This window comes from Paraburkholderia sp. XV, assembly GCF_020177535.1.
In the GTDB taxonomy this organism is placed as follows: Bacteria; Pseudomonadota; Gammaproteobacteria; order Burkholderiales; family Burkholderiaceae; genus Paraburkholderia; species Paraburkholderia caribensis.
Genome location: NZ_JAGUUD010000002.1, coordinates 57,672 through 115,342, shown reverse-complemented (window position 1 = coordinate 115,342; position 57,671 = coordinate 57,672). Strand labels below are relative to the sequence as shown.

The 57,671-nt window shown below is 61.7% G+C and carries 49 protein-coding genes (2 of these 49 cut by a window edge); 38 read left to right on the top strand and 11 right to left on the bottom strand.

The genetic code is table 11. From position 1 onward, the window contains the following. The 3 genes from KFO72_RS01740 to KFO72_RS01730 all read left to right on the top strand — a co-directional run. Positions 1–390, top strand: partial view of an MOSC domain-containing protein gene (locus tag KFO72_RS01740; RefSeq protein ID WP_225031251.1) — the 3' portion only. The gene continues 342 nt to the left of window position 1, outside the view; only the last 390 of its 732 coding nucleotides appear in the window; its start codon lies off the left edge, out of view; its stop codon occupies positions 388–390. 95 nt (positions 391–485) lie between these two features. Beyond that, a complete protein-coding gene (locus KFO72_RS01735; protein ID WP_054929334.1) occupies positions 486–1,598 on the top strand; it encodes an NADH:flavin oxidoreductase/NADH oxidase in 1,113 nt (370 codons plus the stop codon). A 265-nt stretch (positions 1,599–1,863) separates the two neighbouring features. Further along, positions 1,864–2,346, top strand: coding sequence for an SET domain-containing protein (locus KFO72_RS01730; RefSeq protein ID WP_035987710.1), 483 nt, complete (start codon positions 1,864–1,866; stop codon positions 2,344–2,346). 52 nt (positions 2,347–2,398) lie between these two features. Here KFO72_RS01730 and KFO72_RS01725 read toward each other — a convergent pair whose 3' ends face one another. Beyond that, on the bottom strand, positions 2,399–3,901 hold the full coding sequence (locus KFO72_RS01725) for a sensor histidine kinase (RefSeq protein WP_054929333.1): 1,503 nt from the start codon (positions 3,899–3,901) through the stop codon (positions 2,399–2,401). Positions 3,902–4,110: 209 nt separating this feature from the next. Next, the gene (locus tag KFO72_RS01720) at positions 4,111–4,797 is read right to left on the bottom strand and encodes a response regulator transcription factor (RefSeq protein WP_007581727.1); all 687 of its coding nucleotides are present in this window, start codon (positions 4,795–4,797) and stop codon (positions 4,111–4,113) included. A 115-nt stretch (positions 4,798–4,912) separates the two neighbouring features. On the opposite strand from KFO72_RS01720, the gene KFO72_RS01715 reads away from it, so the two are divergent. Continuing rightward, positions 4,913–5,143 (top strand): DUF3717 domain-containing protein, encoded by a 231-nt coding sequence (locus KFO72_RS01715; RefSeq protein WP_035987359.1) that lies wholly within the window; start codon positions 4,913–4,915, stop codon positions 5,141–5,143. A 108-nt stretch (positions 5,144–5,251) separates the two neighbouring features. Here the strand turns inward: KFO72_RS01715 and KFO72_RS01710 are convergent, their stop codons facing one another. Both KFO72_RS01710 and phhA read right to left on the bottom strand, forming a co-directional pair. Beyond that, positions 5,252–5,596 carry a 4a-hydroxytetrahydrobiopterin dehydratase gene (locus KFO72_RS01710; protein WP_107201256.1) on the bottom strand — a complete coding sequence of 115 codons (345 nt, stop codon included), beginning with the start codon at positions 5,594–5,596 and terminating at the stop codon, positions 5,252–5,254. A 59-nt stretch (positions 5,597–5,655) separates the two neighbouring features. Next, positions 5,656–6,546 carry a phenylalanine 4-monooxygenase gene (gene phhA, locus KFO72_RS01705; RefSeq protein ID WP_225031250.1) on the bottom strand — a complete coding sequence of 297 codons (891 nt, stop codon included), beginning with the start codon at positions 6,544–6,546 and terminating at the stop codon, positions 5,656–5,658. Positions 6,547–6,697: 151 nt separating this feature from the next. Here phhA and KFO72_RS01700 point away from each other — a divergent pair, with 151 nt between their 5' ends. Further along, positions 6,698–7,189 carry an Lrp/AsnC family transcriptional regulator gene (locus KFO72_RS01700; protein ID WP_035987364.1) on the top strand — a complete coding sequence of 164 codons (492 nt, stop codon included), beginning with the start codon at positions 6,698–6,700 and terminating at the stop codon, positions 7,187–7,189. A 19-nt stretch (positions 7,190–7,208) separates the two neighbouring features. On the opposite strand, the gene KFO72_RS01695 is transcribed toward KFO72_RS01700, so the two are convergent. Both KFO72_RS01695 and KFO72_RS01690 read right to left on the bottom strand, forming a co-directional pair. Beyond that, complete coding sequence (locus KFO72_RS01695; RefSeq protein WP_007581718.1) at positions 7,209–7,739, bottom strand: class IV adenylate cyclase; 531 nt, start codon at positions 7,737–7,739, stop codon at positions 7,209–7,211. Positions 7,740–8,011: 272 nt separating this feature from the next. Then, positions 8,012–8,911 carry a LysR family transcriptional regulator gene (locus KFO72_RS01690; RefSeq protein WP_054929331.1) on the bottom strand — a complete coding sequence of 300 codons (900 nt, stop codon included), beginning with the start codon at positions 8,909–8,911 and terminating at the stop codon, positions 8,012–8,014. A gap of 149 nt (positions 8,912–9,060) precedes the next feature. On the opposite strand from KFO72_RS01690, the gene KFO72_RS01685 reads away from it, so the two are divergent. The 27 genes from KFO72_RS01685 (at position 9,061) to KFO72_RS01555 (ending at position 39,941) form a co-directional block, all read left to right on the top strand. Beyond that, positions 9,061–10,578 (top strand): CoA-acylating methylmalonate-semialdehyde dehydrogenase, encoded by a 1,518-nt coding sequence (locus tag KFO72_RS01685; protein WP_054929330.1) that lies wholly within the window; start codon positions 9,061–9,063, stop codon positions 10,576–10,578. A gap of 129 nt (positions 10,579–10,707) precedes the next feature. Beyond that, a complete protein-coding gene (locus KFO72_RS01680; protein ID WP_263626934.1) occupies positions 10,708–12,432 on the top strand; it encodes a GMC family oxidoreductase N-terminal domain-containing protein in 1,725 nt (574 codons plus the stop codon). Between the two features lie 244 nt (positions 12,433–12,676). Then, on the top strand, positions 12,677–13,456 hold the full coding sequence (locus KFO72_RS01675; protein WP_035987717.1) for an ABC transporter ATP-binding protein: 780 nt from the start codon (positions 12,677–12,679) through the stop codon (positions 13,454–13,456). Further along, on the top strand, positions 13,453–14,208 hold the full coding sequence (locus tag KFO72_RS01670) for an ABC transporter ATP-binding protein (RefSeq protein WP_035987372.1): 756 nt from the start codon (positions 13,453–13,455) through the stop codon (positions 14,206–14,208). Before KFO72_RS01675 ends, KFO72_RS01670 begins: the two co-directional genes overlap by 4 nt. Before the next feature lie 107 nt (positions 14,209–14,315). After that, entirely contained in the window at positions 14,316–15,533 is a 1,218-nt protein-coding gene (locus KFO72_RS01665; RefSeq protein ID WP_035987374.1) for an ABC transporter substrate-binding protein, read from the top strand. A 93-nt stretch (positions 15,534–15,626) separates the two neighbouring features. Continuing rightward, positions 15,627–16,511 carry a branched-chain amino acid ABC transporter permease gene (locus KFO72_RS01660; RefSeq protein WP_060599489.1) on the top strand — a complete coding sequence of 295 codons (885 nt, stop codon included), beginning with the start codon at positions 15,627–15,629 and terminating at the stop codon, positions 16,509–16,511. Next, positions 16,511–17,482: a branched-chain amino acid ABC transporter permease gene (locus tag KFO72_RS01655; RefSeq protein ID WP_060602417.1), complete on the top strand. Its 972-nt coding sequence runs from the start codon at positions 16,511–16,513 to the stop codon at positions 17,480–17,482. Before KFO72_RS01660 ends, KFO72_RS01655 begins: the two co-directional genes overlap by 1 nt. 493 nt (positions 17,483–17,975) lie before the next feature. Beyond that, positions 17,976–19,142: an ABC transporter substrate-binding protein gene (locus KFO72_RS01650; protein WP_035987378.1), complete on the top strand. Its 1,167-nt coding sequence runs from the start codon at positions 17,976–17,978 to the stop codon at positions 19,140–19,142. 264 nt (positions 19,143–19,406) lie between these two features. Next, positions 19,407–20,567, top strand: a complete 1,161-nt coding sequence (locus KFO72_RS01645) for an ABC transporter substrate-binding protein (RefSeq protein WP_060599490.1) — start codon at positions 19,407–19,409, stop codon at positions 20,565–20,567. A 221-nt stretch (positions 20,568–20,788) separates the two neighbouring features. After that, positions 20,789–21,844: a branched-chain amino acid ABC transporter permease gene (locus KFO72_RS01640; protein ID WP_054929326.1), complete on the top strand. Its 1,056-nt coding sequence runs from the start codon at positions 20,789–20,791 to the stop codon at positions 21,842–21,844. A gap of 4 nt (positions 21,845–21,848) precedes the next feature. After that, entirely contained in the window at positions 21,849–23,633 is a 1,785-nt protein-coding gene (locus KFO72_RS01635) for an ATP-binding cassette domain-containing protein (protein ID WP_225031248.1), read from the top strand. Beyond that, positions 23,633–24,394, top strand: coding sequence for an ABC transporter ATP-binding protein (locus KFO72_RS01630; RefSeq protein WP_225031284.1), 762 nt, complete (start codon positions 23,633–23,635; stop codon positions 24,392–24,394). Before KFO72_RS01635 ends, KFO72_RS01630 begins: the two co-directional genes overlap by 1 nt. A 170-nt stretch (positions 24,395–24,564) precedes the next feature. Further along, positions 24,565–26,523: a tRNA uridine-5-carboxymethylaminomethyl(34) synthesis enzyme MnmG gene (mnmG, locus tag KFO72_RS01625; protein ID WP_054929323.1), complete on the top strand. Its 1,959-nt coding sequence runs from the start codon at positions 24,565–24,567 to the stop codon at positions 26,521–26,523. Beyond that, complete coding sequence (gene rsmG, locus KFO72_RS01620) at positions 26,520–27,197, top strand: 16S rRNA (guanine(527)-N(7))-methyltransferase RsmG (protein WP_225031247.1); 678 nt, start codon at positions 26,520–26,522, stop codon at positions 27,195–27,197. The genes mnmG and rsmG overlap by 4 nt, the downstream gene beginning before the upstream one ends. A 49-nt stretch (positions 27,198–27,246) precedes the next feature. Continuing rightward, the gene (locus KFO72_RS01615; protein WP_035987394.1) at positions 27,247–28,017 is read left to right on the top strand and encodes a ParA family protein; all 771 of its coding nucleotides are present in this window, start codon (positions 27,247–27,249) and stop codon (positions 28,015–28,017) included. Positions 28,018–28,055: 38 nt separating this feature from the next. Then, a complete protein-coding gene (locus KFO72_RS01610) occupies positions 28,056–28,946 on the top strand; it encodes a ParB/RepB/Spo0J family partition protein (RefSeq protein ID WP_054929321.1) in 891 nt (296 codons plus the stop codon). A 12-nt stretch (positions 28,947–28,958) separates the two neighbouring features. Continuing rightward, positions 28,959–30,107 (top strand): sodium:proton antiporter, encoded by a 1,149-nt coding sequence (locus KFO72_RS01605; protein WP_054929320.1) that lies wholly within the window; start codon positions 28,959–28,961, stop codon positions 30,105–30,107. A 281-nt stretch (positions 30,108–30,388) separates the two neighbouring features. After that, positions 30,389–30,934, top strand: coding sequence for an ATP synthase subunit I (locus KFO72_RS01600; RefSeq protein WP_054929319.1), 546 nt, complete (start codon positions 30,389–30,391; stop codon positions 30,932–30,934). A 160-nt stretch (positions 30,935–31,094) separates the two neighbouring features. Beyond that, the gene (atpB, locus tag KFO72_RS01595; RefSeq protein ID WP_054929318.1) at positions 31,095–31,946 is read left to right on the top strand and encodes a F0F1 ATP synthase subunit A; all 852 of its coding nucleotides are present in this window, start codon (positions 31,095–31,097) and stop codon (positions 31,944–31,946) included. A 73-nt stretch (positions 31,947–32,019) separates the two neighbouring features. Beyond that, positions 32,020–32,289: a F0F1 ATP synthase subunit C gene (gene atpE / locus KFO72_RS01590; protein WP_007180033.1), complete on the top strand. Its 270-nt coding sequence runs from the start codon at positions 32,020–32,022 to the stop codon at positions 32,287–32,289. Between the two features lie 137 nt (positions 32,290–32,426). Continuing rightward, positions 32,427–32,897, top strand: coding sequence for a F0F1 ATP synthase subunit B (locus tag KFO72_RS01585; RefSeq protein ID WP_054929317.1), 471 nt, complete (start codon positions 32,427–32,429; stop codon positions 32,895–32,897). A gap of 2 nt (positions 32,898–32,899) precedes the next feature. Further along, positions 32,900–33,439, top strand: a complete 540-nt coding sequence (locus tag KFO72_RS01580) for a F0F1 ATP synthase subunit delta (RefSeq protein ID WP_054929316.1) — start codon at positions 32,900–32,902, stop codon at positions 33,437–33,439. A 58-nt stretch (positions 33,440–33,497) separates the two neighbouring features. Further along, a complete protein-coding gene (atpA, locus tag KFO72_RS01575; RefSeq protein WP_054929315.1) occupies positions 33,498–35,039 on the top strand; it encodes a F0F1 ATP synthase subunit alpha in 1,542 nt (513 codons plus the stop codon). 90 nt (positions 35,040–35,129) lie between these two features. Beyond that, positions 35,130–36,017 carry a F0F1 ATP synthase subunit gamma gene (gene atpG, locus KFO72_RS01570; RefSeq protein ID WP_054929314.1) on the top strand — a complete coding sequence of 296 codons (888 nt, stop codon included), beginning with the start codon at positions 35,130–35,132 and terminating at the stop codon, positions 36,015–36,017. A gap of 92 nt (positions 36,018–36,109) precedes the next feature. Further along, a complete protein-coding gene (gene atpD / locus KFO72_RS01565) occupies positions 36,110–37,504 on the top strand; it encodes a F0F1 ATP synthase subunit beta (protein WP_035987422.1) in 1,395 nt (464 codons plus the stop codon). Positions 37,505–37,582: 78 nt separating this feature from the next. Then, positions 37,583–38,008, top strand: a complete 426-nt coding sequence (locus KFO72_RS01560; protein ID WP_028364002.1) for a F0F1 ATP synthase subunit epsilon — start codon at positions 37,583–37,585, stop codon at positions 38,006–38,008. A gap of 202 nt (positions 38,009–38,210) precedes the next feature. Continuing rightward, positions 38,211–39,941, top strand: coding sequence for an AMP-binding protein (locus KFO72_RS01555; RefSeq protein ID WP_225031246.1), 1,731 nt, complete (start codon positions 38,211–38,213; stop codon positions 39,939–39,941). Positions 39,942–40,731: 790 nt separating this feature from the next. On the opposite strand, the gene KFO72_RS01550 is transcribed toward KFO72_RS01555, so the two are convergent. Next, complete coding sequence (locus KFO72_RS01550; protein ID WP_060599496.1) at positions 40,732–41,514, bottom strand: transporter substrate-binding domain-containing protein; 783 nt, start codon at positions 41,512–41,514, stop codon at positions 40,732–40,734. Positions 41,515–41,686: 172 nt separating this feature from the next. Between KFO72_RS01550 and hemE the strand changes: the two genes are divergently transcribed. The 4 genes from hemE (at position 41,687) to KFO72_RS01530 (ending at position 47,342) form a co-directional block, all read left to right on the top strand. Next, positions 41,687–42,790 carry a uroporphyrinogen decarboxylase gene (gene hemE / locus KFO72_RS01545; RefSeq protein WP_054929311.1) on the top strand — a complete coding sequence of 368 codons (1,104 nt, stop codon included), beginning with the start codon at positions 41,687–41,689 and terminating at the stop codon, positions 42,788–42,790. Positions 42,791–43,236: 446 nt separating this feature from the next. Next, entirely contained in the window at positions 43,237–45,495 is a 2,259-nt protein-coding gene (locus tag KFO72_RS01540; RefSeq protein ID WP_225031245.1) for a primosomal protein N', read from the top strand. 186 nt (positions 45,496–45,681) lie between these two features. Further along, on the top strand, positions 45,682–47,106 hold the full coding sequence (locus KFO72_RS01535) for a YeiH family protein (RefSeq protein ID WP_225031244.1): 1,425 nt from the start codon (positions 45,682–45,684) through the stop codon (positions 47,104–47,106). Continuing rightward, positions 47,103–47,342: a hypothetical protein gene (locus KFO72_RS01530; protein ID WP_054929308.1), complete on the top strand. Its 240-nt coding sequence runs from the start codon at positions 47,103–47,105 to the stop codon at positions 47,340–47,342. Before KFO72_RS01535 ends, KFO72_RS01530 begins: the two co-directional genes overlap by 4 nt. Before the next feature lie 54 nt (positions 47,343–47,396). Here the strand turns inward: KFO72_RS01530 and KFO72_RS01525 are convergent, their stop codons facing one another. Then, positions 47,397–47,603 (bottom strand): hypothetical protein, encoded by a 207-nt coding sequence (locus KFO72_RS01525; protein ID WP_054929355.1) that lies wholly within the window; start codon positions 47,601–47,603, stop codon positions 47,397–47,399. Between the two features lie 260 nt (positions 47,604–47,863). Between KFO72_RS01525 and putA the strand changes: the two genes are divergently transcribed. Both putA and KFO72_RS01515 read left to right on the top strand, forming a co-directional pair. Further along, entirely contained in the window at positions 47,864–51,826 is a 3,963-nt protein-coding gene (gene putA, locus KFO72_RS01520) for a trifunctional transcriptional regulator/proline dehydrogenase/L-glutamate gamma-semialdehyde dehydrogenase (protein WP_225031243.1), read from the top strand. 87 nt (positions 51,827–51,913) lie between these two features. Next, on the top strand, positions 51,914–53,062 hold the full coding sequence (locus KFO72_RS01515; protein WP_054929306.1) for a branched-chain amino acid ABC transporter substrate-binding protein: 1,149 nt from the start codon (positions 51,914–51,916) through the stop codon (positions 53,060–53,062). A gap of 297 nt (positions 53,063–53,359) precedes the next feature. On the opposite strand, the gene KFO72_RS01510 is transcribed toward KFO72_RS01515, so the two are convergent. The 3 genes from KFO72_RS01510 to KFO72_RS01500 all read right to left on the bottom strand — a co-directional run. Beyond that, positions 53,360–55,060 (bottom strand): thiamine pyrophosphate-binding protein, encoded by a 1,701-nt coding sequence (locus KFO72_RS01510; RefSeq protein WP_225031242.1) that lies wholly within the window; start codon positions 55,058–55,060, stop codon positions 53,360–53,362. A gap of 77 nt (positions 55,061–55,137) precedes the next feature. Next, positions 55,138–56,526: an L-serine ammonia-lyase gene (locus tag KFO72_RS01505; protein WP_176052123.1), complete on the bottom strand. Its 1,389-nt coding sequence runs from the start codon at positions 56,524–56,526 to the stop codon at positions 55,138–55,140. A gap of 76 nt (positions 56,527–56,602) precedes the next feature. Then, positions 56,603–57,671, bottom strand: partial view of an alginate lyase family protein gene (locus tag KFO72_RS01500; RefSeq protein WP_060599503.1) — the 3' portion only. It continues 68 nt past the right edge of the window; 1,069 of the gene's 1,137 nt are visible here — the last part of the coding sequence; its start codon lies off the right edge, out of view; its stop codon occupies positions 56,603–56,605.

Sequence of the window (57,671 nt, the reverse complement as noted above, 5' to 3'; positions counted from 1 at the left end):
GGCGATGTGTACCGGATCGGCGGGGCGATCGTCCAGGTATCGCAGCCTCGCCAGCCGTGCTGGAAACTGAACCTGAGGTTCGCGCGCGCCGACATGTCGCGCGCCGTGCAGAACACGCGCCGCACGGGCTGGTACTACCGAGTGCTCGAAGCTGGCGAGATCGGTGCAGGCGACGCAATCGAGCGGCTCGCCCGTCCCCATGCACAGTGGAGCGTCGAGCGCCTGTTGCGCGTGTTCTACGTTGATCGCGACGACCGGCAGGCCCTCGAAGCGATGGCGCAACTGGACACGCTATCGTCGTCATGGCGCAAGACCGCGACGAAGCGTCTTGAGAGCGGCGAAGTCGAATCGTGGTCGAATCGTCTCGATGTACCGCCCAGCCAAAGCTGATTCGTCCCGCTGAAAGCGACACGCCTGGCCGTCTGCAGCAAATCGGACCCGGTGCTATCCTCGATCGCTCTTGAGTTTCGATGGGTAACCCCACCATGAGCGCACTTTTCACTCCGCTCACGCTGCGTAGCGTGACGCTGCCGAATCGCATCGTCGTGTCACCGATGTGTCAATACTCCGCCGAACGCGGCGAAGCGACGGCGTGGCACATGATTCATCTCGGGCATCTCGCGCTGTCGGGCGCGGGCATGTTGTGCATCGAGGCGACGGCTGTCGAACCCGACGGCCGCATCACGCCCGCCGACCTCGGCTTGTGGGACGACGTGACGGAAGAAGCACTGAAGCCTGTGCTGGCCGCGATCCGCAAGCACTCGAAAGTGCACGTCGCAATGCAGCTATCGCATGCTGGGCGCAAGGCATCGAGCAACGTGCCGTGGGAAGGCGGGCAACTGATTCCCGTTGCCGACGGCGGTTGGCTCCCGCACGCGCCGTCTGCGCTGCCGCACAAAGCCGGTGAAGAGCCACCGCTCGCACTGGACAACGCGGGCCTCAACCGCATCCGCGAAGCGTTCGCGGCGTCGGCGCGCCGTGCCGCGCGTCTGGGCATCGACGCACTCGAAGTGCACGCCGCGCACGGTTATCTGCTGCATCAGTTCCTGTCGCCGCTCGCGAATCAGCGTAGCGACGAATACGGCGGCTCGCGCGAGAATCGCATGCGTTTCCCGCTCGAAATATTCGATATCGTGCGCGCTGCATTCCCCGCTGACAAACCCGTGGGTGTGCGTGTCTCGGCAATCGACTGGGTGGACGGCGGCATCACGATCGAAGACACGATCGCGTTCGCGCAAGAGTTGAAGAAGCGCGGCTGCGACTGGGTCGATGTGTCGTCGGGTGGCGTGTCGCCGTTGCAGAAGATCCCGCTCGAACCCGGCTATCAGGTGCCGTTCGCGAAGGCGGTGAAGGAGGCGACGGGCATGACGACGATGGCGGTCGGCTTGATCACGGACCCGGAGCACGCGAACCGGCTGATCGAAGAGGGCGACGCGGATCTCATCGCGATGGCCCGCGCGATGCTCTACGATCCGCGCTGGCCGTGGCACGCGGCCGCGCAACTCGGCGCGACGGTCGACGCTCCGCCGCAATACTGGCGCTCGCAACCGCGCGAGCAGAAGGCGCTGTTCGGCGATATTTCGTTCGGTCAGCGCTGAGCGTTGCGTTCGACCGTCTCCCCGGAATACGCATCGCGCGCACATGCGATGTGGATCTGTACCTAAGACGGTTGAACGAAGTCACATCATCCGTGTACGATTTCGGTTGTGGCGCTGTATGCGTCGCATGTCGACGCGGCGCCAGCAAGGCGCCGCGTTTGCTATCCGCGTCAGAAAAGCCGCGCATCTGCAAAGGCGCGTTGAACGCGGAGGCATCGGCGAACAGGCGAGTTTGTTCATCCACCGTTCTACAAGGATTGATTCAATGAGTTCACGCAGGATCGCTGTGCGTCAATCGGGCGTGCACGGCAAAGGCGTGTTTGCACTCGAACCGATCGCAGCCGGCGAGCGGTTGATCGAATACAAGGGCCAACGGATTTCCTGGAAGGAAGCGCTGCGGCGGCATCCTCACAATCCGGACGAACCGAATCACACGTTCTACTTTGCGCTCGATAGCGGCGATGTCATCGACGGCAAGGTGAAGGGCAACAGCGCGCGCTGGATCAATCACTCGTGTGCGCCGAATTGCGAAGCGGAAGAGATCGACGGGCACGTGTTTATCGACGCGCTGCGCGATATCGACGCGGGCGAAGAGTTGTTCTACGACTACGGGCTCGTGATCGACGCGCGTCAGACGAAGAAGCTGAAGAAGGAATACGAGTGCCGTTGCGGCGCGCGCAAGTGCCGCGGCACGATGCTTGCGGCGCCGGACAAGAAGGAAGAGAAGAAAGCGAAGAAGAAAAAGTGACCAGTGTGCGCTGCCGTTCGTACCGAACGGAGCGCACGCTTTGGGACACGCTTCAGGGATCGACCGGCGCATGATGCGCCGGTTTTTTTGTTTCGCGCGGCGGTTCCGGTGCGCGAAGCACGGCGCCCGTCGCGACGGGAAGCCGCACGATAAAACGCGCGCCACCATCGGCGGCATCTTCGTAATGCACGCTGCCGCGATGCAGCGCCATGATGTCGTGCACGATCGCCAGGCCGAGACCTGCGCCGCCGTCGACCGTGCCGTCGCTCAAGCCCTGGCCGTCGCCGCGGAAGAAGCGCTTGAACAGATCGGGCTGCTGCTTTTGGGGCACGCCAGGTCCGTTGTCCTCCACCGTGACTTCCGCGGTCGGGACGCCATCCACCACGGTTTGCGCGACTGTCATCGTGATCCGCGCCCCGTTCATGCGCGACGGCGGCACGTATTTCAGCGCGTTGTCGAGCAGATTCGCAATCACCTCACGCAGCAGTACTGGATTGCCGCGCGCGATCAGAGGGTGATCGTTCGACGGATCGTCGAGCCGTTGAAAACCGAGGTCCACGTGCACGGCAAGCGCGCGCGGCACCCATTCGGCGCCCGTATCGAAAGCGAGCGACGCGACGTCGAGATTCACGAAACGCGCGGCCTGTTCGCCCGGTTCGGCGCGCGCCAGCGACAGCAACTGGTTCGACAGACGCACGGCACGATCGGCGGCGGCACGCAGCTCCTTGACGGCGGCGAGCGTCTGCTGCGGGTCGCGCCCAATGGCCGCCTGTTCCGCATGCAGCTTGATCGCGGTGAGCGGCGTGCGCAACTGATGCGCTGCGTCGGCGATGAATTTGCGTTGGGCGTCGAGCGCGGATTTCAGACGGTCTAGCAGGCCGTTCAGCGCGCCCGTCAGCGGACGGATTTCGACAGGGACGAAGGTTTCGTCGACGGGTTCCAGCGACGTGTGGGTCTGGCGGTTCAGCGAATCGGCGAGATCTGTCAGCGGATTCAGCTGCTGATTCACGACGCGCCACACGATCACCCAGCCCGCCAGCAGCAACAGCAGCAGCGGCATCATGATCGCGACCAGAAATTCTGCGGCAATGCGAAAGCGGTGATGCACAGGCTGGCCGACTTCGATGACGACGGGATTGCCCGTCGGCTGGTCGACGCGTACCTGTGCGACGCGCACGGCCGTCCCTTCATGCTGCGTCTCGAACACATACGCGTAGTGCATGCGCCGCACGTTGGTGCCTTGCAGCGGCAGTTTCGGGTCGCCGGCGATTTCGGTTTCGCCATTGCTGATCCGGTACACGAGTTGTTCGACTGGGTCGGAGAACATCGCCTGCGCGAGCGGCGGTACGGTGATCGGCGCATCGGGGCCGGCAATCTGGATCTGCTTCGAAATGGCCGTGGCGAGATCGGCGAGTGAACGGTCGACTACATGCTGCGTGTATTGCCACGCGAGCCAGTACGCGATGAGGCCGCTCATCAGCGCGAGCAGGGAAAGGGGAGCGGCGAGCCGGCGCAGCAACTGGCGGCGCAGGCTATTCGCGGCGGGATAGGGCATGGTCGAACCCGCGATAAAAGACCGACGCCGAGGGATGGTCGACTGCGTCAGTCATGCGTTCCAAAAAATGCAGTTGAAACGGCAGTTCAAACGGCGATTCACATCCGGGCTGAATGACACAGGCGGCCGCCGCGCAACCGTGAAGATGCGCTTGCGGCCGCCCGTCGGACAACCCGGACGCCGTCAGACCACAACGGTCTTGACGACCATTATGACGCCTGGCGGATTTCCTGGAGCAGATAGCCGAAACCGCGCACCGTGACGATTTCGACGCGGCAGTTTTCGAGCTTTTTGCGCACGCGGTGCACATAGACTTCGATCGCAGTGTCGCCGAGATCGCCGCCGAAGTGAGTCAGGTGATCCTGCAGTTGCGCCTTGCTGACCACGCGGCCGTGGCGCAGCAACAGCATTTCGAGCACGGCGAATTCGCGCGGCGACAGTTCGAGCGGCTTGTCGTCGTTGAAGATGCGGCGATCCACACCCGACAGACGCACGCCACCGAGCGACACTTCCGGACGCGGCATGTCGCCGTGCGGTCCGCTGCGGCGCATCACGGCGCGAATGCGCGCTTCCAGTTCGGCGGGCTCGAACGGCTTCAGCATGTAGTCGTCGGCGCCGGAATTGAGGCCTTGCACGCGATCATTCAGTTCGTCGCGCGCGGTCAGGACGATCACGGGCGTATGACGGTTGCTTTGACGGAAACGCGACAGCAGCGTCATGCCGTCGATGCCGGGCAATCCCAGATCGAGGATCACGAGTTCGTGGCGGTTTTGGGTGAGGGCCTGTTCGGCGAAGATGCCGTCGTGGACCATGTCGACCGTGAAGCCGGCTTGTTCGAGACTGCTTTGGATGCCGCGCGCGATAGGGCGGTCGTCTTCGATCAGAAGGAGTCGCATGGGTTTCGCTCAAGTACAATGGGTTGGGCAAGGGGCACGCGGTTCGCCGGGGCGCCTGCTGCACAGAATGCCGTGCGGCGTGCCGTCGATGCGGCCTTCAACAGATCTGCCAGCCATGTCCGATATTACGATCCACGAACTGGAAGCCGCGATCAATTTCTGGCGTTCCCGCTCGCCTTCGAGCGGTGACGAACTCGTTCTGTGCAAGGAGGCAAGCGCGCTCTCCAAGCCGTATGCGCTGATGATTGTACAGCGACAGACCGTGCTGCCGCAGGAAGGAATGGACGAGATTGCCCGCGCCGCGTGGGATTCTTACGTGTCCCTTAAGAATGGCCTAAAGAAGTGAAGGTTTGGTGGCCTGATTACCTGCAAAACGCTTTCATTGCGGGCTTTCTTCAGGGTTTTGGAGCGTGGCCGGCTTTCGTCCGATCAACTGCATGGGTCGCCGCTTGCGTCACTTTCCCGCCGCAATTTCATCGATAAAACGCGCAAGGCGTATGTCGCGCTCGGTGATTCCGTTTGCTTCGTGCGTCGATAGCGTGATCTCGACGTTGCTGTAGACGTTGAACCATTCCGGATGATGGTCCATCTCCTGGGCCTTGATCGCGACGCGTGTCATGAAGCCAAACGCTTCATTGAAGTCGGCGAACCTGAGCTGCCGTTTGATCGCATCGCGGCCTTCGACGCTTTGCCAGCCATCGAGTTGAGCGATCTGCGCTGCGCGTTGTTCGGAAGAGAGTTTCTGGATCATCGTGTCACCTTTTGAAGCTGTGCGTGGCTGTGCCGATGCCGTGTGCATGGACGCATACGCACTCGTCCTATTTTTTCACGGTTGAAGGGTTGCTGCAGAGCGCTGCGTCAGATGTCGCCGTCCGTTGCCCAGCCTTCGCCCGTGCCGCGTGTGATGACGGCGTCGGCGGCACGCACTTCGCCTGCGGGGAACGGGGCGGCATGGGCGAGCTTTGCCAGCAGCGGCGCGAAGTCGGTACGCGCGACGTCGAACAGTTGCGAGAAATCGTCGATCACGAAGTAGGTCTTTTGAAACGTGTCGATCCGGTACTGCGTCTGCATTACGCGTTCGAGATCGAATGCGATGCGATTGGGTGCGTCGCTTTGCTGGCTGTAGAGCGTCTCGCCTTCGCTCGACACGATTCCTGCACCGTAGATTTTTACACCGTTTGGACTCGCGTCGTCGCGGATCAGGCCGAACTCGACTGTGTACCAATAGAGGCGCGCGAGCAGCGGCAGCGCGTTCGCGTCGTTCGCGGCAAGGGCCGCGCGGCCGTACGCGTGCATGTAGTCGGCGAACACCGGGTTGATCAGCAGCGGCACATGCCCGTACAGATCGTGGAAGCAGTCGGGCTCCTGCAGGTAGTCGAGCTGATCCGGACGGCGCATCCACCATGTCACGGGAAAGCGGCGGTTCGCCAGATGCTCGAAAAATACGTGATCCGGCACGAGACCCGGCACGGCGACGATCCGCCAGCCCGTCGCAGGGATCAGTTGTTCGTTGATCGCGTCAAACGAAGGCACGCTTTCCGGCGACAGATTCAGCCGCTCGACGCCTTCCAGAAACTCGTCGCACACGCGCCCCTTGAGCAGCGCCGTCTGCCGCGTATAGAGCTGTTTCCACACCGCGTGATCGACCGCGCCGTAGCGATGCATCGGCTGGTCGATGGTGAAGTCTGCGCGGGTTTCGAGGCCGGCGTCGAATTGCTCCTTGAGCTTCGCGGTGTTCGGGACGGACATGACGGATGACTGGCTGGGCGCGCTCGCCCGTTAAGTGGACACCGTGCAAGTCTAGAGCGGGCAACGCGCGGAAAGGGCGCATGTTTGCCGAATTGCACTAGTGAAATGCGATAATCGTGCGTTGGATCGCCAATTGATGCGGAGGATTTACATGCTAGAACTCGATCACTTCGATCTGGCGCTGCTCGACGTCCTGCAGCGCTTCGGGCGCGCGACGCACCAGCAACTGGGCGAGCAGGTGCCGCTGTCGCCGTCGCAGATCGGGCGGCGCCTGCAGCGGCTGGAGTCGATTGGTGTGGTCGACGGCTATCGCGTCGTGCTGCGGCCCGAAAAGCTCGGGCTCGGCGTGACGGCCTTCACGAGCCTGAAACTGAAGCACCACGGCGATTCGATCATCGAGCAGTTCCAGCAGCAGATCGACGTGCTGCCCGAAGTGCTGGAGTGCCACGCGGTGGTCGGCGACGCGGATTACCTGCTGCGTATCGTGGCGCCGGATCTGAACGCGCTGTCGTCGTTCGTGATGAAGAAGCTGATGCGGGTGCCGGGCGTCGACAGCGTGCGCTCGTACATCGTGCTGACGACGTTCAAGCGCAACGGCCCATTGCCGCTCGGTCATCTGACGCCGGGCGCAGCCGCCGTCTGACCGCGCGGCACATCTGAAATCAGGCGGCTTTCAACGGCTCCTGATTCAGCATGTCCACATAGGCGACGGCAACCAGGTCCGATTCCGGCACGCCCAGCTTCGAGAACACGGCGTGCGCTTCTTTTTCGCCGCCTTCTTCGTCGTCATCCTGCGCGAGCACGACTTCGAGCTCGACGAAATCGCCCAGACCGTCGACGCGGTCCAGGTGAATCCGCGTGCGCCCGACGATATACACATGGCGCTCCTTCGTGACGATGCCGCGCGTGGTGAGCGCGGTGGCGAGCAGGGAGTGCATCGCTTCCGGGTTCGTCACCGGGCTGCGCGTGTAGTACGACGCCTTCGGGCCGTCGCGGTCGTCGCGCTGATAGAAGATCAGTTCGGCGGGTGTGCCGTCGTCGAACTGGCGCAACTTCAGACGGCCACGTGGCACGTCGTAGAAAAAGTCCTGCTGGCGAAAAATCAACGGAGCGTCAGGCGAAAGCGCAGCGGCGCGCTCGCGAAGCTGCTCGAAGTGCTGCGCGCGGGCTTTGATTTCGATGTTGCGGGCCATGTGAAGCTCCTGTCGAAAGATGAACGTGGACGGCTTCTGACGACGACGGGTTCGCCCCGATTGCCTGAGTGCGCAAACCGGCCGGCAGAGACCAAAGCGATACGGAAAACAGCGGGGAGAAGCGGGCAAAGCGTCAATCTAGCAAAAAGCCCATGACGATGTGGTTAAAGGCCACGGCGCGGGAAGGTGCAAAGCCTCCGGTGTGTCATGAGGTCGGCTCATATCGCGCAACGCATCTTCTCGCGTTATGGCGCGCGCTCCGCGTGCGTCGCTTACGCCGACCACTGCTGTTCGATCAGCTTCAGCGCCACAGCGATCGCCGGCTCGTCCTTGTGCGCGGCGAGCGTGATGAATGTCAGCTCGGTCGGCACCGTGATGCCTTCGACGATCGTCAGCGCGTGCGCGTGCGCTTCTGCGAGTGCGGTCGAATCTCGCGCGAGCGTGAGGCCGACGCCCGATTTGACGAGATCGAGCATCGACGGTTCCTGATCCACTTCTGCGACCTTGACGGGCTTGACCCCGGCATCGGCGAAGCGGCGCGTCAGCAGCCGGTTGTGCGCGGACGCGGGCGGCGTCCAGATCCACGGAAACGAAGCGAGCGCGCGCCAGTCGCGTGCGCCTTTCATGCGGTCTTTCCAGCCGGGCGGCGCCAGCACGCGGTATTGAAAGTGCGTCAGGGTGACAGCGTGAAAGATCGCGCTGTCGCGCGGTTCGTCGTCGTCCGGCTGGCCGATGTAGTAACCGACGTCGAGTTCGCCCGCACGCACCTGGTCGCGCACCCAGCCGGACATGCCGTGCCGCAATTGCGTTTCGATGTGCGGCCACGTCTCGACGAGCTGCTTCAGAAACCCGCCAAGCCGCAGAAACGCCGGATCGAGAATCGTGCCGATGCGCAGACGCCCGCGCACTTCCTGGCGCAGCGTGGCGGCCGCCCGTTCGACATCGCTGGCGGCCGCGAGGGCGCGCTCGGCGTGCGGCAACAGCGCCTGGCCGTCGCGCGTGAGCGCGAGGCCGTGCGACGTGCGGGTGAACAGCGTCACGCCGAGCGCGGTTTGCAGGTTCTTGATCTGCAGACTGACTGCGGGCTGGGTCAGATGCAATTGCGCGGCAGCGCGCGTCAGATTGCCTTCGCGCGCGACCGTCGCGAAGGCGCGGAGCAGGGTGAGGTCCATCTGCTGATATTAACGCGCCTTATATCGCATTTGAGCATTACTCATTGGATTTGCCGCGCGTTTGCCGATTACGCTTCAAATCATCATGCAAAGGCGTGCCGCATTGCGCTGCAGCATCGACCGTCAAAAAGCCCTACACAGGAGACACCATGAGCGAGACAGATCAAGGCAAGGTGCGCGCGCTGACGCACGTGATCAACGGCCGTCCTATCGATGGCACGAGCCAGCGCTTCGGCGACGTGTTCAATCCGGCAACAGGCGAGGTGTCGTCGCGCGTGCCGCTCGCGAGCGTGACCGAAGTCGACGCAGCCGTCGCTGCCGCAAAGGCCGCCTTTCCCGCGTGGAGCGAAACGGCGCCGATCAAGCGCGCACGCGTGCTGTTCAAGTTCAAGGAACTGCTCGACCGTCACCACGACGAACTCGCCGAACTGATCACGCGCGAGCATGGCAAGGTGTTTTCGGATGCGAAGGGCGAAGTGATGCGCGGCATCGAGATCGTCGAATTCGCGTGCGGCATTCCGAATCTGTTGAAGACCGACTTCACCGATCAGATTGGCGGTGGCATCGATAACTGGAACCTGCGTCAGTCGTTGGGTGTGGTCGCGGGTATCACGCCGTTCAACTTCCCGATGATGGTCCCGTGCTGGATGTTCCCCGTTGCGATCGCATGCGGCAATACGTTCGTGTTGAAGCCGTCGGAACGCGATCCGTCGGCGTCGATCCGGCTTGCCGAATTGCTGAAGGAAGCGGGCTTGCCGGATGGTGTGTTCAATGTCGTGCACGGCGACAAGGTGGCTGTCGATGCATTGCTCGCGCATCCCGATGTCAGCGCGCTGTCGTTCGTCGGCTCGACGCCCATCGCCGAATACATCTACACGGAGGGCACGAAGCACGGCAAGCGGGTGCAGGCGCTGGGCGGCGCAAAGAATCACCTCGTCGTGATGCCGGATGCGGACCTCGATCAGGCCGTCGATGCCTTGATCGGCGCGGCGTATGGATCGGCGGGCGAGCGTTGCATGGCGATTTCCGTTGCGGTCGCAGTCGGTCATATCGCCGACGAATTGATCGACAGGCTCACGCCGCGCGTGAAGACCCTGAAGATCATGAACGGCATGGAAGGCGAAGCGGAAATGGGTCCGCTCGTGACGGCGGCGCATCGCGAGAAAGTGTCGGGGTATATCGACGCAGGTGTCGAGGCGGGTGCGAAGCTCGTGGTCGATGGACGCGGGCATAAGGTGCCGGGTCACGAGAAAGGTTTCTTCCTCGGCGGCACATTGTTCGACGATGTGAAGACCGACATGAAGATCTATCGCGAAGAGATCTTCGGCCCCGTGTTGTGCGTGGTGCGCGTACCCGATTTTGCTTCGGCTGTCGAACTCATCAACAAGAACGAGTTTGCCAACGGCGTGTCGCTATTCACGTCGGATGGCGGTGTTGCGCGCGCGTTCTCGCGTCAGATTCAGATTGGCATGGTCGGCATCAATGTGCCGATTCCCGTACCGATGGCATGGCACTCGTTCGGCGGCTGGAAGCGGTCGCTGTTTGGCGATCACCACGCGTATGGGGAAGAAGGCGTGCGTTTCTATACGCGCTACAAGAGCATCATGCAGCGCTGGCCGGACAGCATTGCGAAGGGCGCCGAGTTCACGATGCCCGTTGCGAAGTAACACGAATCAGCAGGTTGGAATGGCCGCGGCATTGTGCATTCAATAGCACAGTGCCGTGCGCATCGCGCGTGTGGTGTTGATAAACAAAAAACAGTAGCGGCACGAACGCTCAAAGCGCAAACAGACGCCATGCAAGGTGGCCATGCGAAGGAGACAAGGGTGAGCACGACAGCAAGAAAACTCGAAGGCGAATTCGACTACATCGTGGTCGGTGCGGGCACGGCGGGCTGTGTGCTTGCGAATCGCCTGACCGAAGATCCCGACGTCACCGTGTTGCTGCTCGAAGCAGGCGGCAAGGATGATTACCACTGGATTCACGTGCCCGTCGGCTACCTCTATTGCATCGGCAATCCGCGCACCGATTGGCTTTATAAAACGCAGGCGGAACCCGGCCTCAACGGACGTGCGTTGTCGTATCCGCGAGGCCGCGTATTGGGCGGCTGCTCGTCGATCAACGGCATGATCTATATGCGCGGGCAGCGCGAAGACTACGACGAATGGGCGCGTGTGACGGGCGATTCGTCGTGGTCGTGGGATGCCGTGCTGCCTGTCTTCAAACGCAGCGAAGATCATCATGGCGGCGCAAATGAATTCCACGGCGCGGGCGGTCAATGGCGTGTGGAAAAGCAGCGCCTCAAATGGAAGATTCTTGAGAAGTTCTCCGAAGCCGCGCAAGAAACCGGTATTCCCGCCACAGACGATTTCAATCGCGGCGACAACACGGGCGTCGGCTATTTCGACGTGAACCAGAAGCGCGGCATTCGCTGGAATGCATCAAAGGCTTTTTTGCGGCCAGCGATGCAGCGGCCGAATCTCACCGTCATCACGGGCGCGCACACACAGCGCATCGTATTCGAAGGCAAGCGCTGCGCCGGTGTCGAATATCGTGGCGGCGATGTCGAGTACATCGCGAAGGCGCGCATCGAAGTCATCATGAGTTCAGGCGCAGTGAACTCGCCGCAACTGCTCGAACTGTCGGGTATCGGCAATGGCGCGCGTCTGCAGAATCTCGGCATCGAGGTCGTGAACGATCTGCGTGGCGTAGGCGAAAATCTTCAGGACCATTTGCAATTGCGCATGGCGTATAAGGTGCATGGCGTGCGCACATTGAATACGGCCTCCGCGCACTGGTGGGGCAAGATGATGATCGGGCTGCAGTATTTGCTGATGCAAAGCGGGCCGATGTCGATGTCGCCGTCGCAACTCGGCGCATTTGCGAAGTCCGATGTGAACGACACATCTTTGACGCGTTCCGATCTCGAGTATCACGTGCAGCCGCTTTCACTCGACAAGTTCGGTGATCCCTTGCATCGCTTCAACGCGTTCACGGCGTCGGTGTGTCATTTGCGTCCGACTTCGCGTGGCAGCGTGCACATCGAATCGCGCGACCCGCACGTGGCGCCCCTGATTGCGCCGAACTATCTGTCCACCGATTACGACCGTCACGTCGCTGCGAATGCGCTGCGTCTCACGCGCCGCATTGCAGCCGCGCCTGCCTTGAAACCCTATCGGCCCGAAGAGATCTTGCCCGGCATCCAGTTTCAGACCGAGGAAGAATTGCAGATCGCGGCGGGGCAAGTCGGTACAACCATCTTTCATCCCGTCGGCACATGCCGGATGGGCACATCGAATGATCCCGGCGCTGTCGCCGATAGCCGCTTGCGCGTGATCGGTGTCGAAGGGTTGCGAGTGGTCGACGCGTCCGTGATGCCCACCATCACATCAGGCAACACGAACTCGCCCACACTGATGATCGCGGAACGTGCGAGCGACATGATTCGCGCCGACCGCCGTGCGCGAAGAGACAGTCAAACCATCGAAACCCACACCGCGTCGCCGATGTCCGTTGCATGACACGCAACGTTTAACGTTTTGCGTGGTGAAGGTCGCATTAAACACTAAGTGCAAATCCCAATGATTGCGCTGCATCATTGGCGCGACAATGGCATCCATGCTGCGTGGTGCGGCATGGATTACCGTCCGCATTGGTGCACCACGCCACGATTGGCACGGGGGTGTCATCGCCAATAACAGTCGCGCCGTTTCAGCGCGGAATAAAACGCGGTAATGCTTCGCCTTACTTCGCATGGAAGGGAACATGATTCTCGGCGATACGATACTCGAAACGCGCGGGCTCACTCGTGAGTTCAAGGGTTTTACCGCAGTCAACGGTGTGAACCTGCGCGTGAAGCGCGGTTCGATCCATGCGCTCATCGGCCCGAACGGCGCAGGCAAGACCACCTGCTTCAATCTGCTCACCAAGTTTCTCGTGCCCACTGCGGGTCAGATCGTCTTTGACGGCATCGACATCACGGGCGAACGTCCTGCGCAGGTCGCGCGTCGCGGCATCATCCGCTCGTTCCAGATTTCCGCTGTATTTCCGCATCTGACGGCATTGCAGAACGTTCGCGTGGGTCTTCAACGTCAGCTCGGCTCGGCGTTTCATTTCTGGAGAAGCGAGCGCACGTTGCGTCAACTCGACGACCGCGCGATCGATCTGCTCACGCAAGTAGGCTTGACCGATTTCGCCGACGTACCCGCCGTTGAACTGTCATATGGCCGCAAGCGCGCGCTCGAAATCGCCACGACGCTCGGCATGGAACCCGAACTGATGCTGCTCGACGAACCGACGCAAGGCATGGGACATGAAGACGTTGACCGCGTGACGGCGCTGATCAAAAAAGTATCGGCGGGTCGCACGATCCTGATGGTCGAACACAACATGAATGTGATAGCCGGCATCTCCGACACGATTACCGTCCTGCAACGCGGCGAGGTGCTCGCCGAAGGCACGTACGCGGAAGTCTCGAAGAACCCGCTCGTCATGCAGGCCTATATGGGCAGTGCGGACGCGGCGCTTGCCGGAGCGCATGCATGAGCACAGTGAGCGAACAGGAAGACGCATCGGTCAGTGTGGTGAGCGGCGAGCCCGCGCTGGAAATAGCGGGGCTGCAGGCATGGTACGGCGAATCGCACATCCTGCATGGCGTCGATCTGACCGTCAGCCGCGGTGAGGTCGTCACGCTGCTCGGCCGCAATGGCGCGGGCCGCACCACGACGCTGCGCGCGATCATGGGCCTGACGGGACGACGCACGGGTTCGATCCGCGTCGGTGGACGCGAGACGATTTCGATGGCGACGCATCGGATCGCGCATTGCGGCGTCGGTTATTGCCCCGAAGAGCGCGGCATCTTTTCGAGCCTGTCGTGCGAAGAAAATCTGATGCTGCCGCCGCCCGTCGGCGACAAGTCGTTGATGATGTCCATCGACGAGATCTACCAGATGTTTCCCAATCTCCAGGAACGGCGCATGAGCCAGGGGACGCGTCTATCGGGCGGCGAGCAACAGATGCTGGCCGTCGCGCGCATCCTGCGCACGGGCGCGAACCTCTTGCTGCTCGATGAAATTTCCGAAGGCCTTGCCCCCGTGATCGTGCAGGCGCTCGCGCGCATGATCGTGACGCTGAAGGCGCGCGGCTACACCATCGTGATGGTCGAACAGAACTTCCGCTTCGCCGCGCCGCTCGCCGATCGTTTCTATGTGATGGAGCATGGACGCATCGTCGAGCATTTCGGTGCAAAGGAACTCGAAAGCAAAATGCCGGTGCTGCACGATTTGCTCGGCGTCTAAGTGGGGTGGACGCATCCCGACCAGAAATCGGGGTCGTCATGGGAACTGCGACGCACGACACACCCAGATGCCTCTGATAACCACAAGCATGGAAACAGGAGACACGCATGAAACTGAAGAACTTCGCCAGATTGTCAGCAGTCTGCTTTGCGGCCGCTGCGGGCACGATGTTCGCTGCCGGCAGCGCACAGGCTGCCGATGGCGCGACCGTCAAGATTGGCTACATCACTGATCTGTCCGGTCTGTATGCGGATATCGATGGCCAGGGTGGCCTCGAAGCGATCCGCATGGCGATTGCCGATTTCGGCGGCAAGGTCAATGGCAAGCCGGTCGAACTGGTCTACGCCGATCACCAGAACAAGGCGGACATTGCTGCTTCGCGGGCGCGTGAATGGATCGACCGCGACGGCGTCAACGTGATCATCGGCGGCACGAACTCGGCCACTGCGTTGTCGACCAATCAGGTTGCGGGCGAAAAGAAGGTGCCGTACATCAACATCGGCGCGGGCGCGGACAACCTCACCAACGAGCAATGCACGCCGTACACGGTGCACTACGCGTACGACACGATGGCGCTCGCAAAAGGCACGGGCTCGGCCGTCACGAAGCAGGGCGGCAAGACCTGGTACTTTCTGACGGCGGATTACGCGTTCGGCAAGGCGCTCGAAAAGAACACGTCGGACGTGGTCAAGGCGAATGGCGGACAGGTGCTCGGCACGGTGCGTCATCCGTTGTCGGCATCGGACTTCTCGTCGTTCCTGTTGCAGGCTCAAGGATCGAAGGCGCAGGTGCTGGGTCTCGCGAATGCGGGCGGCGACACCATCAACGCGATCAAGGCCGCCAAGGAATTCGGCGTGACGAAGTCGATGAAGATCGCCGCGCTGCTGATCTTCCTGACCGATATCCACAGCCTCGGACTTGAAACGACGCAGGGCCTCGTCGCCACCGATAGCTGGTATTGGAACAAGGACGCCAATACCCGCAAGTGGGCGCAGCGCTACTTCGACAAGATGAAGAAGATGCCGACCAGTTTGCAGGCAGCGGACTATTCGGCCGTCACCACGTATCTGAAGGCCGTGCAGGCAGCTGGCACGACCGACAGTGACAAGGTGATGGATCAGCTGCACAAGGCGAAGATCGACGATTTCTACGCGAAGGGCTACATCCGTCAGGACGGCAGCATGATCCACGACATGTACCTGATGGAAGTGAAGAAGCCGTCGGAATCGAAAGAGCCGTGGGATTACTACAAGATCACCGCGACGATTCCTGGCGACCAGGCATTCGGAACGAAAGCGGAGACGCGCTGCGCGCTCTGGAAGTAAGCGGTTCGCAGCGGGGGATGTAACGGGCGGCGCAGCGCCGCCCGTTGTGTCTCGTGAGTGAACTGCGTCGATATTATTCTGACGGCGGATTCAATGGATATCTTTGGCATTCCGCTACCGGCGATGCTCAGCCAGTTGCTGCTCGGTCTCGTGAACGGTTCGTTCTACGCGATCCTGAGTCTGGGGCTGGCGGTGATCTTCGGTCTGCTCAACGTGATCAACTTCGCGCACGGCGCGTTGTTCATGCTGGGCGCGATGCTCACATGGATGGGCCTGTCGTATTTCAGTCTGCCGTACTGGGTGATGCTGGTGCTCGCGCCCGTGCTCGTCGGGCTGTTCGGCATCGTGATCGAACGCTCGATGCTGCGCTGGCTGTACAAGCTCGATCACCTCTATGGCCTGTTGCTCACGTTCGGGCTCACGCTCGTCGTCGAAGGCGTGTTCCATTCGATCTACGGTTCGTCAGGGCAGCCGTACGACGTGCCGTCGGCGCTTGCAGGCGCAACCAATCTTGGTTTCATGTTCCTGCCGAACTATCGCGCGTGGGTGGTCGTCGCGTCGCTGATGGTGTGCTTCGCGACGTGGTTCGTGATCGAGAAGACGCGTCTTGGCGCGTATCTGCGCGCGGGCACGGAGAACCCGAAGCTCGTCGAGGCTTTTGGCGTGAACGTACCGATGATGGTCACGCTCACGTACGGCTTCGGCGTCGCGCTGGCCGCGTTTGCCGGCGTGCTCGCGGCACCCGTGATCCAGGTCTCGCCGCTGATGGGCCAGCCGATGATCATCACGGTGTTCGCGGTCGTGGTGATCGGCGGCATGGGCTCGATCATGGGTTCGATCCTCACGGGCCTTTTGCTGGGCGTGATCGAAGGGTTCACACGTGTGTTCTATCCGGAAGCGTCGGCGACCGTGGTCTTCGTGATCATGGCGCTCGTATTGCTGGTGCGTCCGGCAGGTCTCTTCGGCAAGGAAAAATGATGCAGAGAAAAGCGCTCTACGTTCTGCTGCTGATCGGGCTCATCGTTGCACCGTTTGTCGGCGCGTATCCCGTGTTCGTGATGAAGGTGTTGTGCTTTGCGCTGTTCGCGGCCGCATTCAATCTGCTGATTGGCTATACGGGCCTGCTGTCGTTCGGACACGCGATGTTTCTCGCATCGGCGGGCTACGTCACCGGTTACGCGATCCAGACGCTCGGCATGTCGCCTGAACTCGGCGTCATAGCGGGCGTGGCGGCGGCGACGCTGCTGGGCTTTGTCGTCGGTCTGTTCGCCATCCGCCGGCAGGGCATCTACTTCGCCATGGTGACGCTCGCGCTCGCGCAGATGGTCTACTTCGTGTTCCTGCAGGCGCCGTTCACGCACGGCGAAGATGGCCTGCAAGGCGTGCCGCGCGGCAAACTGTTCGGCGCGTTGAGCCTGTCTTCCGATCTGACGCTGTACTTCGTCGTGCTGGCCGTGATGGTGCTCGCGTTCCTGCTGATTGTGCGGATCGTCCATTCGCCGTTCGGGCAGGTGCTGATCGCGATCAAGGAGAACGAGCCCCGCGCGATCTCGCTCGGCTATGATACGAACCGCTTCAAGCTGCTGGCGTTCATTCTGTCGGCGGGGCTGGCGGGTCTTGCCGGCTCGCTCAAGGTGCTGGTGCTGGGCTTTGAAACGCTCGGCGACGCCTACTGGACGATGTCGGGCCTCGTCGTGCTGATGACGCTGGTGGGCGGCATGGGCACGCTGTTCGGGCCGTTGCTCGGCGCCGCGTTGATCGTCGCGCTCGAGGACCGGCTTGGCGATATCGGCAGTGGGCTGGCGTCGGTGACGGGTGTTGAGTGGTTCCGATCACTCGGCGAGTCGGCGACAATCGTCACAGGCCTTATTTTCATCGCGTGCGTGCTGGCGTTCCGGCGCGGCATCGTCGGCGAGATCGTGCAACGGGTCAAACCGTTGCGTGCCTGAACCGGGTAGAAATCAGTTTGCGATCCGAAATAACCGGTAGCCGCCGCGAAATGACGCGAACATGGAGCGAAACTACAAGAATGCGCCCCATTTCTGTGCGGCGCTGCACCACTAGGGTAAATGCTAGTTGCTCGTGAAGCGTCCCCCGTTTAATCTTCACACAGTTCTGATGCACCGAATTTTGCAGGTGGAGAACGAGGAGACATGAGGCGCATAAGTGCCCATACAAAAGCGCTGTTGGACGAAATCCAACAGCGCTTTTTACTTTTTCCGTTCAAAACCTATCTTCTCCAGCGCGCCTTCCTGGACCGCACGGCATTGTAAATCTGGCGTTTTCTCTCACACTACGCCCGCCGCTTTTCCCCAAAGATTCAAAGCCTTCAAAGCGCTTGCCGCCTGCGGTATGGGTCCGCTACACTCGCCATTCGCCGACCATCGGGTCGGCCTTTGGGACATTCGAATCCATTCGAACATCGGGGCGTAGAGGAGCGGAATGAAGTCGGCATTGCGGTGGATCAGCGCGGCACTCGTCGCGGCAGGCGTGTGCGCAACCTATAGCGGCGCGGCATTCGCGGACGTGAAAATCGGTATGACAGTGTCGGCGACGGGGCCCGCAGCCTCGCTTGGCATTCCGGAGAAGAACACCAGCGCGCTTCTGCCGAAGGAAATCGCGGGCCAGAAGATCGACTACATCGTTCTCGACGATGCGACCGATTCGACGCAAGCCGTCAAGAACGCACGCAAGCTCACCAGTGAAGATCACGTCGACGCGCTGATCGGCTCGACCGTCGTGCCGAACTCGCTGGCCATGATCGACATCGCCAACGAAACGCAAACGCCGATGATCTCGATGGCCGCGGCGGCATCGATCGTCGAGCCGATGGACCCGAAGCGCTCGTGGGTCTTCAAGACGCCGCAGAACGACATCCTGATGGCGACAGCCATCGCGCAGCACATGTCGAACCACGGCGTGAAGTCGGTGGCATTCATCGGCTTCTCGGACGCCTACGGCGAGAGCTGGTTCAAGGAGTTCAGCAAGGCTGCCGATCTCAAGAAAATCAAGGTCGTCGCGAATGAACGTTTCGCGCGCAACGATGCGTCCGTGACGGGCCAGGTGCTCAAGATGATGTCGCAGAACCCGGATGCCGTGCTGATCGCCGGCGCGGGCACGCCTGCCGCATTGCCCGAAAAGACGCTGCGCGAACGCGGCTTCAAGGGCAAGTACTATCAGACGCACGGCGTCGCGAATAACGACTTCCTGCGCGTGTGCGGCAAGGATTGCGAAGGCACGTATCTGCCCGCTGGTCCGCTGCTCGTCGCCGATCAGCTGCCCGATTCGAATCCTGTGAAGAAGGCTTCGCTCGCGTACAAGCGCGCGTATGAAGGCGCCAACGGCGCGGGCTCGATCTCGACGTTCGGCGGTCACGCGTGGGACGCGGGCCTGCTTCTGCAGCACGCCATTCCCATCGCGTTGAAGAAGGGCCAGCCCGGTACGCCGCAATTCCGCGAAGCACTGCGCGCCGCGCTCGAAGACACGAAAGATCTGCCTGGCTCGCACGGCATCTTCAACATGAGCGCGAACGATCACGCGGGTCTCGATCAGCGTGCACGTGTGATGGTGCAAATCGTCGACGGCAAATGGAAGCTTGCTTCCGATTAAGCGAGGCGAATTAACGAATTCCAATTCACAAAAAAGACGCGAGCAGTTGACGCGTCTTTTTTATTGCACGCGAGATGTCTGAATAAAAAGCCGTGCAATGTGCAGGGGAGACGACTAAAGCGGTAGAGCCTGTGTTTGAGGTTTGACGCAATTGCAACGAGCAGGGAAAACCATGCTTGGCAGGCTTATACCCGATAACTAGATTCAGTTACCCGGTTCTCGAACCGGATTACGACACGCATTTAAAGCGTTTGGAGACAAGCAATGAAAACGACAAAACAATGGGTCCGTACCGCAATCGCGATGGCGATGGTGTGCGGCGCAAGTGCGGCGATGGCGCAGGTGAAGATTGGGGTCACGTTGTCTACGACGGGACCGGCGGCCTCGCTCGGCATTCCTGAGAAGAACACGATTGCGCTGCTGCCTAAGGAAATCGCCGGCAAGAGCGTGCAGTACATCGTGCTCGACGATGCGTCGGATACGAGTCGCGCCGTGCAGAACACGCGCAAGCTGATCGACGAGGATCACGTCGATGCGATCATTGGTTCGACGGTCACGCCGAATTCGCTGGCGATGCTCGATCCCGTTTCGGAAGGGAAGACGCCGGTGATCTCACTCGCGGCATCAGCGGCCATCATTTCGCCGATGGACGCGAAGCGCGCGTGGGCATTCAAGACGCCGCAGAACGACGGTCTGATGGCCGATGCGATCGCCGAGTACATGGAGAAGCACGGCGTGAAGACGGTTGCGTTCATCGGCTTCGCGGACGCCTATGGCGAGAACTGGTACAACGTGTTCAGCAAGGCGGCGGAAGCGCATCATCTGAAGCTCGTCGCGAACGAGCGCTATAACCGCACCGATGCATCGGTGACGGGTCAGGTGCTGAAGCTCGCTGCATCGAATGCGGATGCGGTGCTGATCGCCGGCGCGGGCACGCCGTCCGCGCTACCGGCGAAGGCGCTCAAGGAGCGCGGCTACAAAGGCAAGATCTATCAGACGCACGGCGTTGCGAACAACGACTTCCTGCGGGTGTGCGGCAAGGACTGCGACGGCGAATTGCTGCCCGCAGGCCCGATTCTCGTCGCCGATCAGTTGCCCGATACGAACCCGGTGAAGAAGTCGTCGCTCGCGTACAAGAACGCGTACGAGAAGGCCTATGGCGTGGGCACGGTGGCGACCTTCGGCGGTCACGCGTGGGATGCAGGCCAGATGCTCCAGCGCGCGATTCCCGAGGCGCTGAAGAAAGGCCAGCCGGGCACGGAAGCTTTCCGCGTCGCGTTGCGTGAAGCGCTCGAGAACGTCAAGGACTTGCCACTCTCGCACGGCATCATGAACACGACGCCCACTGACCATAACGGTCTCGACAAGCGCGCACGCGTGATCGTCGAAATCTCAGACGGCAAGTGGAAACTCCAAAACGACTAAGACGGTACGCGCCTCTCGCGCAAGGGCGTGGTGGCGAGCACATGCGAATGTCCTTAAGCCACGCAGCACTTTCTGATCGATAACAATGGCAAGCTCTGCCGCGCCGTATCTCAGGCGCGGCAGTTGTTTTATGTGTTTAGGCTTCGCTTCGCGGCGGGTGGTCGTTGAGCCTGCTCTCATTGTTTCTTAGTTTCGATATCGACGTTCCAAGACGAGGAAGTATGGATCTATCAATTGCGGCGATCCTCGCGCAGGACGGCATCACGACCGGCGCGATCTACGCATTGCTCGCGCTCGCGTTGGTGCTGGTGTTCTCCGTGACGCGCGCCATTTTCATCCCGCAAGGGGAGTTCGTGTCGTACGGCGCGCTGACGCTCGCCGCACTGCAGACGCAGAAGTTTCCGGCGACGTGCTGGCTGCTGATGGCCATGGGGCTCGCGTGCTTCGTTGTCGAGGTAACCGGCATGGCGCGGCATGCGGAGCGGCGGCGTCATGCGGCGCGCACGCTGGTGATGCTGGTCGGCAAGTATCTGCTGTTTCCCGTTGCCGTCTACGCTGTCACGCGTGGCGTATTCATGCAGCCGCTGCCGATGCTCGCGCAGATCGCGCTGACGCTGCTGATCGTGGTGCCGATGGGGCCGTTCGTTTATCGCCTCGCCTATGAGCCGGTTGCCGAAGGGACGACGTTGTTGCTGCTGATCGTATCCGTCGCCGTGCACTTCGCGATGGTCGGCCTCGGGCTCGTGATGTTCGGCGCCGAAGGCTCGCGGACCAACGCCTTTACCGATTCGGCCTTCAACGTCGGCAGCCTGTCGATCTCGGGGCAGAGCGTGTGGGTGATCGGCGTGGCCGTGGTGCTGATCGGCGTGTTGTACGTGTATTTCGATCGCTCGATTTCCGGCAAGGCATTGCGCGCGACGTCGGTGAACCGGCTCGGCGCGCAGCTCGTCGGCATCGGCACGACGCAGGCGGGACGGCTCGCGTTCACGCTCGCGGCCGGTCTCGGCGTGCTGTGCGGGATTCTCGTCGCGCCGCTCACGACCATCTACTACGACTCGGGCTTTCTGATCGGTCTGAAGGGCTTTGTCGGTGCGATTATCGGCGGGCTGGTCAGTTATCCGCTGGCTTTCGCGGGTTCGATACTCGTCGGCTTGCTGGAGTCGTATTCGTCGTTCTGGGCCAGCTCCTATAAGGAAGTGATCGTGTTCACGCTGATCATTCCCGTGCTGCTCTGGCGGAGTCTCGCCAGCCCGCATGCGGAAGAAGAGGAGGAGTGACGCGATGAAACGCATCATGAAAAACAGGTTCTTCTGGTTGTTCCTCGTCGTGATGTTCGCGCTGCCCGTGCTGCCGCAGCCGATCCGCGTACCCGAGTACTGGGTGACGCTGCTCAACTACATCGGGCTGTATTCGATCGTGGCGATCGGGCTGGTGCTGCTGACGGGTATCGGCGGCATGACGAGCTTTGGGCAGGCGGCGTTCGTCGGCGTGGGCGCCTATGCGACGGCCTATCTGACGACGCACTTCGGCGTCTCACCCTGGCTCGCGCTGATCGTCGGCGTCGTGCTGACGGCGCTTATCGCGCTGCTGCTGGGCGCCGTCACGATGCGGCTGTCGGGCCACTTCCTGCCGCTCGGAACGATCGCATGGGGTCTCGCGTTGTTCTTCCTGTTCGGCAATATGGAGATGCTCGGCAAGTACGACGGGATCAACGGAATTCCGGTGCTGAACGTGCTCGGCATCAACCTGGAATCGGGCCGCCACATCTACTACCTGATCTGGATCGTCGTGCTCGGCGCCGTGGTTTCTGTTCAGAATCTGCTTAATAGCCGGCCTGGGCGTGCGATTCGCGCGCTGCGCGGCGGTGGTCTGATGGCGGAAGCAATGGGCGTGAATACGGCGTGGATGCGCGTAGTCATTTTCGTCTACGCGGCGGTGCTGGCGGCAATTTCGGGCTTTCTGTACGCGCATTTGCAGCGCGCGGTGAATCCGACGCCTTTCGGCCTGAATCACGGGATCGAGTTTCTGTTCATGGCCGTGGTCGGCGGCGTCGCGCATGTGTGGGGCGCGGTGCTGGGCGCGGCAATCCTGACGATTCTCCAGGACTATCTGCAGACGCTGCTGCCGAAACTCCTCGGTGAAAACGGCAACTTCGAGATCATCGTTTTTGGCGTCCTGATGGTGCTGCTTTTGCAGTATGCACGCCAAGGTGTGTGGCCGTTCGTCGCGCGGATGTTCCCGCGCGGTCCGCGCGCGCACGTGCCGGATCATGCGGATGCTTTGCCGCAGCGCAGCAAGCCGGCTGCGGGAGAATCCCTGCTGGTGGTGGACAAGGCGCGTAAGCAGTTCGGCGGTCTGGTGGCCGTCAACGATGTCAGCTTCGAAGTAAAGGCGGGGCAGATCATTGGGTTGATCGGGCCTAACGGCGCCGGCAAATCGACGACCTTCAATCTGGTCACGGGCGTCCTGCAGCCGACGAGCGGTGCGATTTCGTTCCAGGGCGAACGTATCGATGCGCTCAATTCACGTGAAATCGTCAGACGCGGCATCGGGCGCACGTTCCAGCACGTCAAGCTGCTGCCGGGTATGACCGTGCTGGAGAATGTCGCCATCGGCGCGCATCTGCGCGGGCATGCGGGCGTGTGGCGCAGCGTGGCACGCCTGAATGTCGCCGAGGAGGCGCGTCTGATGGCGGAAGCGGCTCGCCAGATCCGGCGCGTGGGTCTCGAAGAGCATATGTACGACGAAGCGGGCAGCCTCGCGCTGGGCAAGCAGCGGATTCTGGAGATTGCACGTGCGCTGTGCTGCGATCCGACGCTTCTGCTGCTCGATGAGCCGGCGGCCGGCCTGCGCTATCAGGAAAAGCAGCAACTGGCGACGCTTCTGCGCAAGCTTCGAGAAGAAGGGATGAGCGTGCTATTGGTCGAACACGACATGGATTTCGTGATGAACCTGACGGACCGACTGGTGGTCATGGAATTTGGGACGCGTATCGCGGAAGGCTTGCCGCAAGACGTGCAGAACGATCCGGCCGTGCTGGAAGCTTATCTGGGCGGGGTGGAGTGATGGTGAATCAGACAACGGCTGCGCCGATTCTTGAAGTCAGTAGTCTTTCCGTGCGCTACGGAAAGGTCGAAGCGCTGCATGGCGCGAAAATCGCCGTCGGCCCCGGGCAGATCGTCTCGGTGATCGGGCCGAATGGCGCGGGTAAGTCTACGCTGCTGAATGCGGTCATGGGCGCGTTACCCGTAACGGGGCATGCAAAGGGCGCGATCATGTACCGGGACGAGGACGTGAGCCACGTTCCCGTCGAGAAGCGGGTCGCGCGCGGTATGTGTCTTGTGCCGGAAAAGCGCGAGTTGTTTGCTGCGATGACGGTCGAGGACAATCTGATTCTGGGTGCGTATCGCCGCAAGCGTGCTGGCGAACGGAATTATCTCGACCAGCTTGAGCCGGTGTTCCAGCTTTTTCCGCGATTAAAAGAGCGTCGCAAACAGGCGGCCGGAACGCTGTCGGGCGGCGAGCGGCAAATGTTGGCAGTTGGACGCGCGTTGATGGGCAAGCCGGACCTGCTGATGCTCGATGAACCGAGCTTGGGCTTGGCGCCGTTGATCGTGAAGGAGATTTTTCACATCATCAGCGGGCTGCGTCAGACGGGTGTTGCCACGCTGCTGATTGAACAGAATGCACGCGCTGCGCTGCAGATCTCCGACTATGGCTACGTTCTCGAAACAGGAGAACTCGCCCTGGAAGGAGCGGCGAACGAATTGGCGCAAAACCCGCGTGTTATCGAAACCTATTTGGGTCTGACGAAGAAAGTCGCCTAGCAACGGGATTTTTTGGCGGATTGGCTGTCAAATGAGCGGCGTGTTTCACGTGAAACACGCCGTTTTTTCGTCCTATACCGTCTGGATGGAATTCGGGCCAAAAGCGAACCCGCTATAATTTCGCCCATACTTTCTTTTAGGCTCACGCTGGATCCCGCGTGAGATCCGCGATGCTTTATCCCACAGAGTTTGACGTAATCGTCGTTGGCGGCGGTCATGCCGGCACGGAAGCCGCTTTGGCGTCCGCGCGCATGGGCAACAAGACGCTTTTGCTGACGCACAACATCGAAACCCTCGGTCAGATGAGCTGCAATCCGTCGATCGGCGGCATCGGCAAAGGCCATCTGGTCAAGGAAGTCGACGCGCTCGGCGGCGCAATGGCGGCTGCTACTGACGAAGGCGGGATTCAATTCCGCATTCTCAACTCGTCGAAGGGGCCCGCCGTTCGGGCCACGCGCGCGCAGGCTGACCGCATTCTGTACAAGGCGGCGATCCGCCATCGTCTCGAAAATCAGCCTAATCTTTGGCTTTTTCAGCAGTCCGTCGACGATTTGATGGTCGAAGGTGACCGCGTTGTCGGCGCCGTGACGCAGGTCGGGGTTCGTTTTCGCTCACGTGCGGTGGTGTTGACGGCGGGCACCTTCCTCGATGGGAAGATCCACGTCGGCCTCAATAACTACACGGGCGGGCGGGCAGGGGACCCAGCTGCGGTGTCGCTGTCGGCGCGCCTCAAGGAGTTGAAGCTGCCGCAAGGCCGGCTGAAGACGGGCACACCGCCGCGTATCGACGGCCGTACGATCGATTTCTCGAAGCTGGAAGAGCAGCCGGGCGACCTCGATCCGATCCCCGTGTTCTCGTTCCTCGGACGCGTCGAGCAGCATCCGCGTCAGGTGCCTTGCTGGGTGACGCATACCAATTCCCAAACTCACGACATCATCCGCAGCGGTCTTGACCGTTCGCCGATGTACACGGGCGTAATCGAAGGGGTTGGACCGCGTTATTGCCCGTCGATTGAGGACAAGATTCACCGTTTCGCTTCGAAAGAGTCGCATCAGATCTTTCTGGAGCCGGAAGGCTTGACCACGAACGAGTTTTATCCGAACGGAATCTCCACCAGTCTGCCGTTTGACGTTCAGCTCGAGCTGGTCCGCTCGATGGTCGGTCTGGAGCACGCGCATATCCTACGACCCGGCTATGCGATCGAGTATGACTACTTCGATCCGCGTGGACTGAAGGCATCCCTGGAAACGAAGGTGATCAGCGGCCTGTTCTTTGCCGGTCAGATCAACGGCACTACCGGCTACGAAGAGGCGGCGGCCCAAGGCCTGCTGGCCGGGATCAATGCCGGTTTATACGTCCAGGATAAGGAAGCGTGGTGTCCGCGCCGGGATCAGGCTTATCTGGGCGTGCTGGTGGACGATCTGGTCACGCGTGGCGTCTCTGAGCCTTACCGGATGTTCACCAGCCGCGCGGAATATCGCTTGAGCCTGCGCGAAGACAACGCTGACATGCGTCTGACCGAGATCGGCCGCGAACTCGGCGTAGTTGACGACGAGCGTTGGGATGCTTTCAGCCGAAAGCGCGACGCTGTTTCACGTGAAACAGAGCGGCTGCGCACCACGTGGGTCAATCCGAAGACGCTTTCGTCTGAGGAAGCGACGGCATTGCTCGGCAAGCCTATTGACCATGAGTACAGTCTGGCCGATCTGTTGCGGCGCCCCGGAGTTTCGTACGACGGCGTCTGCGCTCTGCGCGAAGGCGCCTGCGGTCCGGCTGAAGCGTTGGCCCATGACGAAGTGCTGCTCGCGCAGATCAAGGAGCAAATCGAGATCGGCGTCAAATATCAGGGCTATATCGAGCGGCAAGCAGGTGAGATCGAACGAAACGAGGCGCACGAGAACACGAGGTTGCCAGAAAATCTCGATTATTCGGAGGTCCGTGGGTTGTCGTTCGAGGCACGTCAGAAGCTGACGCAGTTCCGCCCGGAAACGATCGGCCAGGCGTCGCGCATCTCGGGCATCACCCCGGCTGCAATCTCACTGCTGATGGTTCACCTGAAGCGCGGCCTTGGTCGGCGTGCGCAGAAACCGGCCAGCGCAGGCACCGACAACTCGCCGGTGGCTCAATGACGGCGCGTATCGATACGACAGCGGGGCGCGAGACGCTCGCCGCTCTGCTTGAAGAAGGTCTGCGCGAACTCGACATCGACCTGACAGCGGAACAAAAGGGCAAACTCCTCGACTACGTTGCGTTGCTGGCCAAATGGAACGCCGTCTACAACCTGACGGCGATCCGCGATCCGAGGCAAATGCTGATACAGCACATCCTGGATTCTCTTTCGATCGTTCCGCACCTGGCCACCCTCGGTCCTGCAACGCTGTTGGACGTCGGCTCGGGCGGCGGGCTGCCAGGTATCGTCCTGGCAATCGTGTTTCCCGAGTGGTCCATCACCGTCAACGACATCGTTCAGAAAAAGTCCGCGTTCCAGTCGCAAGCTAAGGCGGAACTGGGCTTGGGAAATCTGTCGGTTGTGACGGGGCGCGTCGAAAATCTGCGGCCAGGAATCGAGGTTCCAGGAAAGTTTGATGCGATCGTCTCGCGTGCATTCGCAGAGCTTGCGGATTTCGTTACACTGGCCCGTCACCTCGTCGCGGACGATGGCGCAATCTGGGCAATGAAGGGCGTTCGACCGGATGGGGAAATCGAGCGGCTGCCTGAAGGCGCCCACGTGAAGCAAGTGATTCGTCTCAGAGTGCCTGCGTTGGATGCCGAGCGGCATCTGATCGAGGTCACGGTAGGCTGAATTTCAAATCGAAATTTCGTTAAACAGGCTGCAAAGGGACACCTAACAGATGGCAAAAATCTTCTGCGTTGCGAACCAGAAGGGTGGAGTCGGCAAAACGACGACCGCGGTCAATCTCGCCGCGAGCCTCGCATCGCAGGGACAACGCGTCCTGCTCATCGATCTCGATCCGCAAGGCAACGCCACCATGGGCAGCGGCGTCGACAAAGCCGCGTGCGAAAACACGGTTTATGAAGTGCTGGTCGACGGCGTCTCGGTAGCCGATGCGCGAGTGAAGTCGGAAGCCGTTTCGTATGATGTATTGCCGGCGAATCGCGAACTGGCCGGGGCGGAAGTCGAACTCGTGGGCATGGAGAATCGCGAGCGCCAGCTCAAGGAGGCGATTGCGCAGGTCGTGCCGGACTACGACTTCGTGCTGATCGACTGTCCTCCCGCGCTGTCGCTGTTGACGCTGAACGGACTCTGCGCCGCGCATGGCGTCGTTATTCCGATGCAGTGCGAATACTTCGCGCTCGAGGGCCTGTCGGACCTCATCAATACCATCAAGCAGGTGCATGCGAACCTGAATCGAGATCTGAAAGTGATCGGCTTGTTGCGCGTCATGTTCGACCCACGCATCACGCTGCAACAGCAGGTGTCTGAGCAATTGAAAGAGCACTTTGGAGACAAGGTGTTCGACGTCGTCATTCCGCGGAACGTGCGACTCGCCGAGGCGCCGAGTTACGGTCTGCCGGGTGTCGTGTTCGACCGCGCATCGCGCGGCGCGCAGGCGTATGTGCAGTTCGGCGCGGAAATGATCGAGCGGGTGCGCATGCTATGACGCAGCGTCAATCATCCAAAGCGGATCGAGGAACCACGATGAACGCAGTAGCACGGAAGAAGGGGCTGGGCAGGGGGCTGGAGGCACTGCTCGGCGGAAGCGCGGATATCACGGAAGCGGTGAAGATCAACGGCGCACCTCACACGTTGCCGCTCGACAAGATGCAGGCGGGCAAGTATCAACCGCGCACGCGGATGGACGAGGGTGCGCTGCAGGAACTGGCGGCCAGCATTCGCGCTCAGGGTCTGATGCAGCCGATTCTGGTGCGGCCCGTTTCTCCCGAGAAGTTTGAAATCATCGCCGGCGAGCGGCGTTTTCGCGCTGCGCGGCTCGCTGGTCTCGATGAAGTACCTGTCCTCGTGCGCGACGTGCCCGATCAGGCCGCCGCCGCGATGGCGCTTATCGAGAATATCCAGCGGGAAGATCTGAATCCTCTTGAAGAAGCGCAGGGTATCCAGAGGCTACTCGATGAGTTCAGCTTCACGCATGAACAGGCGGCCGAGTCGGTGGGGCGCTCGCGCAGCGCGGTGTCAAATCTGCTGCGTCTGCTGAATCTCGCGTCTCCTGTGCAAACGATGCTGCTCGCCGGCGACCTCGACATGGGCCACGCGCGCGCACTGCTGGCCGTGGACGGAGCCACGCAGATTACGCTCGCGAACCAGGTCGTCAACAAGCGCATGTCGGTGCGCGAAACCGAAAAGCTGGTCACGGCGACGACCAAAGCTGTACCCGCTGTGAAGGCGAAAGCGAACAACGACGGCGGCCGCGATACGCGACGGCTCGAAGAGGAGCTGTCGGATCTGCTTGCCGCCACGGTGAAGATCAAGCTCGGACGCCGTGGGCGAGGGCAGGTGCTGGTCGATTTCGGCGACCTCGACGCGCTGGAAGGCATTCTCGCCCGCTTGCGCGGCAACGCAGCTGCTGCATAAGAACCGTCTCCGATGCCCGTTGCCGAACAAGCGTTAAGATCGCATCGCAACCTGCTGCGTACGATCATCCACTATGCAACGAAGGAGCCGGTCCTCACCGTGCTCGTCGTTGCGTTGATCGCATTGCAGGTTTTTCATCCGCATCCGTGGGGATCGTTGCCCGCGCTGGTCGACTGGCAGACGGTGATGACGCTTGCCGGCCTGCTGATCTTGACGAAAGCCGTCGAATATTCAGGATTCCTGATATGGCTCGCGCATCGCGTCGTCCATCACATCCGGTCGCAGCGAGCGTTGGCGTATCTGTTGATCACGCTCGCGGCTGCCCTGTCGACGTTGCTCACCAACGATGTCGCGTTATTCGTCGTTGTGCCGCTGGCACTGTCGCTGAACGAGTTGACGCCGCTGCCGCTCAAGCGGCTGGTCATTTTCATCGCGATAGCGGTCAACGCTGGCTCGATCCTCACGCCCTTGGGCAATCCGCAAAACCTGTTTCTCTGGCAAACGAGCGGCGTCTCATTCGGCGGATTCGTGCTGGCGCTCGCGCCTTTGTGCTTCGCGCTGATGGCGATGCTGTACGCGTTGGCCGCGGTATCGTTCAAGCGGACCGCGCTGGATCTGTCGAACGACACAGAACCGCATCCCGTCGATCGTCCGTTGCTTGGCATTGCCGTCATCTTGTTTGCAGCATTCGTGCTTCTCGCCGATTCTCATCGGGCGGGCATCGGACTGATTGGCGTCGGCGCCGGATTTATCTTCTGGCGGCCGCGAATCGTTCTGAAGATCGACTGGCTCTTGCTGCTGATCTTCGTATTCATGTTCATCGTATTGAGAAGCGTTGCAGCGCTGCCGTGGGTACACAACGCTGTCGGGCAGTTGCATCTCGCAACGCCACTGCGCGCCTACGCGGCGGGCGCCGTGCTCTCCCAGTTCATCAGCAATGTGCCCGCAGCGATCATGCTGGCCGAGTTTTCCAGGGATTGGCGAGCGCTTGCGTTCGGCGTCAGCGTCGGCGGCTTCGGATTCGCGATCGGTTCGCTGGCGAATCTGATTGCAGTGAGGCTTTCAGGACAGCGTGGAATGTGGGCGCAATTTCACCTCTTTTCGATCCCGTTCTGGGTCGTGAGCGGTGCAATCGGCGGCTGGCTTCTGTTGCGTTTTTGACACTCGTGCGTGTGGCAAAAACACGCGTTCAAACGTGCCGCTCTAGCATAGTCCGGCCCGCATTTCCCGGTTTCCCGCGACGTCCTTACATTTGCAGTCCGACAGCATGAAAATCGGAGCTTTCCCGTATCGTGAAGCACCGTTTCATGCGGGTTATTGGTCGGGCTAAAGTCTTGAATTGCCTGCAACTATCGCTTACAATCGCCCGGATTTATTTGCTAGGCAATCCCGTAAGCGGTGCGAAAGCTCGCGGACTGAACAGGACTCTGCGGAACACTGCGATGGCGGTCAAAGCGTCGAACCAAACGCCGCAACAACGGCACGACGAAAACCGTCACGAGCGCAGCGGCCCGCAAGCGACTGACGGTCAGCGCGCCGTGCATGACGAGGCGTGGGATGCCGAGCAGCAAGATAACAATATCGTTCCGCTCACGCGGGCCGAGGCCGAAAAACTGTTCGGCCCGAACGTGAGTCGTCCATCGCGCGTTACACCGTTCAAGGTCGTGATTGCGCAAATGGTTTTGTCCCTGGGTGCGACGCTGTTGTGGTGGCTGTTCTACGAGCCGCCGGGCGCTGCTGCGCTGTCCGCCTTCCTGGGAGGAGCGATTTGCTGGGTGCCGAGCGCATTGTTCGCGGCACGTCTTAAGAAGTTGAGCGGCGCCCAGACAGCCATGAGCTGGATGATCGGTGAAGCGCTCAAGATGGGGACAACGATCGCGATGTTTATTGCCATCGCCTTCTGGTATCACGACGTACGGTGGATTCCGCTGCTCGTGACCTATCTCATCGCTCTCAAGACGTACTGGATTGCGCTCGCCTGGCGATGAAGCAAACGAGACATTAGGCTGGTGCGAGGCGTGAACAACGCTGCGTCAGCAACGAGGCGCGCGGGTTCGACAAAGACCCGCGCTGGCGTGTTCCCGCAATAAAGCATTGCGGCGGGAGCGGCCCGGAAAGATTTTCGACAATTTGGGTGGCATTAACGATATGGCAGCTAGCGAAGGAACGCGCGCTCTGGATCCGTCCGAGTACATTGCGCACCACTTGCAGAATTTTTCCACCGCTCATCAGACGTCGATTTTCGACATCCACGTCTGGAATCTCGATACGCTTTTCTGGTCGATCGTGTGCGGTCTCGTCACCATTTTCATCTTGCGTCTCGCTGCGCGTAAGGCGACCTCCGGCGTGCCGGGCCGCTTCCAGTGCGCAGTCGAAATGCTGGTCGAGATGGTCGAAGACCAATCGAAGTCGATGATCCACGGCAATCGCACGTTCATCGCACCGCTCGCGCTGACCGTGTTCGTCTGGGTCGCGCTGATGAACTCGCTCGACTTTCTTCCCGTCGACCTGCCGGGCCGCGTGATCGGCGCGCTGGGTCTGTCGGAAGTCATCCCGCACCACCGCATCGTTCCGACTGCCGACCTGAACGGCACGCTCGGCATCGCGCTCGGCGTGTTCGTGCTGATGATTTACTACAACTTCAAGATCAAGGGCGCCGGCGGCTTCGTGCACGAGTTGCTGTCCGCTCCGTTCGGCGCGCATCCGCTGCTGTGGATCCCGAACCTTGCACTGAACATCATCGAGTTCGTCGCGAAGACGGTTTCCCTCGGCATGCGGCTGTTCGGCAACATGTACGCGGGCGAGCTGTTGTTCCTGCTGATTGCCCTGCTCGGCAGCATCTGGAGCTTCGGCGCGGACACGACGGTGCTTGGCTTCATCGGCCACGTGATCGCGGGCAGCGTGTGGGCGATCTTCCACATCCTGATCGTTCTGCTGCAGGCGTTCATTTTCATGATGCTGACGCTGGTGTACATCGGCCAGGCACACGACTCCCACTAACGTGGCGTCGTAAAGAAAGAATCGTAGTTTTTTAAATCCCAGTTCCAAAAAGACTTTTCACAAAGGAGTGATCATGCAAGCTTTCATCGCCAACATCCAGGGTCTGACCGCCATCGGTATCGGCATCATCATCGGCCTGGGTGCTATCGGCGCCTGTATCGGTATCGGTCTGATGGGCGGCAAGTACATCGAAGCATGCGCTCGCCAGCCGGAACTGATGAACCCGCTGCAAACCAAGATGTTCCTGCTGGCTGGTCTGATCGATGCGGCGTTCCTGATTGGCGTTGGTGTGGCAATGCTGTTTGCGTTCGCGAACCCGCTGCTGTCGAAGCTGGCAGGCTGAGGTTCCTCGGAAGTGTGCGCCTGATCTATAACTGATAAGGCGCGAAGCGGAACGGGCACTAAGGCGCTGATCGAGCAATGAATCGATGAGCGCCTTGCCGTTTCCTCCTCCGACCAAGCAACGTTTAAGGAAACACCGTGAATCTCAACGCAACCCTGTTTGCGCAAATGGTCGTGTTCCTGATCCTCGCGTGGTTCACGATGAAGTTCGTGTGGCCGCCGCTGATCAACGCCCTCGACGAGCGCTCGAAAAAGATCGCCGACGGTCTCTCGGCCGCTGAAAAGGGCAAGTTGGAACTCGAAGCCGCGCACAAGCGCGTCGACCAGGAACTCGCTCAGGCACGCAACGACGGCCAGCAACGTATTGCTGACGCCGAAAAGCGTGCAGTCGCGGTCGCTGACGAAATCAAGGCACAGGCGCAAGCCGAAGCGGCGCGCATCATCGCTCAGGCGAAAGCCGACGCGGAACAGCAGGTCGTGAAGGCCCGTGAAACGCTGCGTGGCGAAGTCGCTGCGCTCGCCGTGAAGGGCGCCGAGCAGATCCTGAAGCGCGAAGTCGACCAGGCAGCTCACGCTGACCTGCTGAATCAACTCAAAGCCGAGCTCTGATCATGGCCGAACTTGCAACCATCGCCCGTCCGTACGCAGAAGCGCTGTTTGGCGTGGCCGAAGCTGGTGACACCGCCGCCTGGTCCACGCTCGTGCAGGAGCTGGCACAGGTTGCGCGTCTGCCCGAAGTGCTGTCGATTGCCTCGAGCCCGAAAGTCAGCCGTGCCCAGATCAGCGAACTGCTGCTGGCCGCGGTGAAATCGCCGCTCAAGGACAACCCGCAGGCGAAGAATCTGGTTCAGATGCTGGTCGACAATCATCGTCTGCCGCTTTTGCCGGAAATCGCCACGCAGTTCGAAGAGTTGAAGAACGCCCGCGAAGGTGCGGCCGATGCGCTGATCGTCAGCGCATTCCCCCTCGAAGGTGCGCAGCTGAACGACCTCGTCGCAAGCCTCGAACGCAAATTCAAGCGCAAGCTGAAGCCGACGGTCCAGGTGGACTCGTCGCTGATCGGCGGCGTTCGCGTGACGGTTGGCGACGAAGTGCTCGATACCTCGGTCCGCGCGCGGCTCGCCAGCATGCAGACGGCTCTGACGGCCTGAAGCCCTCACGTGGTTGTGACGGCTGGCACGCAACAGAATTGACTATCAGGAGCGAATAATGCAACTCAATCCCTCTGAGATCAGCGAGCTGATCAAGAGCCGGATCCAGGGCCTTGAAGCGAGCGCAGACGTTCGCAACCAGGGCACCGTGATCTCCGTGACCGACGGTATCGTGCGTATCCACGGCCTGTCGGAAGTGATGCAGGGCGAAATGCTCGAATTCCCGGGCAACGTGTACGGCCTCGCGCTCAACCTCGAGCGTGACTCGGTCGGCGCGGTGATTCTGGGCGAATACGAAAGCATCTCGGAAGGCGACGTCGTCAAGACGACGGGCCGCATTCTCGAAGTGCCGGTGGGCCCGGAACTGATCGGCCGCGTGGTCGACGCACTGGGCAACCCGATCGACGGCAAGGGCCCGATCAACGCGAAGAAAACCGACGCAATCGAAAAGATCGCGCCGGGCGTGATCTGGCGTAAGTCGGTGTCGCAGCCGGTGCAAACCGGTCTGAAGTCGATCGACTCGATGGTGCCGATCGGCCGTGGCCAGCGCGAGCTGATCATTGGCGACCGCCAGTGCGGCAAGACGGCCGTCGCAGTCGACACGATCATCAACCAGAAGGGCAAAGACCTGATCTGTATCTACGTCGCGATCGGCCAGAAGGCTTCGTCGATCGTGAACGTGGTTCGCAAGCTCGAAGAAACGGGCGCGATGGAATACACGATCGTCGTCGCAGCTTCGGCTTCGGAATCGGCGGCGATGCAGTACCTCGCACCGTACGCCGGCTGCACGATGGGCGAATACTTCCGCGACCGCGGCCAGGACGCACTGATCGTTTATGACGACTTGACCAAGCAAGCTTGGGCATACCGTCAGATCTCGCTGCTGCTGCGCCGTCCGCCGGGCCGTGAAGCTTACCCGGGCGACGTGTTCTATCTGCACTCGCGTTTGCTGGAACGTGCGGCTCGCGTCTCGGAAGAGTATGTCGAGAAGTTCACGAACGGCGAAGTGAAGGGCAAGAGCGGCTCGCTGACGGCACTGCCCGTCATCGAAACGCAGGCAGGCGACGTGACCGCATTCGTTCCGACGAACGTGATCTCGATTACCGACGGCCAGATCTTCCTGGAAACCGACCTTTTCAACGCAGGTATCCGCCCGGCAATTAACGCCGGCGTGTCGGTGTCGCGCGTTGGTGGCGCGGCACAGACGAAGGTCGTGAAGAAGCTGTCGGGCGGTATCCGTACCGACCTCGCACAGTACCGTGAACTGGCAGCGTTCGCGCAGTTCGCATCGGACCTCGACGAGGCAACCCGCAAGCAGCTGGAGCGCGGCCGCCGCGTGACGGAACTGCTGAAGCAGCCGCAGTACCAGCCGCTGCAAGTGTGGGAGCTGTCGGTGTCGCTGTTCGCAGCGAACAACGGCTACCTCGACGATCTGGAAGTGTCGCAAGTGCTGCCTTTCGAAAAGGGCCTGCGCGATTTCCTGAAGTCGAAGCACGCTGACCTGATCAAGCGCATCGAAGACAACAAAGACCTCTCGAAGGACGACGAGGGCGCGCTGCATGCCGCACTCAAGGACTTCAAGAAGTCGGGCGCTTATTGATCCGCGAGTGATCCGCAAGGCATAAACGGACCTTGAAGCAGCGTGGGCGCGTGAAAGCGTGTCCGTGCTGCTTCGATCAAGGAGCAAGCAATGGCTGGAATGAAGGAAATTCGCGGCAAGATCAAGAGCGTGCAAAACACGCGCAAGATCACGAAAGCGATGGAGATGGTGGCCGCATCGAAGATGCGCCGCGCTCAGGAGCGCATGCGCGCTGCTCGCCCGTACGCCGACAAGGTCCGCGATATCGCTGCGCACATGAGCAGTGCTACGCCGGAGTACCGTCACCCGTTCATGGTCACGAACGAAGGGGCGAAGTCGACGGGCTTCATCCTTGTCACGACTGACAAGGGTCTGTGCGGCGGTATGAACACGAACGTGCTGCGCGCTTCGCTCCAGAAGTTCAAGGAGCTGGAAGGCCAGGGCAAGACGGTCGAAGCGACGGCAATCGGCGGCAAGGGTCTGGGTTTCCTGAACCGTCTGCGCGCGAAGATCGTGTCGAACGTCGTGCAACTGGGCGACACACCGCACCTCGAGAAGCTGATCGGCGCAGTGAAGGTTCAGCTCGACATGTACTCGGAAGGCAAGGTTTCCGCCGTGTACATCGCGTACACCCGCTTCGTCAATACGATGAAGCAGGAGCCGGTGATCGAGCAACTGCTGCCGCTGTCGGCGGAACAGTTCGAGAGCAAGGGCGACAAGGATGGTCCGACGCCGAAAACGTCGTGGGACTACATCTACGAGCCGGACGCGCAAACCGTCGTCGACGAATTGCTGGTGCGTTATGTCGAAGCGTTGGTCTATCAGGCCGTCGCGGAAAACATGGCATCGGAACAGTCGGCACGGATGGTCGCAATGAAGGCCGCTTCGGACAATGCGAAGACGGTCATCAACGAACTGCAGCTCGTGTACAACAAGAGCCGTCAGGCAGCGATCACGAAGGAACTGTCGGAAATCGTCGGTGGCGCCGCGGCAGTCTGACGCTAACGTCGACACGCGGAAGCGCCTTCTGGCGAGTCCACCGAAACTGCGCCGTTGCGCGAGTGAAGAATTGAGTATCTAAAGGAAAAGCGATGAGTACTACTGCTTTGGTAGAAGGCAAGATCGTACAGTGCATCGGCGCGGTGATCGACGTGGAATTCCCGCGTGAGAGCATGCCGAAGGTTTACGACGCGCTCATTCTCGAAGGTTCGGAACTGACGCTCGAAGTCCAGCAGCAGCTGGGCGACGGCATTGTCCGTACCATCTGTCTGGGTTCGTCGGACGGTCTGCGCCGTGGCGTCGTGGTGAAGAACACCGCGAAGCCGATCAGCGTGCCCGTTGGCAAGCCGACTCTTGGCCGCATCATGGACGTGCTGGGCCGTCCGATCGACGAAGCCGGCCCGATCTCGAGCGAAACGACCCGCTCGATCCACCAGAAGGCACCGGCGTTCGACGAACTGTCGCCGTCGACGGAACTGCTCGAAACGGGTATCAAGGTTATCGACCTGATCTGCCCGTTCGCAAAGGGCGGTAAGGTTGGCCTGTTCGGCGGTGCTGGCGTGGGCAAGACCGTCAACATGATGGAACTGATCAACAACATCGCTAAGGAACACGGTGGTTACTCCGTGTTTGCCGGTGTTGGCGAGCGTACCCGCGAAGGGAACGACTTCTATCACGAAATGAAGGACTCGAACGTTCTGGACAAGGTCGCGCTGGTGTACGGCCAGATGAACGAGCCGCCGGGCAACCGTCTGCGCGTCGCGCTGACGGGCCTGACGATGGCCGAGCACTTCCGTGACGAAGGCCTCGACGTGCTGTTCTTCGTCGACAACATCTACCGTTTCACGCTGGCCGGTACCGAAGTGTCGGCACTGCTGGGCCGTATGCCTTCCGCAGTGGGCTATCAGCCTACGCTGGCTGAAGAAATGGGCAAGCTGCAAGAGCGTATTACGTCGACGAAGACGGGCTCGATCACGTCGGTTCAGGCCGTGTACGTCCCTGCGGACGACTTGACCGACCCGTCGCCGGCTACGACCTTCGGCCACCTGGACGCAACCGTCGTTCTGTCGCGTGACATCGCTTCGCTGGGTATCTACCCGGCAGTGGACCCGCTCGATTCGACCTCGCGTCAGATCGACCCGCACGTGATCGGCGAAGAGCACTACTCGATCACGCGCCGCGTTCAGCAGACGCTGCAGCGCTACAAGGAACTGCGCGACATTATCGCGATTCTGGGCATGGACGAACTGTCGCCGGAAGACAAGCTGTCGGTCGCGCGCGCTCGTAAGATCCAGCGTTTCCTGTCGCAGCCGTTCCACGTTGCTGAAGTGTTCACGGGCTCGCCGGGCAAATACGTGCCGCTGAAGGAAACGATCCGTGGCTTCAAGATGATCGTCGACGGCGAGTGCGATCACCTGCCGGAGCAGGCGTTCTACATGGTCGGCACGATCGACGAAGCCTTCGAAAAGGCCAAGAAGATCCAGTAAAGGCTGGGTGTAAACAGGCGGACGCTGCATCGGTGATTCAGCGTCCACGCAATTACGCTCAACTCGGAGTCGACATAAATGGCAACCATCAAGGTAGACGTCGTCAGCGCGGAAGAGCAGATCTTCTCGGGCGAGGCGAAGTTCGTTGCGCTGCCGGGCGAAGCGGGCGAGCTCGGCATTCTGCCGGGTCACACGCCGCTCATCACACGGATTCGTCCGGGTGCCGTGCGCATCGAATCTGAAAACGGCGAAGAGGAATTCGTGTTCGTCGCTGGCGGCATTCTCGAAGTTCAGCCGGGCGCGGTGACGGTTCTGGCCGACACGGCGATCCGCGGCAAGGATCTCGACGAAGCGAAGGCCGAGCAAGCTCGCAAGCGCGCAGAAGAAGCGCTGCAGAACACCGGCTCGAACCTCGAGTACGCGACTGCGCAAGCGGAACTCGCGTATGCGACGGCTCAGCTGGCCGCGATCCAGCGCCTGCGCAAGCTGCGCGGACAGCAATAAGCAGCACAATTGAAAAGCAGCCCTCGTGGCTGCTTTTTTTTGCCATCTACTTGACGTTTACGGAAAGGTCAGCAAAATCGTACCGACGCCCGAAACAGCTAGAAAGCTGCGGGTAAGACTTGATGCCGGACGGATCATCCGCGGGGCACAATCGGTCGCAAACTCATTTCCAATACTGGGATTCATCTCTGGAGACAACACCATGGCAACGCAAGCGGCAGGAGTGGGCGCAGTCATCGAACCGAAAGATGGGCTGTCATACGTGCGCGGTTCGACTGACGTACCACTCAGCGAGTCGACGGTCGGACAGTTTCTTGTCGATACGGCACGGCGCTTCCCCGAGCGGCCGGCTGTGGTGTTCCGGGAACAGGAGATTCGCTGGAGTTGGCAGGAGTTTCAGAAAGAAGTCGATGTTTTGGCGTCAGGATTGCTGGAGCTTGGCATCCAGAAGGGGGATCGCGTCGGCATCTGGTCGCCGAACCGCGTCGAGTGGCTGATGACGCAATTTGCGACCGCGCGTATCGGCGCCGTGCTCGTCAACATCAACCCCGCCTATCGCCTGGCCGAGCTTGAGTACGCGCTGAACAAGGTCGGATGCAAGGCGATCATCTCGGCCGAGAAATTCAAGTCGTCGATGTATCTGCAGATGCTACAGGAGCTGGCACCCGAACTGACGTCGGCCGCGCCCGGAGATCTGCACGCCGCACGGCTCCCCGACTTGCGCATCGTGATACGGATGTGCGACACCGAGACACCCGGCATGCTGACGTTCTCGGATGTCATCGAACAGGGGCGCACCGCATTCGATCCCGCAAGACTCGACGCAATCGGCGCAACGCTCGACGCGAACGACCCGATTAACATTCAGTTCACGAGCGGCACGACGGGCAATCCGAAAGGCGCGACGCTGACGCACCGGAACGTGGTGAATAACGCACGCTACATCGCGATGGCGATGCGGCTCACGGAGCAGGATTCCCTGTGCATCCCGGTACCGCTGTATCACTGCTTCGGGATGGTGCTCGCCGTGCTGGCGTGCGTTTCGGTGGGCGCTGCGATGGTGTTCCCCGGCGAGGCGTTCGATCCCGGTGCGACGCTGAAAGCCGTCGCCGAAGAGAAGTGCACGGCGCTGCATGGCGTGCCGACCATGTTCATTGCCGAACTGGATCATCCGGACTTCCGGACTTTCGATCTTACGCGTCTCCGCACGGGCATCATGGCAGGCTCGCCTTGCCCGATTGAAACGATGAAACGCGTCGTGTCGCAGATGCACCTGGCTGAAATCACGATCGCCTACGGGATGACTGAGACCAGTCCGGTGTCGTTCCAGAGCTCGACGACTGATCCCCTGGACAAACGGACGACAACGGTCGGCCGGATTCAGCCGCATCTGGAAGTGAAGGTGGTCGATGCGCTCGGCAATATCGTGCCCGTGGGCGAGACGGGCGAGCTGTGCACACGCGGCTATTCGGTAATGAACGGTTATTGGGGCGACGAAGCGAAGACGCGGGAAAGCGTTGTCGACGGCTGGATGCACACCGGCGACCTGGCGACGATCGACGCCGAGGGCTACTGCAATATCGTCGGCCGTCTGAAGGACATGTTGATTCGCGGCGGCGAGAACATCTACCCACGCGAAATCGAGGAGTTTCTGTTCCGCCACCCGAAGATTCAGAGCGCACAGGTGTTCGGCGTGCCGGATCCGAAGTACGGAGAGGAAGTGTGCGCGTGGATCGTCGTGCGCACGGGGGAGCATCTTACGACCGAAGAAGTGCAGGAATTTTGCCGCGGCCAGATCGCGCACTACAAGATTCCGAAGTACATCCGCTTTGTCGATGAGCTTCCGATGACAGTGACGGGCAAGGTTCAGAAATTCGTGATGCGCGAACGGATGATCGACGAGCTTCGCTTGAAAGAAGACAAGACCGCCTGACGTAGCACAGGCGTACCGCAAAGCAGAAAAGCAAAAACGCCGTGTGCAGGGCACACGGCGTTTTTGCTTTGAGGACAAGTGCCCGCTCGCGCAGAGAAGCTTGATGACGCGCAAACGTTTGGCAGGGCAAAAAAAAAGCGGGCCTGGAGCCCGCTAAAAACCACACGCTACGGGGTTAGCGCGAGGAGACCATTGGAGGAACCGACTACTCAGCGCGATCGACGCCGATCACGATTCCAGCAGAGATGCCCCTGTGAAGAGCTTCGGCGCTTTTCCGCCGACCGCCCAGGAAGATGTGTACAAAGACACTACTGCCCGGCCGCATCCGTGCTGATCCCGTGAAAGGCATTGTGGGCGAATTACCCGGCTCGCGCGGTAACAAAGTGTTTCAGGTTGTAACGCCCGCCAGATAAGGCGTTGCAGGATTTATTGCAGTATCGGAACGCCGGTTCGGCAAATATTGCCGATACCTTTCGAGTCCGTTGCCTCGCGTTTCGCTCGGTCGTTCGAAACGGATACTGCGCTGCGCTAGCCGGTTCTGGTCCCCTTACGTCCATCCATTCGGGCATGCAAAGCTTGGAAGTGGAATGCTCATACGGATCACGTGAGTACCTGTTTGAAACCGCCGTTTGCCACGCACCGTGAAGAATGCTGCATCACAGCAATCACCGACCGTCCTGACGGGACTTGTCGGCCGCCTCGCGATGACATAACTGCGCCACGCTGACTGGCAGGCAGTCGCTCGTACCGATCGGTAAATGCGACTGCCTCGACCGTCACAATCTCGACCTCATTTCAGCCACTTGTCGGATATGGACTGGTATTCCCCCGACGCGCGCGCGAGGTGCAACCACTGGTCGACATACTGCTGGAACACTACATCGCCGCGCGGCACCAGCCATGCTTTTTCTCCGTACTGGAACGGCTTGTCAGGATGCACCGAGCACAACCCGGGATTGAGCTTCTGCTGCAACAGCGTCTCAGACGCGTCCGTCACCATCACGTCCGCCTTGCCCGCGAGAATCTGCTTGAAGATCGTCACGTTGTCCGGATAAACAACCTGGGTTGCATGCGGGAGGAACTGCTTCGCGAACCGCTCATTGGTGCCGCCCGGATTAAAGATCACCCGAGTGGACGGCTGATCGATCTGCCCAACCGTCTGGTACTTGTCGACGTCCTCGCAACGCACGATGGGCGACTTTCCGTCCACCTGATACGCGGCCGTGTAGAACGCCCGCTTCTGCCGGTCCAGTGTCGTCGACACGCCGCCGACGGCGACATCGCACTTCGCAACGAAGTCAGTCATCAGGTTCGACCATGACGTCTTCACGAACTCCGCCTTGACCCCGAGCGATTTCGCCAGCGACTCGGCCATGTCGATGTCGATGCCTTCGAACTGGCCGTCCTGCTTATAGAACGAGTAAGGCTTGTAGTCACCCGTCGTGCACGCTCGCATCGTGCCGCGCGCGAGAATCTCGTCGAGCCGCGACGCCGCCGCAGGTGCGACACTTTGCGCCTGAACCGCGCCGGCACAGCATAGGGCGGCAAGCAGGGCCAACGTAGCTTTCTTCATTGAGTCTCCTTTATCGTTATCTATGTGGGTGCTACGGAATCGATCATAGACCGCACAACTACCGGTGACCATCGACCAGAAGGCATAGGACAAACATCAATTGCCAGGATTACGGAGGCGGCGTCGGGCGCTCAGCGGTTAAAATGCCCCTTTGCCTTCAGTCGCGAGCGCCGTGGCCCACAACCTCCTCAACGACACCTTCCTGCGCGCGTTATTGCGCCAGCCGACCGAGTACACGCCGATCTGGCTGATGCGCCAGGCTGGGCGATATCTGCCGGAGTACAACGCGACGCGTGGCCGGGCGGGCAGTTTCCTCGGGCTCGCGAAAAATCCCGATTACGCAACGGAAGTCACGCTGCAACCGCTCGAACGCTATCCGCTCGACGCCGCGATTCTTTTCTCCGACATCCTGACCATCCCGGACGCAATGGGCCTCGGCCTCGATTTCCAGGTCGGCGAGGGGCCGAAGTTTGCGCGTCCGGTGCGCACCGAGGAGGACGTCGCGCGTCTGGCCGTGCCCGATATCGACAGCACGTTGCGTTATGTCACCGATGCCGTGCGCCAGATCCGCACCGCGCTCACCGACGCTCAAGGCCGTCAGCGCGTGCCGCTGATCGGTTTCTCGGGTAGCCCGTGGACGCTCGCGTGCTACATGGTCGAAGGCGGCGGCTCCGACGACTTCCGCACTGTGAAGTCGATGCTGTATGCCCGTCCGGACCTGATGCATCGCATCCTGGACGTCAACGCGAAGGCTGTTGCGGCCTATCTGAACGCGCAGATCGAAGCAGGCGCGCAAGCCGTGATGATTTTCGACACGTGGGGCGGTGCACTCGCCGACGGCATCTATCAGCGCTTCTCGCTGCACTACATCCAGCAGGTCGTGAGTCAGTTGAAGCGCGAGCACGACGGCAACCGCGTGCCCGTGATCACCTTCACGAAGGGCGGCGGCCTGTGGCTCGAAGAGATCGCGGCTACGGGCGTCGATGCTGTCGGGCTCGACTGGACGGTCAATCTGGGCAAGGCGCGCGAGCGCGTCGGTGGCAAGGTGGCGTTACAGGGCAACATCGATCCGTCCGTACTGTTCGCGCCGCCGTCGACGATCCGCATCGAAGCGCGCGCGGTGCTCGACAGCTTCGGTAATTTCCCCGGCCACGTCTTCAATCTTGGGCATGGTATTTCGCAGTTCACGCCGCCCGAGAACGTTGCCGAACTGGTCGACGAAGTGCATCGGCACAGCCGCACGCTACGGTCAGCGGGTGGCGGCGCCAAGGCGTGAAGGTATCGCCGCTGGATTGTGACGTTTTTGTTGCGATGCAACGAAGCGGTCTCTCGGTCTGAGGGGAAAATAGCGTTCCAAAGTCCGCCCCGAGGCCCTCTTAGCGTTGTCAAGACTTGACTTATGCACACTTGTCACGTTGCGGCGCGGTAGAGGGATCGATCGTGGCAGCCGTCTTGAAAAGTACGCGGAATTCTGTTGAAGGCCTTGAGCGACAAGGGTTTCGGGGTTCTTAAGACTAATGTGCGTTATCCCACACAGAGGCCCGTACCACGGCCCTTGCGGGGCATCCAGTTCAAGTTCTCAACAAAGTTATCCACAGGCAGGCGAGGTCGGGCGCAATTGTCGATGCAAAATCAAAACTTAGCGCCGAAATTGAAGTTTTACTTTAAGTGTGTCGACAGCGGCTCTCGGCCTGTGAATAACTTTGCCTGCGAACGGTGCCTATGCGGGTCGTCGATCTGACGGGCACCTACGTCCGCGTCGCGCTCGATCATCCCCTGCCGACGCTGTTCGACTACCGCTGTGACGCCTCACTGGCGCCAGCGCCGGGCATGCTCGTCAGCGTGCCGTTCGGCAAGCGGCATGTCGTAGGCCTCGTCATGGAAGTGACGGCTCACAGCGACGTGCCTGCCCACCGCCTCAAGTCCGTCCATAGCGTCTGCGCTGCTTGCCCGCCGCTTTCTGAGCACTGGCTGCAACTCACGCAGTTCGCCGCCGATTACTACCAGCGCGGCATCGGTGAAGTTGCGCTGCCGGCGCTTCCCCAGGCATTGCGCGATGCGGCACGCTGGACGCGGCTTTTCGTTCCCGAGGAGCGCTATCGTCTGTTGCCCGCAGGGCGCGCCGCGCTGCCCGACGCGCTCCCGGCGCGCGCCACTGCGTTGCGCCGTCTTGCGGCCGCGCTCGCGGACGCCGACACGCTGCCCGCTGCGGAAGCCCGTGCGTTGCACGCAAAGGCCATCGCGACGCTCGAAGCGTGGCAAGCCGAAGGGTGGGTCGCGCTCGAAATAGTCGATCCCGCCGCGCACAGCCTGTCGCGGGATCACACGCCGCGCAGCGCAACATTGCCGACGCTCACGGACGAGCAGACGGCCGCGGTCGAAGCGATCCGCGACGCGCGAGCCTTCGCGCCGTTCCTGTTGCATGGCGTGACGGGCAGCGGCAAGACGGAGGTTTATCTGCGCGCGCTGGCCGCACTGCTGGCGATCAACCCCCAGGCGCAGGCGCTCGTCCTCGTTCCCGAGATCAACCTGACGCCGCAATTCGAGGCGGCGTTCCGCGCCCGCTTCGCGTCGATGGACGATAGCGAAATCGTCACGCTGCACAGCGGTCTTGCCGAGGGCGAGCGCGCCCGCAACTGGTTTGCCGCGCACACCGGGCGCGCGCGCATCGTGCTGGGCACGCGGCTCGCCGTGCTGGCGTCGTTGCCGCATCTGGCCATCATCGTCGTCGACGAGGAACACGACCCGGCATACAAGCAGCAGGAAGGCTTGCGCTATTCCGCGCGCGATCTCGCCATCTGGCGAGCGAAGCAACTCGGCGTGCCCGTGGTGCTCGGCTCGGCGACGCCGTCGCTGGAAAGCTGGTGGCAGGTCGAGCAAGGACGCTACACGCGGCTCACGTTATCGCGCCGCGCCGTGGCCGACGCAGTGCTGCCAACCGTCCATCTTGTCGATCTCGAAGAGGAGCGGCGGCGCGGACGCGCTTCGGTGGAGGGCTTGTCGGGGCCGCTGATAGCGGCGCTGAAGGCGCGCCTCGCGCGCAGCGAACAGAGTCTCGTGTTCCTCAACCGTCGCGGCTACGCGCCGCAACTGGCGTGCGACGCGTGCGGCTGGGTCGCGGGCTGCCCGCGATGCAGCGCCTACGTCGTGCTGCACAAGCCGGAGCGCGCGCTGCGCTGTCACCACTGCGGCTGGGAGTCGCGCATTCCGCGCTCGTGCCCGGAATGCGGCAATGTCGATATTGCGCCGCTCGGACGGGGGACGCAGCGCATCGAAGAAGCGCTTGCCGGCGCGGTGCCGGGCGCGCGCGTGCTACGCATCGATGCCGACAGCACACGGCGCAAAGGCAGCGCTCAGGCGCTGTTTTCGGACGTGCATGCGGGCGAGGTGGATATTCTCGTCGGCACCCAGATGATCGCGAAGGGGCACGATTTCCGCCGGGTGTCGCTGGTGGGCGTGCTGAACGCGGACACGGCGCTGTTTTCCCACGACTTCCGCGCAAGCGAGCGCCTTTTCGCGCAACTCATGCAGGTGAGCGGCCGGGCGGGACGTGCCGGTTTGCCCGGCGAAGTGCTGGTGCAAACGCGCTATCCGCGTCACGCGCTGTATCACGCGCTGGCTCGCCACGATTACGTCGGCTTCGCAAATTCGACGCTGGCCGAGCGGCGCGACGCGCATCTGCCGCCTTTCGTCTATCAGGCGATGCTGCGCGCCGAAGGCCGCACGCTGGACGCCGCGCTGACCTTCCTGCAACAGGCGGCCGCGTCGCTGGCCGACATTCCTGCTGCGAGCCGCGTGACCGTCTACGACGCTGTGCCGCTCACCATCGTCAAGGTGATGCATGTGCATCGCGCGCAATTGCTGATCGAAAGCGCATCGCGGGCGGCGTTGCAGACTACGCTGCGCAGCTGGCAGCCCATGCTACGCACGCTGAAAGGCGTGCTGCGCTGGAGCATCGAGGTCGATCCGCTCGACATCTAGTCAATTGCGTCACGAGCTGTTTTCTTTCATTTTGCATGCATCTGCTGTTAAATCCATTTAAGTCATATCGATAAAACGAAAGGTCGTTTCGTTTCGCGACATTGCTCGACTATATTTCGCCGGATCGGCGCATGAATCACAACAATCGATAGCGCGTGCGCCGCCAACTTTGATCGGGGCACAGCAATGAGCGATACGAGACATACCTTGCCGGCGGGCGCCCAGCCTTCGCGACGGGCGAGCACGACAGGTGGCGGCGGACTTTTTTCGACGGAAGACTGGTGGGCCGTGTGGGTCGGCCTGCTGGTGATCGTCGTTGCGTGGGCGCTGTTCGCGTCGGGCAGCAGCATCAAGTGGCTCGCGACGGCGCCCGCGAAATGGACCGATCCCGGCGCGGCCGCGAAGGACCTGGTCAGGCATCTGCCGAACTACATCGCGCTATTCATCGTGTTTGCGGTGCTGTTCGGTATCAGCCTGAGCGTGCTCAAGCAGCGCATCGCACATTTCCTGGCGTCGTTCGCGATCCTGTTCGCCGTGTCGGTGCTGATTTTCGAAGTCGGCGCGTGGGTCAATGCGTCGAAGTACAACCTCGAGCCGCCACTCGTCGCGCTTGCGCTTGGCTTGCTGATCTCGAATGTGTTCCGCCTGCCCGACTGGTTTTCGGCGGGATTGCGCGTGGAGTTTTACATCAAGGTGGGGATCGTGCTGCTCGGCGCGACGCTGCCGTTCACGCTGCTCGTCTGGGCGGGCCCCGTTGCCGTCGGACAGGCGACCATTGTTTCGCTCGTCACGTTCTTCGTGATCTTCTTCGCCGCGAAGGCGCTCGGGCTCGACAAGCGTTTCGCTGCGGTGCTGGGCGTCGGCGGCGCGGTGTGTGGCGTGTCGGCGGCGATCGCCATTGCAGGCGCGGTCCGCGCGAAACGCGAGCATGCGTCGGTAGCGATCACGCTGGTCATCCTGTGGGCGATCGTGATGATCTTCGTATTGCCGTTCGCATCGCGCTCGCTCGGACTGTCGACGGCCGTCGCGGGCGCATGGATCGGCACCTCGGAATTCGCCGACGCGGCTGGCATCGCCGCCGCCCAGGCCTATGGCGACTTCGCGAAGCACGCGGGTGGCGCGATTGCGGGGTCGCCCGAAGCGTCGCTTCAGGCGTTCACGCTGATGAAGGTCGTTGGCCGCGACATCTGGATCGGCATCTGGGCGTTCCTGCTCGCGATCGTCGCGACGACGCGCTGGGAGTCGAGTGAAAACGGCGTGACCGCAAAGGCCGACGCGCGCGAAATCTGGGCGCGCTTTCCGAAGTTCGTGATCGGCTTCGTGATCGCGTCGGCGCTCGTCACGTGGATCGCGAGCCATTACTCGCTCGCTGACTACCGCAAGGTGGTGACGCCGGAATTCGTCGCGCCGATCACCGCATTGCGCACGTGGGCGTTCATCTTCTGCTTCTTCAGCATCGGACTGACGACGCGCGTGCGTTCACTGGCTGCCACGGGCATCAAGCCGTTTATCGCCTTCACGGTCGGCGTCGCCGTCAATATCGCCATCGGCTACGCGCTGTCCGCGCACGTGTTCGCACCGTATTGGAATAGCTTGGGGCAGGGCTCGTGAGCGCGCCCGCCGATCTCGACGACGCCGTCGACGCGCAGCCCGGCGAACGCCGGCCGTGCTGCGCGGATTGCCGGTTTCGCGCCGACGATCGGCATTCGCTTGAGCAGAGCATTCCGGGCCTCGCTGTATTCGGTTCGGGCTTCGGCGCCAGTGTTTCCGACAGCCGCTTGTGCCTCATTCACGACCAGCTCGTCGCGCCGCGCGACAGCTGCCGCCGGTTCGCACGAATCCGCTGACGGCATCCGCGTCATCGAGGCGCGTGCTTGTCGCGCGCCTCTCACGCGAAGCGTTTAGCCGCGAATCGACTTCGCTTGCGCGTCGCGCTCGTCGTCGTGCACTTCGATCGGCACCAGTTCACGCCGCGCTCCGCCCGTCGCGCCGCGGATGAACAACACCATGCACGTGGCGAACAGCATCCAGACGCCCGTCACTACCAGCCATTTTTCCATTTTGGTCACCCCGTATCGCGAGACTTCGAACCCAGTACCGTGCGTCATTGCGCATCTCATGACCGGTATAACGGCGCGGTTTTCATTTCGATAAGGGTTGTCTGAAAAATAAACCAATCCAGGGAAAACACCGAGCACAATCGCATGCATCCCGGCGGTGCACGATCGGCGCTCAGCCTTGTGCGACAAGCCTCACCGAAGGGTGCAACCGTTTCTCGCAACTGGTTGCACCTTTTTATTGGGAGGGGTACGATTCGGCCAACTTTTTAGTCTTTGGCCGGCGTGCGTCGGCGCATAAAGAAGGAACCATGGCGAGCACCACCCTTGGCGTCAAAGTCGACGACCTGTTGCGTACCCGGCTGAAAGATGCCGCCACGCGTCTCGAACGCACACCGCACTGGCTGATCAAGCAGGCGATCTTCGCGTACCTGGAGAAGATCGAACACGGTCAGCTTCCCGCCGAACTGTCGGGCCACCATCACGCAACCGAACTGGCCGACGGTGCCGCCGATTCCGACGAAAGCGACGGGTTGCATCCGTTCCTCGAATTCGCGCAGAGCGTGCAGCCGCAGTCCGTGCTGCGCGCGGCGATCACGGCCGCGTATCGCCGTCCCGAGCCGGAGTGCGTGCCGTTCCTGCTCGGCCAGGCGCGCCTGCCCGCGAATATCGCGACTGACGTCCAAACGCTGGCGGGCAAGCTGGTCGAAACGCTGCGTGGCAAGAGCAAGGGCGGCGGCGTCGAAGGATTGATCCACGAGTTTTCGCTGTCGAGCCAGGAAGGCGTCGCGCTGATGTGTCTCGCGGAAGCGCTGCTGCGCATTCCCGATCGCGCGACCCGCGACGCGCTGATCCGCGACAAGATCAGCAAGGGCGACTGGCGCTCGCACGTCGGCCATGCGCCGTCGCTGTTCGTGAACGCGGCGACGTGGGGCCTGATGATCACCGGCAAGCTGGTGACGACCAATAGCGAAACGGGGCTGTCGTCGGCGCTCACGCGCATGATCGGCAAGGGCGGTGAGCCGCTGATCCGCAAGGGCGTCGATATGGCGATGCGCCTGATGGGCGAGCAGTTCGTCACGGGCGAAAACATTTCGGAAGCGCTGGCGAACAGCCGCAAGTTCGAAGCGCGCGGTTTCCGCTACTCGTACGACATGCTCGGCGAAGCCGCGACGACGGAAGCCGACGCGCAGCGCTACTACGCGTCGTACGAACAGGCGATCCACGCGATCGGCAAGGCGGCAGGCGGCCGCGGTATCTACGAAGGCCCGGGCATCTCGATCAAGCTGTCGGCGCTGCATCCGCGCTATTCGCGCTCGCAGCACGAGCGCACGATGACTGAGTTGCTGCCGCGCGTGCGCTCGCTCGCCATTCTCGCGCGCCGCTACGACATCGGCCTGAATATCGATGCCGAAGAAGCGGACCGCCTCGAAATCTCACTCGATCTGCTCGAAGCGTTGTGCTTCGATCCCGAACTGCAAGGCTGGAACGGTATCGGCTTCGTCGTGCAGGCATATCAGAAGCGTTGCCCGTTCGTGATCGACTACATCGTCGATCTCGCGCGCCGCAGCCGTCACCGCATCATGGTGCGCCTCGTGAAGGGCGCGTACTGGGATACGGAAATCAAGCGCGCGCAGGTGGATGGCCTCGAAGGCTATCCGGTGTACACGCGCAAGATCTATACGGACGTGTCGTACCTCGCGTGCGCGAAGAAACTGCTCGGCGCGCCGGATGCCGTCTATCCGCAGTTCGCGACGCACAACGCGCATACGCTGTCCGCGATCTATCACCTCGCGGGCCAGAACTACTATCCTGGCCAGTACGAGTTCCAGTGCCTGCACGGCATGGGCGAGCCGCTGTACGAAGAAGTCACGGGCCGCGACAAGCTGAACCGTCCGTGCCGCGTGTATGCGCCCGTGGGCACACACGAAACGCTGCTCGCGTATCTCGTGCGCCGCTTGCTGGAAAACGGCGCGAATACGTCGTTCGTGAACCGTATCGCCGATGAAAGCGTGGCCATCAAGGACCTCGTTGCCGATCCGGTGGAAGAAGCCTCGAAGGTCGTGCCGCTCGGCGCGCCGCACGCGAAAATTCCGCTGCCGCGCAATCTGTTTGGTGCGGAGCGTACCAATTCGATGGGCCTCGATCTGTCGAACGAGCATCGTCTCGCGTCGCTGTCGTCGGCACTGCTGGCGAGCGCGAATCATCCGTGGCGTGCGGCGCCGATGCTCGAAGACAACGAGATCGCCGTCGGCAATGCGCGCGATGTGCGCAATCCGTCGGACCATCGCGACCTCGTCGGCACCGTTGTCGAAGCGACGCCGGAACATGTGAGCGCTGCGCTCTCGCACGCGGTCGCCGCCGCGCCGATCTGGCAGGCGACGCCCGTCGAAGCGCGCGCCGATTGCCTCGCGCGTGCCGCCGATCTGCTCGAAGCGCAGATGCATACGCTGATGGGCCTCGTGGTGCGCGAAGCGGGCAAGTCGCTGCCGAACGCTGTTGCCGAAATCCGCGAAGCCATCGACTTCCTGCGTTATTACTCGACGCAGATCCGCGACGAGTTCTCCAACGACACGCATCGTCCGCTGGGTCCCGTGGTGTGTATCAGCCCGTGGAATTTCCCGTTGGCGATTTTCATGGGCCAGGTGGCCGCTGCGCTCGCCGCAGGCAATACCGTGCTTGCGAAGCCCGCTGAACAGACGCCGCTGATCGCCGCGCAAGCCGTGCGCATTCTGCGCGAAGCGGGCGTGCCGGCAGGCGCGGTGCAACTGCTGCCGGGCGACGGCGAAACGGTCGGCGCCGCTCTGGTCGCCGATGCGCGCACGCGCGCCGTGATGTTCACCGGCTCGACGGAAGTCGCGCGGCTGATCAACAAGACGCTGTCGAACCGTCTCGACCCCGAAGGCAAGCCGATTCCGCTGATCGCCGAAACGGGCGGGCAGAACGCGATGATCGTCGATTCGTCGGCGCTGGCGGAACAGGTCGTGGCGGACGTGCTGCAGTCGTCGTTCGATTCGGCTGGTCAACGTTGTTCGGCGCTGCGCGTTCTCTGTCTGCAGGACGACGTGGCGGACCGCACGCTCGAAATGCTGACGGGCGCGATGAAGGAACTGGCGGTCGGCAACCCGGACCGGCTATCGGCTGACGTCGGTCCTGTGATCGACGCGGACGCAAAGCGCAGTATCGACGCGCACATCGCATCGATGCGCGAAAAGGGCCGCAAGGTCACGCAATTGCCGATGCCGGATGGTTGCAACGCTGGCACCTTCGTTCCGCCGACGCTGATCGAACTCGACAGCATCGACGAACTGAAGCGCGAAGTATTCGGCCCGGTGCTGCACGTGGTGCGTTATCGCCGCAGCGCGCTGGACAAACTGCTCGAGCAGATCCGCGCGACCGGTTATGGGCTGACGCTCGGCATCCATACGCGTATCGATGAAACCATCGCGCATGTGATCAGCCGCGCGCAAGTGGGCAACATCTACGTGAATCGTAACGTGATCGGCGCCGTGGTCGGCGTGCAGCCGTTCGGCGGCGAAGGGTTGTCGGGTACGGGTCCGAAGGCGGGCGGCGCGCTGTATCTGCAGCGTCTGCTTGCGACGCGGCCCGCTGGCCTGCCGAAGTCGCTCGCGCAGACGCTGATGGTTGACGGTTCGCAACGCGCATCGAATGGTGCTCAAAACGGCGCACAGAATGGCAACGCGGCGAGCGATAATCCTGCCGCGGCGCTGGCGTCGCTGCGCGACTGGCTGATCGCGGAACGCCAGCCGGTGCTGGCCGCGCGTTGCGACGGCTATCTGGCGAACATTCCGGCGGGCGCGACGGCTGTGCTGCCCGGTCCGACGGGCGAGCGCAACACGTACACGCTCGGCGCGCGCGGCACGGTGCTGTGCGTTGCGTCGACGGCAAGCGGCGCGCGCGTGCAGTTCGCGGCGGCGCTGGCGACGGGCAACAAGGCGCTGTTCGAAGGTGCAGCGGGCGAGCAGCTGTATGCTGCGCTGCCGGCGCCACTGAAGCAGTACGCGAGCGTGAAGAAGAATGCGGAAGCATCGTTCGATGCCGTGCTCTTCGAAGGAGACAGCGACGAGCTGCTGACGCTCGTGAAGGACATCGCCAAGCGCGCGGGTCCGATCGTGTCGGTCCAGGGCGTCGCGGCGCGGGCGCTGGAAAGCGGCGATGAGGATTACGCACTCGAACGTCTGTTGACGGAGCGTTCGGTGAGCGTGAATACGGCAGCAGCAGGCGGTAATGCGAATTTGATGACGATCGGCTGAGCGAACCTTGCTCGATCGATTCAAAAAATGGCGCGAGACGGCGACCCCGATCACCGCGCCGTCCACACCTGGTACCAAGGAGAAGCTATGCAACACACGATGAAAAAGCTGGCAGGCGCGACGCTGTTCGCTGCCATGTCGCTGGCGGGGACTGCGCACGCACAGCAGGTCGAAGACGTGAAGATCGGTTTCGCTGGCCCGATGACGGGCGCGCAGGCGCACTACGGCAAGGACTTCCAGAACGGCATCACGCTCGCAGTCGAAGACATGAACGCGACGAAGCCGGTGATCGGCGGCAAGCAGGTTCGCTTCGTGCTGGACACGGCCGACGACCAGGCTGACCCGCGCACGGGCACGACGGTCGCGCAGAAGCTCGTCGACGACAACATCAAGGGCATGCTCGGCCACTTCAACTCGGGCACGACGATCCCGGCATCGCGCATCTACGCGAACGCGGGCATTCCGCAGATCGCGATGGCGACGGCACCGGAATACACGCAGCAAGGCTTCAAGACGACGTTCCGCATGATGACCTCGGACACGCAGCAAGGCTCCGTCGCGGGCACGTTCGCTGTGAAGACCCTGGGCATGAAGAAGATCGCGATCGTCGATGACCGCACGGCTTACGGCCAGGGTCTCGCGGATCAGTTCGAGAAGGCAGCGAAGGCTGCGGGCGGCACGATCGTCGATCGTGAGTTCACGAACGACAAGGCCGTCGACTTCAAGTCGATCCTGACGAAGCTGAAGTCGGTCCAGCCGGATCTGATCTATTACGGCGGCGCCGATTCGCAGGCTGCGCCGATGGTCAAGCAGATGAAGACGCTGGGCATCAAGGCTCCGCTGATGGGCGGCGAAATGGTTCATACGCCGACGTTCCTGCAGGTCGCAGGCGATGCGGCTAACGGTACGGTGGCTTCGCTGGCTGGTCTGCCGCTGGAAGAAATGCCGGGCGGCAAGGACTATGTTGCAAAGTACAAGAAGCGTTTCAATGAAGACGTTCAGACGTACTCGCCTTACGCTTATGACGGCGCAATGGCCATGTTCGATGCCATGAAGAAGGCGAACTCGACGGACCCGGCGAAGTACCTGCCGGTGCTGGCCAAGACCAGCATGCCTGCTGTTACGACCAAGGATCTCGCCTATGACGCGAAGGGCGATCTGAAGAACGGTGGTATCACGCTGTATAAGGTCGTTGATGGGAAGTGGACGACGCTGCAGAGCGTGGGTGGCAAGTAAGGTTTTTGCCTTTGCGGCGCTTGGTGATTAGCTGGGCGTTGCTGATTTTTTCGAAGCCTCGTAGGGTTTTTTGCTCTGCGAGGCTTTTGTGTTTTTTGCGCTTGTCGCTGGCATCCGCGTTTTGCTTTCGTACTTCAGGCGTCGCCCCTGTGCGGGGCGACACCTACTTTTCTTTGCCGCCGCAAAGAAAAGTAGGCAAAAGAAAGCGGCTCAAACCGAGCCGCTTGACGTTTGCCCACGGGCCCTCAACGGCCTGGGGCTCCCGCTGCATAGCGCTTGAGGCCGCCGTGCTTCTGGCTATTCTCCGCGTAGCTTCTTCCCCTGCTCGCGCACCTGCTCCAACGTCGCGCCCGGTGTGCTCGCTTCCTGAAGCAGGCGAATTTCGATCACCGCCGGTCTCTTCGATTCCTGCGCGCGTTTGAACGCCGGCATGAAGTCTTCCGTGCGCTCCACCGTTTCGCCGTGCGCGCCGAACGACTTCGCGAACGCCGCGAAGTCAGGGTTCGTCAATCCCGTTCCATGCACGCGGTTCGGATAGTGCCGCTCCTGGTGCATGCGGATCGTGCCGTACTGGCTGTTGTTCACGACGATGAAAATCACCGGCAGATCGTATTGCATCGCCGTCGCGATTTCCGATGACGACATCATGAAACAGCCGTCGCCCGCAAACGCCACCACCGCGCGATCCGGATACAGCGACTTCGCCGCAATCGCCGCCGGCACGCCATAGCCCATCGCACCGCTCGTCGGCGCAAGCTGCGAACGGAAGTGACGGTACGCGAAGTGCCGGTGCAGCCACGTCGCGTAGTTGCCCGCGCCATTCGTCAGGATCGCGTCCTTCGGCAAGTGCTCGCGCAGTTGCAACATGATTTCGCCAAGCTGCACGTCGCCCGGAATCTTGCGCGGCTTGCGCCATTCGAGATACGCGTCGTGCGCTTCTTTTGCCGTGCCTTCCCATGCGGGTTTCGTCGACGGCTTCAGTTGCGCCAGCATCGACGCGATTTCCGGCATGCCGGAGACGATCGGCAGGTCAGCTGAGTAGACGCGGCCCAGTTCTTCCGCACCCTGGTGGACGTGGATCAGCGTCTGCTTCGTCTTCGGGATGTCGAAGAGCGTGTAGCCGTTGGTCGTTGCTTCGCCCAGACGTGGACCGAGCGCGAGCAGGACGTCGGCGTCCTGGATGCGCTTGGCGAGCGCCGGATTGATGCCGAGACCGACGTCGCCCGCATAGTTCGGGTGCTCGTTGTCGAGCGTGTCCTGGAAGCGGAAAGCGAGGCCGACCGGGAGTTGCCAGTTTTCGATGAACGTGCGCAAGTCTTCGCACGCTTGCGGCGTCCAGCCGCTGCCGCCTGCGATCACCATCGGTTTCTTTGCGCCTTCTAGCAGGCCGCGCAAACGCTCGATTTGCTGCGGCGCGGGCGCTGCTGCCACGCGCTGATAGGCGGGCGCGCCCGTCATTGCGGCGCATGCGTCGCTCAACATGTCTTCCGGCAGCGACAGCACCACGGGACCCGGACGGCCCGACGTCGCCGTGTGGAACGCGTGGCTCATGTATTCGGGAATACGGCGCGCGTCGTCGATCTGCGCGACCCACTTCGCCATCTGGCCGAACATGCGCCGATAGTCGATTTCCTGGAACGCCTCGCGGTCCAGATGCTCGCGCGCGCATTGGCCGATCAGCAGGATCATCGGCGTGGAGTCCTGAAACGCGGTGTGCACGCCAATCGACGCATGCGTCGCGCCCGGGCCGCGCGTGACGATTGCAATGCCCGGCCGGCCCGTCAGCTTGCCGACGGCTTCCGCCATGTTGGCGGCGGCCGCTTCGTGGCGGCACACAACCGTCTGAATTTGCGACGTTTCGTCGTGCAGCGAATCGAGTACTGCCAGAAAACTCTCGCCGGGCACGCAGAACACGCGCTCGACGCCATGCGTCAACAGCGCGTCGACCATGAGCCGCGCGCCGGTAGTCATATTTGAAGCATCGGAAGACAGCGACATTGCGAAGACACCTCCAGTCAGAAGAGCTTCGACAGCTTACGCCGAGACCCTCGCGGATGTCATTGGTAAAAGCGGCATCAACATTCGATGATGTTCACCGCCAGCCCGCCGCGCGACGTTTCCTTGTACTTGGTCTTCATGTCGGCGCCCGTTTCGCGCATCGTCTTGATGACGGAATCGAGCGACACATAGTGACTGCCGTCGCCGCGTAGCGCCATGCGCGCGGCGTTCACCGCCTTCACCGACGCCATCGCGTTGCGCTCGATGCAAGGAATCTGCACCATGCCGCCGACCGGGTCGCACGTGAGGCCGAGATTGTGTTCCATGCCGATTTCGGCGGCATTTTCCACTTGCAATGGCGTGCCGCCCATCACGGCCGCGAGCGCGCCCGCCGCCATCGAGCATGCGACGCCCACTTCGCCCTGGCAGCCGACTTCCGCGCCGGAGATCGACGCGTTCAGCTTGTACAGAATGCCGATCGCGGCCGCCGTCATCAGGAAATCGAACACGCCTTGCTGGTTCGAGTTCGGCATGAAGCGCGTGTAGTAATGCAGCACAGCGGGGATGATGCCCGCTGCGCCGTTGGTCGGCGCGGTGACCACGCGGCCGCCCGCCGCGTTTTCTTCGTTGACGGCGATCGCGTACAGATTGATCCAGTCGACCATCGACAGCGGATCTTGCAACGCACGCTCCGGATTGCCCGTCAGCGCGCGATACAGTTGCGGCGCGCGCCGCTTCACCTGGAACGGGCCGGGCAGATTGCCGTCGGCGTCGGGATTGTTGATGCCGCAGCCGCGCGCGACGCAGGATTGCATCACGTCCCAGATCTTCAGCAGGCCGGTGCGCGTTTCTTCGTCCGTATGCCAGGCGCGCTCGTTGTCCCACATCAGTTGCGCGATGCTCTTGCCCGTCGTTTTGCACATCTCCAGCAAATCGGCACCGCTGCGGAACGGATGTGGCAACTGTTCGACAGCGGCGAGCACCTTCGTATTCGGCGCGCCCGCCGTCACGACAAAGCCGCCGCCAACCGACAGATACGTCGATTCGCGCAGCGTCTCGCCGTTTGCATCGAAAGCGCGCAGCTTAAGGCCGTTCGGATGTTCGGGCAGGGCCTGGCGGTAAAACGAAATGTGGTCCTTCTGCACGAACGGAATGACGTGCTTGCCGAGCAGCGCAAGTGTGCGTGATGTGCGGACCTGTTCGAGGCGGGCCGCGATCGTGTCGGGATCGACGGTATCGGGCGCGTCGCCGAGCAGGCCGAGCATCACGCCGCGATCGGTGCCGTGGCCTTTGCCCGTCGCACCGAGCGAACCATACAAATCGACCTTCACCGATGCCGTGTTGTCGAGCAGCCCGTCGCGCTCGAGCCCTTGCGCGAACATCAGCGCTGCGCGCATGGGACCGACCGTGTGCGAACTCGACGGGCCAATGCCGATTTTGAAGAGATCGAAAACGCTGACTGCCATCACTGCTCCTGCTAGCTGGAAATTCGTTTGTGCTGCGCTGCGCGGGTAGCGCGGCAGCGAAATGTGTCGCGCGTGATCAACGCGCCGGCAACGGCAGACACACGGCGAGCCACGCGGGCGGCGTCGGTGCCAGTTTCAGCGCGACGGGCGTGTAGCGTCCGTCGAGCCGCGCGGCGAGGTGATACAGCTCGGCCGCATTCTTCGGGTCCCACTGTCCACTATAGCCGGGCAAACCGGCCTCGCGGCGCTTTGTATCGAAAGGCACGCTCGAATGCACGAATTCGTCGTGCGTCTTCGCGCCCGTTGCATACGGCGTGAGCCAGTTCAGCGCGGCCGCAAGCGTCGCGCCGCTCGGCGCGCGCTCGTTGAGCCAGTTGCGGTTGTGGCGGCGCGCGGCGAGCGCCGCCGTCACCAGCGGCTGAAGATCGTACGTCACATAGTGCAGCGCATCGCGCTCACCGAAATCGACGGTCGTGCCGTCAGGCGCGATGTTGTCGTTGACGTGCTCGACGTACAGGCGCTGCGCTGCCTCGATCATCTTGCGGTTGTCGAGCGTGAAGGCCGCCATTGCGATCAGCTTCACGCGATGGCTTTGCCAATTGTTACGGAAGGTGCCCGTCAGCGGCCGCGGTTGCCCGTCGATCTGCGCGATGTAGCCGTTCGCGAGCTTCGCGAGGAAGGTCATCGTGGCATTGCGCGTCTTCACGGGCAGGGCGCTCGCTGTCATGTCGTACGCGAGGATCAGCCCTTCGAAAGGCGTTTCGTCGATCGGATTGAACGACGGCTGGTAGGTCGTGACCCATGCGTACAGCAGGCGGTCGACCAGCTTCAGGTAGCGGTCGTCGCTGGTGGCGCGCCACGCGAGGGCTGCATCGCGCAACAGGTCGAGATCTTTCTCCGCTTCCTTGCTCTGGTCGTAGATGCCCTCGTGAGGCAGCGTGCCTTCCGTATGCAACTGGCGCACCGCGTGCGCCGGTTCGTTCAGATGCGCCTGGACATTGCTCACCAAAGCCTTGACGCCCGGGTCGGAATTGGTGCGCTCGCTGGTTTGCAGCGCGGGGGCGGCGCAGAGGTTCATGGCGGCGTGGGCGTTCTGGGCGCAGAACGCGACGGCCGCGATCAATAGCGCGGTGAGCGGGAAGGCA

Coding starts and splice junctions, on each gene's coding strand:
- KFO72_RS01580 (WP_054929316.1), top strand. CDS start 32,900: ATGGCCGAACTTGCAACCATCGCCCGTCCGTACGCAGAAGCGCTGTTT.
- KFO72_RS01535 (WP_225031244.1), top strand. CDS start 45,682: ATGAGCGATACGAGACATACCTTGCCGGCGGGCGCCCAGCCTTCGCGA.
- atpB (WP_054929318.1), top strand. CDS start 31,095: ATGGCAGCTAGCGAAGGAACGCGCGCTCTGGATCCGTCCGAGTACATT.
- KFO72_RS01670 (WP_035987372.1), top strand. CDS start 13,453: ATGAGCACAGTGAGCGAACAGGAAGACGCATCGGTCAGTGTGGTGAGC.
- KFO72_RS01615 (WP_035987394.1), top strand. CDS start 27,247: ATGGCAAAAATCTTCTGCGTTGCGAACCAGAAGGGTGGAGTCGGCAAA.
- putA (WP_225031243.1), top strand. CDS start 47,864: ATGGCGAGCACCACCCTTGGCGTCAAAGTCGACGACCTGTTGCGTACC.
- KFO72_RS01685 (WP_054929330.1), top strand. CDS start 9,061: ATGAGCGAGACAGATCAAGGCAAGGTGCGCGCGCTGACGCACGTGATC.
- KFO72_RS01665 (WP_035987374.1), top strand. CDS start 14,316: ATGAAACTGAAGAACTTCGCCAGATTGTCAGCAGTCTGCTTTGCGGCC.
- KFO72_RS01515 (WP_054929306.1), top strand. CDS start 51,914: ATGCAACACACGATGAAAAAGCTGGCAGGCGCGACGCTGTTCGCTGCC.
- KFO72_RS01735 (WP_054929334.1), top strand. CDS start 486: ATGAGCGCACTTTTCACTCCGCTCACGCTGCGTAGCGTGACGCTGCCG.
- atpG (WP_054929314.1), top strand. CDS start 35,130: ATGGCTGGAATGAAGGAAATTCGCGGCAAGATCAAGAGCGTGCAAAAC.
- atpE (WP_007180033.1), top strand. CDS start 32,020: ATGCAAGCTTTCATCGCCAACATCCAGGGTCTGACCGCCATCGGTATC.
- KFO72_RS01540 (WP_225031245.1), top strand. CDS start 43,237: ATGCGGGTCGTCGATCTGACGGGCACCTACGTCCGCGTCGCGCTCGAT.
- KFO72_RS01690 (WP_054929331.1), bottom strand. CDS start 8,911: ATGGACCTCACCCTGCTCCGCGCCTTCGCGACGGTCGCGCGCGAAGGC.
- KFO72_RS01700 (WP_035987364.1), top strand. CDS start 6,698: ATGCTAGAACTCGATCACTTCGATCTGGCGCTGCTCGACGTCCTGCAG.
- KFO72_RS01675 (WP_035987717.1), top strand. CDS start 12,677: ATGATTCTCGGCGATACGATACTCGAAACGCGCGGGCTCACTCGTGAG.
- KFO72_RS01650 (WP_035987378.1), top strand. CDS start 17,976: ATGAAGTCGGCATTGCGGTGGATCAGCGCGGCACTCGTCGCGGCAGGC.
- KFO72_RS01525 (WP_054929355.1), bottom strand. CDS start 47,603: ATGACGCACGGTACTGGGTTCGAAGTCTCGCGATACGGGGTGACCAAA.
- KFO72_RS01630 (WP_225031284.1), top strand. CDS start 23,633: ATGGTGAATCAGACAACGGCTGCGCCGATTCTTGAAGTCAGTAGTCTT.
- KFO72_RS01710 (WP_107201256.1), bottom strand. CDS start 5,596: ATGCACACGGCATCGGCACAGCCACGCACAGCTTCAAAAGGTGACACG.
- KFO72_RS01660 (WP_060599489.1), top strand. CDS start 15,627: ATGGATATCTTTGGCATTCCGCTACCGGCGATGCTCAGCCAGTTGCTG.
- KFO72_RS01715 (WP_035987359.1), top strand. CDS start 4,913: ATGTCCGATATTACGATCCACGAACTGGAAGCCGCGATCAATTTCTGG.
- KFO72_RS01635 (WP_225031248.1), top strand. CDS start 21,849: ATGAAACGCATCATGAAAAACAGGTTCTTCTGGTTGTTCCTCGTCGTG.
- KFO72_RS01695 (WP_007581718.1), bottom strand. CDS start 7,739: ATGGCCCGCAACATCGAAATCAAAGCCCGCGCGCAGCACTTCGAGCAG.
- KFO72_RS01655 (WP_060602417.1), top strand. CDS start 16,511: ATGCAGAGAAAAGCGCTCTACGTTCTGCTGCTGATCGGGCTCATCGTT.
- KFO72_RS01730 (WP_035987710.1), top strand. CDS start 1,864: ATGAGTTCACGCAGGATCGCTGTGCGTCAATCGGGCGTGCACGGCAAA.
- atpA (WP_054929315.1), top strand. CDS start 33,498: ATGCAACTCAATCCCTCTGAGATCAGCGAGCTGATCAAGAGCCGGATC.
- KFO72_RS01725 (WP_054929333.1), bottom strand. CDS start 3,901: ATGCCCTATCCCGCCGCGAATAGCCTGCGCCGCCAGTTGCTGCGCCGG.
- mnmG (WP_054929323.1), top strand. CDS start 24,565: ATGCTTTATCCCACAGAGTTTGACGTAATCGTCGTTGGCGGCGGTCAT.
- KFO72_RS01600 (WP_054929319.1), top strand. CDS start 30,389: ATGGCGGTCAAAGCGTCGAACCAAACGCCGCAACAACGGCACGACGAA.
- KFO72_RS01550 (WP_060599496.1), bottom strand. CDS start 41,514: ATGAAGAAAGCTACGTTGGCCCTGCTTGCCGCCCTATGCTGTGCCGGC.
- KFO72_RS01680 (WP_263626934.1), top strand. CDS start 10,708: ATGCAAGGTGGCCATGCGAAGGAGACAAGGGTGAGCACGACAGCAAGA.
- KFO72_RS01505 (WP_176052123.1), bottom strand. CDS start 56,526: ATGGCAGTCAGCGTTTTCGATCTCTTCAAAATCGGCATTGGCCCGTCG.
- KFO72_RS01640 (WP_054929326.1), top strand. CDS start 20,789: ATGGATCTATCAATTGCGGCGATCCTCGCGCAGGACGGCATCACGACC.
- KFO72_RS01510 (WP_225031242.1), bottom strand. CDS start 55,060: ATGTCGCTGTCTTCCGATGCTTCAAATATGACTACCGGCGCGCGGCTC.
- KFO72_RS01605 (WP_054929320.1), top strand. CDS start 28,959: ATGCCCGTTGCCGAACAAGCGTTAAGATCGCATCGCAACCTGCTGCGT.
- KFO72_RS01610 (WP_054929321.1), top strand. CDS start 28,056: ATGAACGCAGTAGCACGGAAGAAGGGGCTGGGCAGGGGGCTGGAGGCA.
- phhA (WP_225031250.1), bottom strand. CDS start 6,546: ATGTCCGTCCCGAACACCGCGAAGCTCAAGGAGCAATTCGACGCCGGC.
- KFO72_RS01555 (WP_225031246.1), top strand. CDS start 38,211: ATGGCAACGCAAGCGGCAGGAGTGGGCGCAGTCATCGAACCGAAAGAT.
- atpD (WP_035987422.1), top strand. CDS start 36,110: ATGAGTACTACTGCTTTGGTAGAAGGCAAGATCGTACAGTGCATCGGC.
- KFO72_RS01645 (WP_060599490.1), top strand. CDS start 19,407: ATGAAAACGACAAAACAATGGGTCCGTACCGCAATCGCGATGGCGATG.
- KFO72_RS01560 (WP_028364002.1), top strand. CDS start 37,583: ATGGCAACCATCAAGGTAGACGTCGTCAGCGCGGAAGAGCAGATCTTC.
- rsmG (WP_225031247.1), top strand. CDS start 26,520: ATGACGGCGCGTATCGATACGACAGCGGGGCGCGAGACGCTCGCCGCT.
- KFO72_RS01720 (WP_007581727.1), bottom strand. CDS start 4,797: ATGCGACTCCTTCTGATCGAAGACGACCGCCCTATCGCGCGCGGCATC.